The organism is Pantoea sp. E956-1 (assembly GCF_982223955.1).
Genome location: NZ_CEUYZP010000011.1, coordinates 1 through 56,384, shown reverse-complemented (window position 1 = coordinate 56,384; position 56,384 = coordinate 1). Strand labels below are relative to the sequence as shown.

Here is a 56,384-nt window from a genome sequence, read left to right as displayed (position 1 = left end):
CGAAAAAGGTGAGGAAGACGAGGCCGAGCCGGTCTACACCCTGCCGGAAAACTCCACGCTCATCGGCAGCCGCGCCATGACCGCCCTGCTGGGCCGCGTGCCGGTCAACGGCACCGTGACCGATCCGTATCCCTTCAAGGTGCTTATCGGTAAGGACAACCTGACCGCCAACGGCATCGAGCTCCCGGACGTGGAGGGCGCCATCGTGTCCGGCACGGCCTCGGGCGACTGGACCCTGTCCTGCGTCAGGGGCCAGGTCAGCAGCATTACCTTTGTGTTCACCGACGGCACGGTGCGGACGCTGCCGAAGCCCGACCGCAGCGGCAAGTCCGGCAACGGTCAGAACGCACAGAACGGCGGTAAAGACACCGGCACCAACGGCGGCATCGGCTGGATTTCCGACGAGAACGGCATTCCGTGCATTTCCGGCACGCGTAAATCCAACGCGTCCACGTACCTGCCGACGCTGGGCCTGCTGGGCGCCGCCGGCGCGGCCGGCGATGCGGTGGGCCAGAACCAGCAGACCAGCCAGACCAACGCCTACGGCGGCGTCACCTCCACGCTGACCGGCGACGCCGGACAGGCGGTGCTCGGCAAGGCGATTTCCGGCAGCTCCGACGAGATCACCGAGTGGGTGAAGCAGCGCTACGGCCAGACCTTTGACGCCATTTACGTTCAGCCGGGCGCGCACCTCGCCGTGCACATCACCCGCGAGCTGGCAATTGACTATGAAGACAAGGGCCGCAAGGTGCGCTACGACTTCACCCTGCCCGGTGAAGACGGCAGCACCGGCGGGCTCGACTGAGGAGAAGTGACATGCAGATTTCAGTAACACTCGGCGTTTTTGTGCTGGTCGCGGCCGCCACCCTGACGGGCTGCTCCACGTCAAAGGATGAGATGCTGCCGGCGGGCGACAGCAACATGCTGGAGCTGTGGAAGGGCACGGACGGCGAAAGCGGCCCGTCGCGCGGCGTGGAGGGGCGCGCCGCCCTGCGCCGCGCCCTGACCGATAACGAACAGCAGGCGACGGCCGGCGACGATCGCAGCTACAGCCGCACCCAGGAGTCGGAGATCAGCCAGCAGTTTCCGCGCCTGCCGAATCCCGACATGGTGATGTACGTTTTCCCGCACCTGGCGCAGGGCAACACGCCCGTGCCGGGCTACAGCACCGTTTTCCCCTTCTATGACCAGACGCAGTACGCGATGCCTGGCGAACGCACGGAGGCGCTGTGATGTTCGGACTCTTTAAGAAAAACCGGCCGGCCGGACAGGCCGCGCCGGAGCAGGACGGCCCGGAGCAGCTGGCGCGCCCGGGAAAAATGACGCAGGGCGACGAAAGGCAGGTGTACTCGCACAATCCGTCGATCGTGGACTACCTGCCGTGGGCGGAGTTTCTGGACGAGGATCAGTGCCTTCTGCTGGACGACGGCGTCTCGGTCGGGGCGGTGTACGATATCACCCCGGTTGCCACCGAGGGGCGTCCCGACGCGCGCCTGGAGCAGATCCGGGACGTGGTTGAGGACGCGCTGCAGGACAGCTTTGACGACATCGAGGCCAACCCCTGGATCGTGCAGTTTTTCTGCCAGGACGAAAACGACGTGGACGCCTACCTGGACAGGCTGCGCGGGTACGTTAAGCCGCACGCGCAGCACACGGATTTTACCGAGGCGTGGCTGAAGGAAACCGAAAGCCACCTGCGCGGCATCTCCCGCCCGCAGGGGCTGTTCGTGGACAAGCTTATCACCGGCCAGCCGTGGCGCGGCCAGCAGCGGCGTACCCGCATGGTGGTGTACCGCTGGGTGGAGAAAAACAACCGCGACGTGATGCCGCCGGTCGGCATGCTGAACCAGGCGTGCGAAAGGCTGTGCGGCGCGCTCTCCAGCGTCAACGTCGGCTGCACGCGGCAGAACGGCCTGCAGGTGCACGCCTGGCTCCTGCGCCTGTTTAACCCGGCGCCGGAGGGCATGGACCGGGAGCAGTTTTACCGCGCGGCGGCCTACGAGGACACCCGCAACACGCCCGACGGCATGATCCCCGTGGAAAACGACTTCTCCGAGACGCTGCTGTTCACGCCGCCGCGCTCGGACGTGGAAAACGGCGTGTGGTGGCTCGATAACCTGGCCCACTCGGCCCTGACGGTTGAGCGGCTGCGCAAGCCGCCCGAGCCCGGCACGCTGACCGGCGAGAAAAGCCGGGGCGAGAAAAAGGTCAACGCCCTGATGGACATGTTTCCCGAGGGCACCATGCTGTGCATGACCATCATCGCGGAGCCGCAGGACACGCTGGAAGAGAAGTTTAACCGGCTGGCGAAGAACGCCATCGGGGAAAACACCGAGTCGGGGCGCGTGCGCCAGGACGTGGCCGCCGTGAAGGAGCTGCTGGGCAACCGGCACAAGCTGTACCGCGCGGGCATCACGTTTTTCCTGCAGGCCAGGGACATGAAGGAGATGAACCGCAAGCGCATCGAGCTTTCCACGGTGCTGCTCAACGAGGGGCTGCAGCCCGTTCGCGCCGAGCACGAGGTCGGCCCGCTGAACGCCTGGCTGCGCGCGCTGCCGATGTGCTTTAACCCGCAGCACGACAAAAAGAACTGGTACACCCGCCTGACGTGGGTCCAGCACCTGGCCGGCCTGGTGCCCGTCACCGGGCGGGAAACCGGCACCGGCAACCCGGGCTTCAGCTTTTTTAACCGGGGCGGCGACGTGCTGAACTTCGATCCCCTGAACAAACACGACCGCTCGCAGAACGCGCACATGCTGCTGTTCGGGCCAACCGGGGCGGGCAAGTCGGCCACCCTGTGCTCGATGCTCTGCCAGCTGATGGCCGTCCAGCGCCCGCGCCTGTTCATCGCCGAGGCCGGCAACAGCTTCGGCCTGACGGCGGACTACTTTGAAAGCCTCGGCCTCACGGTGAACAAGGTCAGCGTCAAGCCGGGCAGCGGCGTGACCCTGCCGCCGTTCGCCGACGCGCACAAGCTGTTTGAAAGCGACGCCCCGCCGCTGGCGGTGGATGAAAGCGACCTGCCGGAGATCGATGAGGACGACGAGGGGGAGGATAATGAAAAGCGCGACATCCTGGGCGAAATGGAAATCTCCGCCCGCATGATGATCACCGGCGGCGACCCGAAGGAAGACGCCGCGCTCAGGCGCGCCGACCGGGCCATGATCCGCGAAGCCCTGCTGATGGCCGCCCGTCAGACCCTGGATGAAAAGCGCCAGATGCTGCCCAGCGACCTGCAGAACGCCCTGAACCGCATATCCACGGACGAGGCCGTCGAAGGCGGCCAGGTGCGTAACGAGTCGCGCCGGGCCAGGGCGGCGGAGATGGCGGAGTCGCTGGGCATGTTCACCCAGCCCGGCAGCTTTGAGGCCGAGCTGTTTAACAGGGAGGGTTCGCTGTGGCCGGAGGCGGACGTCACGCTCATCGACCTCGGCCACCTGGCCCGCGAGGGGTATGAGGCCCAGATGGCGCTGACCATGGTGTCCCTGACCAACACCGTCAACAACATCGCGGAACGTGACCAGTACCTTGAGCGCGACATCGTGTTTACGGTGGATGAGGCGCACATCGTGACCGTTAACGCTCTTCTGGCGCCCTACATGACCAAGGTGGTCAAGATGTGGCGTAAGCTCGGCGCCTGGCTCTGGCTTGCCACCCAGAACCTTGAGGATTATCCGGCGGCGGCAGGCAAAATGCTGAACATGGCCGAGTGGTGGATCTGCCTGACCATGCCGAAGAAAGAGGTGGAGGACATCGCCCGCTTCCGCACGCTTTCCGAGGAGGAAAAGGCCGTGTTGCTGTCAGCCAGCAAGCTTTCCGGGTGCTACACCGAGGGCGTGGTGCTGTCGAAAAAAATGCAGGCGCTGTTCCGGGCCGTGCCGCCCAGCCTGTTTCTGGCGCTGGGCATGACGGAGAAAGAAGAGAAGGCCGAGCGCAAGGCGTTGATGCGTAAACATAACTGTTCGGAGCTGGATGCTGCTATTCTCGTAGCAAGAAAACTGGATCGTCTGCGTGGACTGATGACGGCTGAGTCGGCAGGGATGCCGGAATACAACGATAAAAGAGAGAAGCTGACCGCATGATTAAGCTTAAATACGCGCGCCCCGTAACACAAAACCCGGCGGCCGACGAGACGCCGACGCCAACGCTTTTCGGCCTGTATCCGCAGGGCGAACCTGCCGCCACGCAGAGCACGCAGGAGCGGCTTGAGGCGATGAAAGGCGCGCTGAAGGATCGTCTGCAGCCCCCGGTCGCCATTACCTGCAATCCGCACCGGATCGGGAAAAACAGCTGCGTCGCCATTCATCTGGAGGATGGCCGGGAAAAGCGCGCGGACATTCTTGTGACCCAGGAGGGCCGCGCCAGCCTGCCGCTGGACGACGAATTTGACTCGCCCCGCTGGTACGTCAACGTGCCCGACGCGGCGGATATGGTTTACATGACGCTCTGGGTTAACAGCGTGTTTGAGGATTGATTCCGACTGTCATCTCATAAAATTACCGGCCAGCAGGGCCGGTTTTTTTATGAGCTTTAAGCCAGTGGCTGATGATGAAAGACTTCTTTATTCTGAGACTGAAATGTCCGCTAAGAGCGAGAAGCGGACATTGAGTGCAAAAGAACAGCAAGGCCCGCCTTCATTCTTAATACCGACTTATCTACAACTGCTGAGTTACTGAGCTACCGTTCTCTGCGAAAAATACCGTCGCATCGGCTCCATTTACCAGTGATATTTGAGGAGGCACGTGACCAATATCAACATCGTACAGTACGGGCACGGCAACATTCTCAAAAGCGGCTTTAAGGGCATCCAGATAATTATGTTTAGTCGGGTCGTCTATGTCACGTGCAGCACTTCTGCCTATAAGAACACCATTTAAGTTATCAAACCAACCCTGTAATCGTAAGCTGAATAATGCGCGCGTTAATTCACAGGGAGCCATTTCTACGTTTTCAAAATAGAGAACTATTCCTTGAGCGCTATTTCTCTCCTTGAAAAATGGCAAATTCCCAAATGGCGTACCTGCTAATCTCGATATTATTTCAAGGCAGCCGCCAATCAATTTTCCGCTAAAGGTTAGAGAAGATGTAACACCATCAAGGCGTTTCCACTGTGTTTTTTGGGTCAGATTGAAACCTTGGTCTGACGCTGTTCCCCACTGATTTTCCTCAACCTGGAATGCTGTCGAGGAGTGCTGTTTGATTACTGTTCCCCGATTCGATTCCAGAATCGCCCATACAGCCTGAGTGGTGCTGTCTAACTCATGAGCGCCAAGATCCATTAGGTTTGGTCCATGCAGAGTAGCCCAACCTGAAATTGTCGTCAGTGGAAAATGAAGTGTACTAAGATCAGAAAAACCCACAAACCATTTTGGTTCAGACCGAGCTAACAGATTAAAATCAATCAACTCCAATAATTCCATAGCCAGATCACCGCCCCAAGGGGGCATAACAGCTTTTATGTCAGGATCAGTAAGATAAGACATTAATTCGTTAGCGCGAGAAAGCTTAGTAGAACTTTTATTTTTGTGCTGCGAGCGTAAGCAGTCTCCTTCGCGCACCTGGAACCCTTTTTTCTTAAGGTTTGCGATGGCGAGTTCCAACCTGGAGTGCAGGTGCTCAGGTACGCCGGAAGATGGAGCAGTTACACCAATAACATCTCCTGGAACCAGCTTGGGTGGAAAGAGGACATTCATGTATAAATCCTTTCAGAACATGTAGAAATCTATAATCCATAAATAAAGCCTGGATGTAAAATCAGCAGCCGAATCCTCCGCTTATTTAACCTGTGAAAGGTCCGCTACTGGCACATAGCGGACATTCGCTGTTCCATTTTTCATAATGATTCCGCCAATGCCGACAAATTTTCAAAATCCGAAATAGAGTTTACTGCTGAATCCCTGAGCACGCGCTGTCACGCTGGCACCCTGATACCCGTGACGGAGATTTGCAATGCGCATCAGGCCACTCCTGTTTTTTTCCCTGCTGATACCAGTACAGGTAATGGCAGGCACCGTCGTTTTCACCGACGCTCAGCACCCTCCCCTGAACCTTACCGCCGATACTGAAGTTGTGTGGCTGGACGGGCCCGATCGTCTGCAGCAGGCCATATTCGGCGATCTGTCGTCAGATCCTCAGCAGGCCGCCCTGCAGGCTCAACAGGTCATTCAGTCGCCCGACTGGCCCCGGAAACAGGCGCAGATTGCCGGCGCCTATCGTCAGGTGGTCCATGCCTGGGAAATCGGCCTGCACAAGTACCCCGCCGTCGTATTTGATGATCGGGATGTGGTATACGGCACCGCTGACGTGGCACAGGCAAACCTGCACCGCACGCAGGGGGCAGACTGATGCCCGGATCATTCAGAAAACACATCTGTGCCGCCGGCACGGCCTCGGTTCTGGCCGTGGCCGCAGCGCCCGCCACGCTCGCCGCCATCAATACCGCCGGGATTATCGCCAGCGCGGTGACGCAGGACTGCATCAGCTGGCGCGTGAGCGGCGTCTGCTACTGGCTGATGTGTACGCCCTTTGGCTGCTCGGTCAAAACCTCGGTTAAGGTGACGCACTACATCCCTGAAGTGGTGGTATCGACCTACACCGGCCCGGGCGGCAATCCCTGGCATGAAATGGCCTTTATGAGCGGAGCTGCCGGCGTCGTTGACGGTGGGCTGACCAGCGGCGCCGCCGCCGGAGGAGGGAATGCCGCCGACATCAAGGACGCGGGACGTCGTCAGTCAAACATTAAGTTCAAATACGCGGACGCCATCGGGCATCCGGCCACCTCCCTGATTGGCGGCAGCATTGCCGGCTACTCCTGCGACACGGCGGCCCGGGCATTTAACCCTTACTTCCTCAGTACGCTGGACTCCCTTATGTGGCGTTCGGGCCTGCCGGAGTCGCTTTATCCGGAGGCGCTTATCCCCGGACAGCGCGAGCTGGGCAGCCAGGCCGGCGCCAACATGTGGGGCAACCTCTATCCACGCTCGGGTTTTGTCAGCCAGACCGATGATGACAAGGCTTCCGCCGTCGTCGCCCAGCGCGTGGCCGACATCATTACCCGATCCGGGCAGATCCACGTTTATCAGCAGCTGAAGGGCACCCGCAAGCCAGGCTACTGGCCGCCGGGCGAGGTGAAGGAAAACACCGGCACGGCTAACCATAAATGGCAGCGGCTGTCCCCCACGCTCTCGGCCACCTGCGCCGTATTCCCCGACGGCGCCTGGCCCACGGCGCAGGACGGCAACGAGGCGTACGCCCTGTGGCAGCCCTACAGCTGCTGCAAGCGTCGCGGCCAGACCTTCCTGTATGCAACCAATTTTTAAGAGGCAACCATGACAACAACCACACTGAGGCCGGTTTTTCTGGCGGCCCTGGTCAGCGTATCAATTGGCCTGGCACAGGCCGATGATGAAAACCGATCCGGCGCCTTTGGCATTTCGCTGCCGTCGGTCAACGACAGCGCATTCGGCTACGGTAAAAACGTCAGCGGTGCGGTATCCGACAAGCTGTATTACACCCTCGGCGGCGGCTCCGTTATTTCCCAGCCGGCCACGCGCAGCAGCATGCGCAAGCTGGGAATGGATATCGGCTGGAGCAGCGACCTGATGTGCGGCAACTTCGATCTGAAAACCACCGTGGGCAACCAGCTGAACGGCGTGACCAGCGGCTATAAAAACCTGATGAGCGACGTTATTCAGGGGGCCACCGGCGCAGTCGCCAGCCTGCCGGCCATGGTGATACAGCGCGCCAATCCGGGCCTTTACGACATGCTGACCAACGGCGTGCTGCAGGGAAGCGTGGCCTTTGATAAGGCGCAGCTCAACTGTCAGAACATGTCCAAACGCATGATGAACTTTGCCGGCAACAATAAGTGGAACCAGAGCGCGGTCATGGACGAGTACAAGTCGCTGGTCAACAGCGGCGATGCCGACGCGGTACGCGTTAACAACGCCTCTGAAAAGCTGCAGGGCAAGTCCGGCCAGAACTGGATAGGCGGACAGAAGCGCGGCGGACAAAATCAGCCCGCCATTCGCCCCACGCACGACCTGGCCGCCGCCGGCTACAACATGATGAACAGCCTGCCCGTGCTGAGCACCACGCCCGTCAGCAACAGCAGCTGCAACGGCGGCGCGTGCGCAAAATATGGCAGCGCCGAAGAGGCGGCAAAAGCCGTGGTCCAGGTGGTTGGCGACAGCTCCCTGCGCACCTGCGGCGATGCATCCCAGTGCACCAGTGGCGATGACGAACAGCAGCCGGGGGCCACGCAGGCCGGCACCGGCTTTGCCCCCATTCTTGAGGAAACGACAAAAGAGAACACGGATCAGCTGGTGAAGCTGGTTAACGGCAGCGAGCCGCCCAACGCCGCTAACCTGGCGAAGCTTAAAACCGGCAGCCTGCCGATCACCGCCGGCGTCATCAGGGCGCTGCAGCGTGATCCGGACAATGCCGCCCTTACCGCCCGGCTTGCGGGCGAGCTGGCAATGGCCGATACGGTGGAAACGGCGCTGATCATGCGCCGTATGATCGTTACCGGCATGTCAGAGCCGAACGCCGCCTCCCAGACGGCCGCCATCGAGGAAGGCGACCGGCGGGTAACGGCCATCGACAGGGAAATTACCGCGCTGCGTAACGAAATGGAGCTCAAGCGCGAGCTGTCCCGCAACTCCGTACTGACCATCATCGAGCGCGAAAATGGCCGCGTAAACAGCAACCCGCAGACCCAGAGCGATGACAACACGGACAGCCGCATGAACCGCCTGGCGGTGCCCGAGACTGAAAACAAATGAGCGAGGCCCGCACCATGAAACCTGTAAAGGAGGCGCGCCGCGCCTCATTTTTCCGTCGTCATCCCGTTCTGCAGCGCATGCTGATTATTACCGGCACGCTGCTCGTTTTGCTGCTGGCCGCGCTGGTTATTGCGGACAACGCGATCAAAAACCCTGACCAGGCGGCCGCCTTCAGCAAGTGGATGGAGCAGGCAAAATATGGCTGGCTGATGTGGCGCCTGGCGATATACGGCGGCCTGACGTGGGGATTTGTGAAAATCCTGCGCGCGCCGGGGTTCAGTTCGCAGTACCGGCAGCCGCTTATGCGGATCGCCGCCGTGAGCGTGATTTTTGCAGTGGTGTGTGAACTGGTGCTGCTCAGCGGCACGGGAGCGTCATAATGCTGACCAACAGTTACCTGGAGTATTTCCTGACCCTGCTCGGCTGGGTCGTCAATAACGGCCTGTGGAATATCCTGCTCAGTACCGGCCTTTTTGCCGCTCCGGTGGCCTTTCGCCTTATCGGCATCTGGCTGAAGGTCCGGGAGGAAGGTGAGGATGAGGGAAACAAGGGTGCGCTGTCCATTCCCCGGATGGAGCACGCCATTTACACCTCCTTTCTGGTCATGATTGCCTGCTGCATGCCGCTGATGAACGTGGACATGAGCACCATCAAATATGATGCCTCCCGCGCGCAGACGTGCGGCACCTGGACGCCAAAGGCGCCGGATGACACCGGCTATTCGCCCGTGATCTCCAGCCTTAACGACCAGACGGCCGCCGCACCGATATGGTGGTATCTGATGCACAAGCTGGCAAAGGGCATTACCCAGGCGTCAGTCGCCACCATCCCCTGCCGTCCTGACATGCGCCAGATCCGCTTTGAGGTGCAGCACACGCGCATCAATAACAAGGGGCTCGCCGAGGAGCTGCAGGACTTCACCAACGACTGCTATTCGCTGGCGCTGTACATGTGGAAGCGCGAGGATCAGGGCCAGACGAAGGATAAATCTACCCTGCGCGACATTGAGTGGATTGGCAGCAAGACGTTTCTGGGCAGCTATTACGGCAGCCTGCAGTCAAAAACGCCCCGCGCCGCGTTTCCGTGGAGCGAAAGCCGGGACAGCGGGCGCCCGGACACTGGCCGGGGCGGCTATCCGGCCTGCAGCGAATGGTGGAGCAAGGCCGAAACCGGCCTGCAGGCCCGCGTCGTGGACCAGGCTGACCCGGGCTTATGGACCCGCCTTTCCGCGGCCATGTCCATGATCGGCGGCAATGCGACCGACTACCGGGAGGCCGTGATACGCCGCCTGGTGAGCCCTGAAAGCCTGACGGTTTCACAGGGCGGCCACGTTTATGCCGGCTACGGCGGCAATGCGGATTTCACCCTGGATAACTCGGTGTCGCGCGTTGCGGCGATCGGCGGAACCGCACTGGGAAGCGTCGCGGCGTTTCCGGCATTCGACGCCATGCGCCAGGCGCTGCCCATGGTGCAGGCCGTACTGCTGATGGCCGTGGTAGTGGTCCTGCCGCTTATTCTGGCTTTTTCAGCGTATGAGATTAAAACGGTTATCACGCTGACGTTTGTGGTATTCGCCCTTAACTTCCTGACGTTCTGGTGGGAACTGGCGCGCTGGCTGGACAGCTGGCTGCTGACGGCGCTCTACAGCTCGGACACGCACAGCAGTTTCAACATGGCCGGCTTTCAGAATAGCTCGGATGATCTGATCATGAACTTCGTTATGGCATCGATGTTTCTGGTACTGCCCGCGTTCTGGATGGGGGCGCTTTCATGGGCTGGAATTAGAGTGGGAGGAGCACTGGATGGTGCGCTTAAAAACGGAAGTTCTGATGTGCAGAAAGCAGGCGGTAGTGCAGTTGAAACCGCTAAAAGAGCCGTGAAATTGTAATGTCAGTGAAGATTAGATGCATGAGACTTCTAATCTTCATCGTCATCATTATCTACACGATAAGAAGGTCCGGGGCCATGCTCCGGGCCAGTATAGATTCCAGTGCCCTCGCTGCCATTTCGCCACTCCGTGCCATAGGAAGGGTTATGATCACTGTTATAATCGTCTTCACCACTGATAGTTATGTTGCAAAGCATATAAATGAACATAGCTGCCACAACAATTATGCTACCTATTACTACCCCACAAAGCAGAGCTGTAATCAGCAAACAGAAAATTGCTATCGGAACGGGTAATCGTCCCAAAATGTTTGGTAGCCCGTTTTTCTGGGCCCAGCTTATGCAGGCATCATTTGATAGCCTCATTGTTTTTGTTAATTTCTTATACAGACCCGCTGCCTGAGCTCCGCGCTCATATGCTGTGTGCTTCATCATCTACCCCCTGATCACTGTCACTGAGATGGCGCTGCGTAATCCGAATCACCTGACGCTCAGAGATGCCGCATATTGAAGCTGTCTCCCTGATACTCATCCTGTTTTGCAGACGCAGCTTAATGACATTCTGATGCATCTGCAGATTCGGCTGACGACCTTTGAATTTTCCGCTCTCTACTGCCTTAACTATGCCTTCGCTCTGCCGGCGACGTCTGTCCTGATAGTCTTTACGTGCAATGGCTGCAAGCATATCCAGCATCATTGCATTTATAGCGCGCAGCATGGCGGCCGTGAATTCGTCTCCGCGATGGTTCTCGAGCGCGACATAACTTGTGGGCAGATCCAGGCTGATGATCGACAGGCTTTTACTACTTATAAGCTCTTTAAGTGTTTTCCAGCCATCATCATCAAGACGGGATAAGCGATCAACCTGTTCAATCAGTATCGCATCACCCGGAGCTGCGTTCTCAAGCAGTCGCATCAGCTCAGGTCGCCTCAGTGAAGCGCCAGATACATTCTCAACGTACCAGCTGGCGATCCGGTGTCCACGTTCGGCGGCAAACTGCTGAAGACGATTTCTGGCGCGTTCAGCGTCCTGTTCTCGCGTGGAAGCACGTAGATAAGCAAAGATGTACATTTTTTACCCACAAATGACTTTTAGGTTATGACTAAGGATAGTATGACTTTTATATCATGACTTAAAGGTAAAAACGCATGATTTCAGGGGGTGACATTTGGGTATACCTAAATGTCATAAGTAAAGCCCGGAAGCTTTTAAGGTCAAGGAAATGAAAAGTATGTTAACTACCTAAAAAAGGACGATTGACATATTGAGGAGCAGTGAGGAAATGCATAAGGCTCCTAATAGGAGCCTTAGTTATTGAAGGGATATTGACTATTATCAAATACTTACTGGCTTTATGCCTTTTTTAGGCCCAACTATATCCATGTCCTTTTCCTTCTTACCAACTTTGGCAAGCTTATTGCCATCAATGGAAGTCCAGAAATCAAGCGAACGCCTTGCGCCAGCAATAGCCTTATCAGAAGTAATTTTTTTACGTTGTATAATCATATTAAACCTCTTTGGCCTATAGCCCATGTGACTAATTTTATAACAAACGAATTCATTAAACAAACAAGACTTGGGTCAAGGGTCTTAGTTGTCATCCTTCGTCAGGGTCAATGCCATTCACCTTCATTCGTATAGTTTCGAGAATGTCACGCGCATCGGCCGACATTTTATCGGCGTCATCCCATACCTGGGCAAATCCGTAGCTCCGATAACGCGGTTTTGCATCTTCAGTCGGATTTTGAATGTAAACGTCTTCAAGATCAGCGATCTCACAGAAGGTCGTCGCATAAATAAGAGCAATAATTAGCACATTGCCAGTTAGATCGGTATCTTCATCAGAAATGAAATTTTCTAACATGCAAATTGAAAATTGGTCACGCCGCGAGTCGTATTTACAAATGATAACTGCCTGCAGCTGTTCCGGCTCATCACGGTCAATGAGCTTTAGAGTGATATCCAGTATTCCGTCATCTGCATTGCCGTTATAGGTCTCCATTGCCCATCGCCAGTTCAAGGTGCTCTGTAAATGTGCATCTTGAAGTTGCTGTCTTTCTTCTTCATTCAGAATTCCAACTGAGATGTTAGTCCACCCAATTATTTCAATAGCTTCTTGTGTAGTGGCAAGGCATTGCTCATGGAATTGCTGCGTAGATAACACTCTCACTTAAGATCGCCCTTTCTCTGAGTCTAGTAAAATTTGTATCGTCGAAGTGTACTGAAGTTAATCATTTGCGAGATTCAAAACCTAACAAAACGAAACGGTGCAAAAACATATATCATTTTGATATGAAATTATCATATATTTCCTCTATGTTGGAAATGGATTTCGGCAGGAATCGTGCGATTTTGTCCACACAGCAGAGTGACAGGTATATACTGGGGCAGCGAATGTTCACTTTGCCGCCGAAATCTTCTATAAAGAAATTATGCTGAAGGGGTTATTGAGTACTTCAGAAAAATCGCCTCAAAAAATTCAGTGACCATGTCCTCTGGCGAGATTCCATTAGGTGAAGGAAAAAACTCAAACCCTCCAAATCGGAAAACTTCATAGCCTTGTAACCTCAACTTTCTATCTTCAATTACCATTGCTGCATAGAGAGATGGTGATGGGATTCCATTTTCTGAATAATGTTGTTTTCCATCAACTTCGATTACGATTCTAACGCCCCCTCCTAATAACATTAGAAAATCCATTCTCTGACGTTGAAGAATCACTGGTTCTTTCAATTTTTCCCGCTGGTTATGAGTTAAGGGATCTAAATGCAAATAGACTTGAGGTATCAAAGCGGGTAGGTTTTTACCGTATTTTTTTTGAAGTCTCTTGAAATAGGTTTTGAAAATTAGAATCTCACCCGGAGAGCGAGTCATTCTCACTGATTCAAAAAGACGATTACCAATAGATTTTCTGGCCTCGACTAGATCGAATATATGTTCCCTTGTTTGCCACCACACCACCATATCCTCCCATTTCAATCCCGCAGGGGGGAGATTTTCATCATATACAAGACACTTATCTGCATTTTTGGTGATTAAGACGTCGTTGTTTATCGCATCAAGTAGCACAAACTCTGGCTTAGCACCTGTTGAGGCAAAGATAAGATTTTTAATATTGCCCTTCACACCACCAATATTATTCTGTATTGAATAAATAGGATAGCCAGATTTTTGATCTTTAACTACGGCATAATAACCGTCATTTGAAAGAAACTTATTCAACTCTGCCGCAAGTTTTTTTTGCTCATCGCCACGACGGAGGACCGGATCTAGTAACCCCTCCAAAAAAGACAAAAATTTTCTTTGGCTACAAACAAGTATTCCACAACGAATCAGTAATGCTTCATTTGTATAATCATCGTTATTTATATAATGTTGATATATATCCTTCTGTAAATCAGAATATATAATAAAATTAGGTGTTGGTAGAGAAAGCTTTTCGCTTGAAATAATATTAAGGTAATCATAAATGTCAACCTCACCAAACAGAGGATGAAAATAATTAAGGGCTTTTACAATATCTCGGCGTGTAATATCACTAATATCACCGGGCTTATGACTATTAATCATTAGCATAGCAGCTGAAAGTTCATTGTTATCGTAATCCTCCAGAACCGAGGAGGCGACACCCATCAGCTCGGCCTTAGATAAACTGATAAGCCTTTTCTTTACGTAACTTGATTTACTACTATGCGCCTCGTCTGCATCTCCATCTTTGATGCGATCTTGGATTCCAAATCTCATGCAAACTTCTGGCACATCATAAGCCTTAACATGTAACTTTATTGTTAATGCGATCTCTTCCTGTAGTTTTTTAATTTTGTTTTGTTCGGAATTCATTATTTCTCCGGATACTATTGACTGCATTAACATCTCATAACTTTTCGAGATTCATTTACCCTAAAGCAATAGATCTCAATCCGAAATGCACAAACCCAACTGTTACAGTATGACTTTTTTAAGAAGTATGAACTCTTCAGCCTGAGTAAAGCCTGCGAATGATAGGAGCTTAGAGCCAACTTGTGCTACCCAATTATCAGTGGATTGGAGTACAACTGCATACAGTGCTTATGCCGTGCTACATTACAGTATGAGAAAAAAAAATTAAACTTGGAGACAGAAATCATGTCTGAAAAACTTTTGATTAACGGAAAGAAAACCCCTCTTAACTCTTTGAAATATAAAAGCAAAGACAATCAACTAATGGCAATGCGCAACTGGTTTTTTCAAAACTATGAGGATCCGGTGCACGCTTGCCCTTACAACTCTCGTGAAGGCGGATATGCATATATCTTTGGAGGGCCATATGATGCTGATGAAGAACTACAAGGGCAATTCGGGGGATATGTCCGAGATGATATTATTCAAGAATTAGCTGATGAACTTCTAAGCGAAGGCATTGAATGGTCGGGAAATTCCAGCAATCCTGATTGGTATGAAGATGATGTTTATAATGCAGTTATATCTTCAGATTCACCCTTTACTAAGTTTGTAGGAAACATTGAAGGCATAAAAGCATTGGCAAACGCGGAGTTTAAAGGAGAAAGCAAAGATCAATTGCTTAGCCTACTTTATATCAATGTTATAACAGTGCTTGAAACATTCTACGTTGAATTATTCATTAGCTCTATTGATAAAGATGACTCTTATATATCTGAGTATATTGAAAAAGGAAAGTCAGAATTCAAAGTGAGTAAAGAGATAGCTGCACTACCATTCAAGGGTGAATCTCTAGAAAACGTAAAAATGGAGCTACTCAAATCAATTAAGGAACATTTAGTAAGTTCAAGCTGGCATAGTTCAGATCGCGTATTGAAGAGGTTTAAAGCAACCTTTGGAATTAACTGGCGTAAAGATTGGTCAGTAGATGAGATTGAAATAGCTACATTAAAGCGTAACCATTTAGTACATAGAGGAGGAAAAGATAAAGAAGGCAACCCAGTTATAATTACATCAGATGACCTAGATGAACTACTTATTCATGCTATAACTATAGGCGGAAATCTTAATTCCAGCCTTCAAGAAGCGTTGGGGGTTGAAAGTGAAATTGAAGATACTGAATCCCTTTGGCAAGAAGATGAATTTTGAATATTTAAACTATGATTATCATAATCAATTTTTTTGAGTTACGATAAATAAACAAATAAAATCAATGACCATCAAACCTCATCAAAGGAAAGTTGAATCATGAAATTATTCATAACTGGAAATGGATTTGATTTATACCATGGGCTTAATACCAGCTATTATGCATTTGGATACTTTTTAAAGCTAAATAATAGAAAATTATACGATACTTTAGTCGAGTGTTTTCATTTCACAGATTTACCAACAGATTGTGGAGAACTTGACAAGTCAAAACACGCTTTATGGAGTGATTTTGAAAGTAATCTAGCAGAGTTTGACACTGAATCCATATTAGATTCGTTTCAAGAATATGCACCCCGAATAACAAGCCCCGATTTTAGCGATAAGGATTGGCATACTTTTTCTGTCGTAATGCAAGGATTGCTTGAAGAAATAACAGATGGTCTTTTAAATGAATTTAAATGTTTCATCTGTCAGGTAAAGTACAAAGATCTTAAGTCGGGACAGAAATTAAATTTAAGCAATAACGATATCTATATTAATTTTAACTATACCAACACTCTTGAATATTATTACTCGATAGAAAAAAACAAGATACTTTATCTTCATGGAGACGCATCCCTACATGAGGATATGCTGATCCTCGGACATGGGATTGATCCAGAGAACTTTGTTGAATCTCCTGAAAAACCCCCAGAAAATGCAACTGATGAGGAACTGATGCAGTGGGAAGAGTACATGGCAGATAAATACGATTATGCATTCGAATCTGGAAAAAACACGATAAATCAATACTTTAAACAATCTTTTAAGAACACGGCACAGGTGATATCATCATCTAAAGAGTTCTTTTCATACCTTGGTAGAGTTAAGGAAATAATTATTATTGGACACTCCTTATCAGAGGTTGACATGCCTTATTTTGTGGCCATAAATCAGCTGGTACAACCTGATACTACTTGGACCGCAACATTTTATCTTGAACATGAACGTGAGCAACACCGTTTAGCCATGCAACGTATAGATGTAAAAAACCCAAATATTATCTCTATCAATAGCCTCTAAATAATAATTAGCTTAACCCTAAAACTTCACCCTAACACAGCCACTATAAATAAAAACCAGTATCCTTGGTTTTTTTTCAAAGCTTACCCTTAACTATCAAAAATTAGGCAATGTAACCATGGCAACAAAAGAAAACGCAAAGATAATAGAAAGAGCTTTAATAGTAGACGATATTATTAAAGATGCAAGACCCTTTGATATTATATTGTTTAACAACAACCTATATAAAGGGGGTAAATTCTCGCCAACTTCTTTTTCAGTAAAATTAGGTAGTAACAGCGTTTGGAATCATGCTGCATTAATTATGGATGAGAACCCATTTTCTGAAAAAACAAACAGCACACGCGCCGAATCAGAAAAGTGTAAATGTAAGCGTGAGCATCAAGGTAAGTGTACTTACGTCTATGAATATGAAGGTCATGGTAAACCAATAACTTATAAGACCTTAGAAGAAAAGCTAAATAGCGAGGCTTATAATTCTATCACATTGATAAGATTCAGAAAATTTTATATGGATGTCATCAAAAAACCTTCTCATATGATTTTTGCAAAAGCTTATGTTAAGCATGACTTTCGTTTCAGAATGGGGCGTTCCGCTAGTGAGGTTTCATGTGTAGATAAGAAACGTAATTTGTCATACAAATATAGCTACAATACCACTAATATTTTCCACAGGACATTATTAACAACTTCCTTATTTGCTCCATTAGGAGTAATTATTGGCTGCATACTTGCAATTCATTCACCTGGTTCAAGTGCCTTTTTATTTTGGTCTTTGGTTTATTTGTTTATACACCTTATATTACTAGTTACACTGGAATATATCTATATATTAAGATACAAGAAAGTTATTAGTAGAAGAGCTATATGCTCAGGTTACCCTCCAGAAATTATTAGCTCAATAATGTTTGATGTTTATAAGGAAAGTGAAGGAAAAGAAACTTTTAATCGCAAATGGATATTAGGCACTCCGCCCTCGCCAAAAAACCTATATAAGCACGGTGCCTCAAGTAAAGACTGCATTGTATACAATTATGTGAAACCTAAATAACCGTCAGCTAAAAATTAATGTTAACTATGGAATATGGTTACATTAAACCAATCACATGCGACACCCTACTGGCTGCTAATGTAGACGAAATTCGTTTGACCCATAGGCGACTAAGCTTGCCACTGCAGAACTACCAGGGCTTTTTTCAAGCCCTAGTTACATAATTTGCCAATAATTTCGGACAACGCCGCCCAAGTCCTACTAAATTTTATGCTATAAAATTCATAGGGTTATAAGAAATATGCATTGTCAATGTATACACTTATGTATATACATTGACAGTTAGCCCCCAACCTGTACTATGCATATACCTTTGTATATACATGGAGTTCAAAATGAAAAAGCCCTACATAATTTCTTTTGCAAATAGTAAAGGTGGTGTGGCTAAGACAACGAGCTGTATTGCTGTGGGTTGCGCACTAGCTGCTGCAGGTTATAAGACCTTGCTAGTTGACTTGGATCATCAGGGTAACCTTAGTGATGACGTTGGTCGGGGTGAGGAAGATTATACAATCACCGATCTCTTTGAAGACCCCAAGTTTGATACAAACAAGCTGGTTTATAACGCTCTTGATGGTGAAAATGTTATCCAAAACTTGGATGTCATACCTGCCGATATCACCCTTGCTGTCGAGGCCCGAAGCGCCGAACGCTTCCGTCACCGTTTGAATATTCTGGACGAAGGACTAGGCAGACTTAAAACAACCTATGATTTTATACTTATCGATCTTCGACCAGCTATCGACCTGAGTATCGAAAATGCTCTTCTTATAACGGATAAAATCGTCGTACCAGTAGACATGGATCGCAGGGCTGTGAAAGGTATTGATGATCTATTCCAGGTTGTACGAGAAGTAAGACGTAACGAAGATTTTGTATATACACTTGTAAAGACAAAAGTTAACGAATCTCACTCAAAAATGAAAAAAGCTATTGATGGCTACATCAGTGATGCTGGTTACAGAGTTGCAAAAACTGAAATCCGTCAGAGTGAGCTTTTTAAGCAAGCTACAGAGGTTCATCGACCGGTGATGATGTTTGCTAAGAACGAACGTCCTTACCGTGACTATAAAGCGCTTACTCAAGAGCTTCTGCAGCAAATTGAGGAGGCTGAGAGTGGCAAGAAGTGATCGCATAGCAAAAGGTGTAACGCGTGTAACTGAGCGAAGAAATATCACGACAGGCAAACAAATGAACCTTCGGCTTACTGGCCTAGATGATGATGCCCTATCGATGCTGGTTGAAAAAGTTCAGGAGAAATTGCCTCAGAAAAACATTACTCGTTCGCGAGTTCTCCGGGCAGCTTGCTATCTTGAAGACGATAAGTTCATTGAAAAGCTTTCTCAGCTACTCATTGAAAACACTTGATTTTAGTGGCGCAATGTATATACAAATGAATATACATTGCGCCTTATCGATTTAGCTTCCTCACGTTAACTAAAGTACAGTCAATCTCATCGAGCTCTCTTATGTATATACAAATGGATATACTTAAATGCAGATTTGTGCATATGCAAATGTATATACATCAAAACTAATCAATCAAGCTTCCTCACGTTGACCAAAGTACAGGCAATCTCATCGAGCTCTTTTATGTATATACAAATGCATATGCTTGCATGAAGATTAATGCGTATGCATATGTATATATATTATAGAATTAAATACGATACAAATCCTGAAGTTAAAGCTCCTGAAACATTAAACATTTAATTAGAATGATGTAACTAAAATAAATTTGATAAGCTCTATTTTTATATAGATAGGTGTATTATTTAGCGATGGGCAACTCCTTCAGGCTTGTTGTATATCTGGGCGACAGCATTTCTCTTTTCATCTGCCATGGGTTATCAACTCCTTGCCCAGCAAACCAAACCTTCCCAAGCCCTGATTTATTGATTGTATCCAGAGCTGCCATCAAGGCATCCGCATTGGCTTTAGGCTGGTTTTCACTAAACATATCAAGCTGTGCGATTCCGGATTGGTAAAAATCACCTAACATGATGCCTGCTTTGGCATATCGATAACCATCACGCCATATGCTATCTAAGCCCCTGATAGCAAAACCCACGATGTCACGCGTATCATTGGTTGGATATTCACAGGTTAAGGATGAAGTATTAGCATACTGAGGTTCATCGCCATAGCGGCCAGTGGCTATAAAGACACTGATGTGCCTACATTTTGAACCCTGCTCTCGAATTTTTTCTGCAGCTCGGCTGGCATACGTTACAACCGCATGCTGCATGTCCTCCAGCCCAGTTATGCGCTGTCCAAATGACCTGGAGCATACGATCTGTTGTTTGGGTGGGGGAGCCTCTTCAAGAGCTATACAGGACTCTCCATTCAATTCTCGAACTGTACGCTCAAGAACGACGTTAAAATTTTTTCTTATCATAGTGGTGTTGCAATTAGCCAGATCCAGCACCTTGTTAATGCCCATGGCCTCCAGCCGTTTTCTGATACGCCCTCCAACACCCCAGACTTCATCTATGTCAACTATCGCCATCAGTTTGCGCTGACGTTCCGGGCATGAGAGATCAACCACGCCATTAGTTTTACTCCATCTCTTAGCCGCATGATTAGCCAGCTTAGCCAAGGTTTTTGTAGGCCCAAAACCAACGCCAATTACTAATCCGGTTTCTTTCTTAACACGGCTACGCATTTGAAGACCAAATTCCTCTAAAGGCATGTAACTGGCAATACCGGTGCAGTCCAAAAAGCTTTCGTCGATCGAATAAATTTCCTGACCAGGTGCCATATCCCCAAGAATCGACATCATACGATTGCTCATATCGCCGTATAAGGCATAGTTACTTGAGAAAACAATCACGCCATTTTCGCGGAAAAAACGCTCATTTTTAAAAAGTGGGGCACCCATAGGGATTCCCAACTTTTTGGCTTCAGCTGAGCGTGCTATCACGCATCCGTCGTTGTTAGACACAACGCAAATTGGCTTCCCCTTCAAGTCAGGGCGGAAGATCCTTTCGCAAGAGGCATAAAAATTATTAGCGTCAGCAAGCGCAAACATAGGAATATCTCATCAAAATACTGTTTATGTATACAGTATTTGTTCTGCGGGGGGGTTTTACAAGATGAAATTTGTAGGCGGGGGATTAGTTAGGCTTCTTCGTTGAAATTAAAGCCTGAGCCAGCCATATCAGTCAGGACGTATGCGATTACACCCCAGACTGGTACATCTTGGTTGGACGGCATTGGTGTAATTGTTTTAGGACCATCCAGTTCTTGGAGAGCTGCTATCGGAGTGAGTAGTAAGCGGCGAAGTACAAGATCATCACCAACGTTAGCAATGACGATTTGATCATGTTTAAAGGGGATTGCTCGATCTACTGCCAGCAATGACCCTTTCAGTATACCAATATCAGGGTAATCGCTTGCGCTTTTGAAGACGTATGAGGAATGTGAGGAGAGGTTTACCAGGTTAGTAAAATCAAGACGCTGTTCTGTGAAGTTAGCTGCAGGGGATTGAAACGCCATTTGTGCTCCATCTTCTACGATTTAACTTTATCACCGTTGATCGAAAATTTAGCCGCGATCGTTCTTACTTTATCCGCTTCTGGTTTTGGCAACCAAACACTGACTAATTCAAGGTTTTCTCCATCATCAGTTGTCACCTGTTGGTACAGTTCCCATATGCGTTTTACTGCATTCGCTACGTTTTGCTTTGTCCGACCTACGCGAACGGCAACATCTGTCTGCCTTTCGCCTTCAACTAAAACTGCATAGCCGATCTCAGTTGTTATGTGCGCATAAGTTGCCATAGCTGGAACTAATCGATCCCATTCCTGCTGTGTCATTTGTTTTTTCTGCGCCATATGTCACCTAAAATCATCATTTTGTAGAAGGTTAAGTGTAGCGCTTGTCATAGTCAATAGAAGTATAAAGTCACTGTACTTGTGAAGATTCGTTCGTTTTGAATCAAAACCGCGAGGCAGTGCAAAACTTGTTTTTGCGCTGCAGAGGGGTTGACCGGGTGAACGTAGTGAAGCCGGTTTCTATGCCGAGGTTAACTTATCCACTTATCCACAGCACTATTTTTAATAGCTTTTTAATTAGTATTTTATATCTTTTTAAAGCTTTTTAGAGTGGTTTAAAGTAATGATTTTATTGAGAAAAACCGCCTTGTTTCTGGGAATTAGCCCTACATATTGTGGGAATCAGCCCTACTTAATATGGGAATCAGCCCTTCTTCGTATGGGAATCAGCCCTACATGCTATGGGAATTAGCCCTACATCACACACAAATTAATAATTAGTTGACTTGTGTGTACTGAATGATATTGTGGGGGACATAAATTAACCCATAAAAGATTATTGCTATGGCTAATGTGTTGAAAAAAAAGATAAATGTTAAGCAATCTAATGAGCTGACTGAAGCTGCTTATCATTTATCTTTGAAGGCAAAACGTGTGTTGTGGCTATGTCTTATGCAAACTTACTTCACTGATGAAGAGGAGTCTGCAAATCCAATATTTACCGTTGCTGTTGCTGATTACGAAGATATCTTCAATGTAAGCCGTAATCAGGCTAGTCGTGACGTTAAAGAAGGTGTGTTCGAGCTCTCACGTTCTGCCATCATCTTCTATCCCAAGACTGGCCGCCACGATGTGATCGCACGTCCTTGGTTAACAGAAGCAGGAGGACGTTCCAGTAAAGGGTTATGGGAAATAGAGTTTAACCATAAGGTTTTGCCTTATTTGTATGTACTGGGAAGTCAGTTCACTACCTACTCACTCAGGGACTGTGGAAGCCTCAAAAACCCGCGTACTGTGCGACTTTATGAGAGCCTCTGCCAGTTCAGAAGCTCTCAGATTTGGGTCACTTCGCATGATTGGCTTTCTGAAAGATTCATGCTGCCCGAGTCTCAGAAATCTAATCTCGCAGAACTCAAACGTACATTTTTAGAACCTGCTCTAAGACAGATCAATGATAAAACCCCTTTGCGAGTCTCTTATCAAGCAGATTCTAACGGGAAGTTAATTTTTAATATCTATCCAAAACAATAAGATATTTCATTTATTTTATCAGATCCTCAGCTGTACCTTCCTCACTACGGCCCTAGATCCTTACTAGGGCTGTTTCCCATATTTTGCAACGCCGTGCCAGCTGCCATCACGTAGCGTCCGTAAGTAGGGCTGTTTCCCATAACCGTCACCGGCGGCTCAGCTGCCGTTCCGACATGCCCGGAAGTAGGGCTGTTTCCCATAACCGGCGCCGGCGGCCCAGTTGCCGTTCCGACATGCCCGGAAGTAGGGCTGTTTCCCATAACCGGCGCCGGCGGCCCAGTTGCCGTTCCGACATGCCCGTAAGTAGGGCTGTTTCCCATAACCTGCGCTGGCGGCCCAGCTGCCGTTCCGACATGCCCGGAAGTAGGGCTGTTTCCCATAACTGGCGCCGGCTGCCCAGCGGCCGTACCGGCACACCCGGAAGTAGGGCTGTTTCCCATAACTGGCGCCGGCTGCCCAGCGGCCGTACCGGCACACCCGGAAGTAGGGCGGTTTCCCATAACTGCCGCCGGCGGTTCAGCTGCCGTTGCGGCGCGCCTGGAAGTAGGGTGGTTTCCCATAACGGATGCCGTCGGCTCAGCTGCGGTTCCGGCACGCCTGGAAGTAGGGCGGTTTCCCATAACGGATGCCGTCGGCTCAGCTGCGGTTCCGGCACGCCCGGAAGTAGGGCGGTTTCCCATAACTGCACCGGCGGCTCGGCTGCCGTACCGGCATACCCGGGAGTAGGGCCGTTTCCCATAACTGAACCGGCGGCTCGGCTGCCGTACCGGCACGCCCGGAAGTAGGGCCGTTTCCCATAATTGGTGCCGTCAGCTCGGCTGCCGTACCGGCACGCCCGGAAGTAGGGCCGTTTCCCATATCATGCGTCGGCGGCCAGCTGCTGTAACGGCATGCCCGTAAGTAGGGCTGTTTCCCATATCCCCCCGACCACCGCGTTAAGCCTTGGTCTTAACGAGATAAGAAAGTAGGGCTCTTTCCCACATTAGTTAGCTTTGCACAAGCTTTGATGCCGGCTACATAACTTTTATCCCAGACTCAAAGCCTCGTTAAAGGTTAACGTTCAATTTGGGAAGCTAAAAAAGTCTAAAGATTTGAGTTAACTAACCGATTTATCATTATGGAAAGTTAAACTTTTTTCAATATCTTAAGGAAGAGCTTTAAATGGCTGAAATAAAAACTGTTTCTGATTTCCTATATGTTATTAACCATTTTGCACCTAAAGATCCTGCCCTTATTAAAAGAGCTTATTATCGTGGTCAGCGAAAATTCAAGTACAATATAAATTCTTCATTGTCTAGGTTGTTTGCCAGTAATAAATTAGCACCAAGTATTTTTCCACATTTAAGTAAGTTAACAGGAAAAGTTACAGAACATGATTTGTCAAAAGCAAAATTTGCAAAAGAGCTTTTTGATAGATTTAAAGAAGGGTACGTAAATTATCCTGATGTAAATATTTTAAAAGGATATTCTTTAAATGACATGGATTTGCAGTTTAATGCGCAACATTATGGATTGGCAACCAGAGTAATTGATTGGACATTAAGCCCTCTTGTTGCATTGTATTTTGCTACCGAAGATAAAAATGATTCGTTAGATTCAGATGCGGCAGTTTTTATGCTTTGGAATGCAAGTCAAAAATTAGATGTGTGCTCGAGCGGGAATTTACTAGAAAGAATAAAAACCACATCTGAGGCTTATCTAAAAACTTATAGACTTATTTATGACTTTATAAACAATCATTATAATGATTTTTTAGTACACCATGGATCTGAAAAAAACATTGAGATTATAAAAGAATTGAAGTGGAGTGTTCGCAACTTAATATCATCAATCTCAATCGGCAAACATTTAGAGCTAAACGATCATAGCTCATTATTAGGTTTGTCTATGGCCAGTTTTCAGGACAATAAAATATTTATTAATCGATGCCTTCTTTTTATGCAGGGTATAGATTTTAATTATCGAGCTAACTTAAGTTCTGTTGAATTTTACAATTCCTTTAATACCATTGTAACTCCTGCATCCTTAAACCAAAGGTTAAAGAATCAGCAGGGAGTGTTAATGTTTAGCAATCTATTAGAAGGCGATGTTTATCCTGCAAATGACGCGCAAAAGATGTGTGTTGTAAATGAGATTGATAGAATTGAAGATGATATTATTAATCAAGTTAATTCTGAGGGTTTTTTGAAAATACGTATTCCCACATTAAGTATTTCAACTATTCGTCAAGAGCTTGCGACTTATGGATTTACTAAAGAATTCATTTATCCAGAGCTAACTTCCTACACTGAGCAATTGCAAAAAAGAATGCTATCCAACCTCAGTCTTGACAACTAAAAGGGATTGCAGGCTTTGACTTTTAACTAAGCCTGCTTCAATATTGCACTGTACGACAACCGCGCAAGCGGTCACCAATGGTCCGGTAGCTTGAGAGGATCGCCTTCGGGTAGCTACAAAAAACACTCCCGCAGCCTGAAAGGGAGAACGCAAAAGCGTGGTAAATCTGCTCACCTTTGGAAGCGGATATCGTCTTTAACAGCGCATCTATGTCGCAGACGATGAAGGTTTATATACACATCTCAGCCACGGCTTTTACATACGCCAGGCATCTCACGAACGGCATAGCTTATGCTGCTTCGCACACTTCCGTTATGAAGCTTTTCAGGTGTACGGCCTGAGCTGCATCCGACTTTTGCTATGACGCATAAGCCCATTTGGAACATTTGGGCGCTTGCGGAAGACGCATTAGGAGCATGAAGCTGCGCGGCGTCACTTTGGTTCGAGTGAAACGAGAACAAAGTGACGCGCGCAGCGCATAACGTCCAAACCCACGTACAGTGCGGTTTTCAACGGGCCGGTACAATCTGACGTGCACGTAGTACGTGTTTTCAGAACAACTCTGGCTATTTATCAACCACAACGCGGCACTGACGAACGAAACGTCAGGGGCGTTTAACTAGAAGGAGAATGATCGACTCGGTATCGATGGCGACATCAGGAAACTGATGTACGGAGGCAGACTGACTCACGTCAGCACGGCGCAAGCCGCAAACAGGTCAGAGACCTGGGGAAGCCTCGCAAGAACTCAACATTTCGCCGCCCCGATGCACAGATACCAGTTGAGCCGCAGGAAGCGCAAAGGCAACCACGCCGTCGGGGAAGAGATGTAAGCGCACAGAGTTACAGAACGGTCAGCACAGGCGTGCTGAATGTTCTGGATTCTGGCAGAGGTGGATATGTCCAATAAATTAAGTAAACAACTCGTGACGCTGGCACGCCAGGGCGGAGGAAGTTTTAAAACTGTTTCAGATCGTTCTAAGATTGCCAGCCGCTTTTCGGAGCGACTGGCAACCCTTAATATTCAGATTCGGGACGTAAGTCATGTTAAAACAAAGCATATCGAGAATTATATAAGAAGCCGACAGGAAGAGAATATATCTTCCCGAACGCTACAGAATGAAATGGCTGCTATTCGGTCTGTGCTTTCACAGGGAGGCAGAAATATCCTTGCTAATCCCTCGCATGAAAAGTTAAGCAACGAGGCTCTGAATATTTCAGGGGCGAGCAGGGAAGGGAAGAAAATTGCAATTACTGATGAAAGACTGGCCGAAATCGTGGCTGCTGTCTCGCTCAAAGATGAAGGAGTGGCGATCGGTATTCAGCTTGCAAGATATATAGGTCTTCGTGCAGAAGAAGTTGTCCAGGCAGCAAAATCCCTGAAAACCTGGAAGCAAACTTTAGCTACCGGTGAAAATAAAATAAGCGTTGTTTTTGGATCAAAAGGTGGACGGGCACGGGACGTCACAATATTTGAGCGTGAGAAAGTCATGCTCTTATTGAATCAAGCCATTTCTTATGCAAATGAAAATAATGGAAAGCTGATTAATAAACCTACTCTTCATCAGTCGCTTGACCGTTTTCATAATGTTCTAAGAGAAAATGGTATGACTGGCGTTAATGCCCCGCACAGCCTGCGATATGCTTATGCTCGCGACGCTGTTAATTTTCATGTTGAAAATGGAATGAGTCGTAAGGAGGCTGAGGCGCTTGTTTCAATGGATCTCGGGCATGGCGACGGGCGGGGTGCATATGTTGCCCGCGTATATAATCGAATGATCAATGATGAATAATATTTTCTTGAACAATAAGTACAATAAACGTTATTATTAAACTGTTTCGCACGTTGTCTTCGGACAACCACCAATGGTCTCGTAGCTTGAGATGACCGCCTTCGGGTAGCTACAAACGAACACTTCCAAAGCCTGCAAGGAAGTACACGTAAAGTGTGGTACATCTGCTCACCTCTGGAAGCAGATATCGTCAGTTTTCGCTCCTACTGCGTGACGATCGAGGTTTCTTAACTATCCGGCTTCGGCCTTTGTCCTTCGGGGAAACATTCCCGATCGGGCTAATGTTTCTCCATTTATCGTGAGAAACTTTACCTATGATGAATCTATCAACAACTCTGTCCGATATGCTGAGATTGGCTGAATTCGAGAGCGAATTGCTCACTGCATTAGCTTATAAAAAACTCGGCATAGATGATCCTAATCATGAAGTGCATATCGATAGTGAAATCGCTATTTTCACCTTCGAGTACGGAATTGATATAGGACATTTTCTCGCCCCGGCCTGTGCAGATTTGGTGTGCTCAATACAAACTCTCGCACGGGAAATAAATGGGGTACATGTAGTTTCTTAACTATCCGGCTTCGGCCTTACGTCCTTCGGGGAAACATTCCCGAGCGGGCGCATGTTTCTCCCGTTTTCAGGAGAAATCATGTCACTTATCCGTTCGTTTCTTACTGAGCTCAGCAAACCGTTTGATTTGGCCCGTTCTGCCACAACTCGCGTTGTTTCAGACTGTCCCCGACTCAAAGCTGTTATCAGAAGAACGCCCTGGCTTGCCTCACCCTCCGGTCTGCATGAATACCGCTCCCACGTCTGGTTTGACGATCGTCGCTACCACGCCATTGTTATGGCCCGTAAGGTGATCGACGGACAGCCGTCGGAAGCATTTGTGCACAGCCGTCACGGTGAGTTTCATACGTTCAGAGCGGCCCGTAAAACGGCGCAAATGGCAACGTCAGCACTGGCTACACTTGCTGTGTTAACACGTCAGAACTGATTACCTTCTTAACCATCCATCCGCTCAGCGGATCCCCTCGGGAAACATCTTTCCCGACAGGGCAGGTGTTTCCCGTTTTTACAGGAGAAACACCATGATTACCCTTTTATTACCAACCTCCCTTTCCATAAAAGGCATCTTTTCAGCAGCCTTCGCTGCAGCGTTATCCCTGCGGGATCACGTTGCGGCCGGCAAAAGAAAAGAAGAGTGGATAACGAACCGGACTGGATCACTCAGCTTCAAGGTTCAGGTTCATCAGTTACCTTCAGGAAAATGGACGGCCGGCATACTTACTCGTTCCGGCACGTTTTACGGTAATCACCGGTTTGGTTCTTTGAAAAAGCCGGATGAGGTATTCCGCTCTTACCGTCAGGCTCGCCGTTTTGCACTGAAGCTGGCGAATCAGATGGCAAACCTGCGTTATGCATATCAGTAAAGGGACGTGGAATATGACTATTTCAACAAACCTGGCAGATATGCTGCAGTTAGCTAAATACGAGTGCGACATGCTTACGGCATTAGCCTATCAGCGATTTGGTCTGGACGACCTTGACGAGCAGGTGCACCTATACGGTGAGCTGCCGTTCACGATAGCCGTTCAGATCAACGTCATATACAACCTTGAGTTCGGTATGGTTCAGGATCGTTTTCTCAGTTCTGGCTGTGCTGACTTGGTTAACTCCATCCGTGCCATGAGCATCAGGCTTGACCGCTCTTTGCATGAACGGATTTCCTTAAATGGACACTCTGAAGGCCTGGGCGATCTGGAAATTAGCCGATTAGAATCTTTCTAATCTGACTTAACCCTGTGGGGATTTATTCCCCATCAGGGGGATAAATCCCCTTTTTTTGAGGATTTATCATGACACCAATCTCCGTACCGCCCCAACACGTTACCTATACGCTGAAGCAGAGCGGATGGATATCCCCGAGCCAGTGGCACAGTTTTACCCTGGCAGTCACTGAAGCATTCTGGCTGTTACCGGTACATCTCCGCCCGTGCTCGCCAACTGACGGTACACGTCTGGAACGTGCATCTATGATGTTTACTCACCCCGATGCTTTTGAATTCGGTGGAAAAGACGAAGGGAATTACATATCCAAAAGCGTGATGTTTACCCGGGATATGAGCCCTGATTTGCGTATTGAAACGGAAGGTCAGCCCATCGACTTTTTCACGCGGATTGCGCTGCTAATGCTGTATCACCATTGCTCTGGCTGCTTTGAGATAACGTCATCAGCCGGCGGCGTCAGCTGGGCGCTTCCTGTTCGCTGGGCAATACGACACCAACTGATTGATGGCAGTGATGCTCCTCAGTCTTTCAGTATGGAAGGTTTCATTACCGGCGCAGCTGATGAACTGCTTATCAGAAGCGTTTCCGGAGGTGAACGTCCGTTTACGACGGCTGACTGGGGACTGGTTTCAGAACTTGAGTTCACACTCGAAGAACAGAAAACACGCAAACGCTGATCCGGCAATCGATTTAACTTAACCCAACAGGGATTTACCTCCCTGTGGGCGGTAAATCCCCGTTTTTAATGGAGATTCACCATGACACATACACCAACCGAGCATCTGGTCCTTCCAGGCGTCTACCAGTTTGAGCAGGGAGCGTCCATAAATGATGAACAGTGGTGCAGATTTACCGACGCAGTTAAAGAAGCATTCTGGCTTCTTCCCGCTCAGCTCCGGCCTTATAAGCAGCTGGGTTTTGACATGAACCGCGCGTCAGAACTTTTTGACGAAGAGGGTTCAGTCACGTTCAACCATAAGGACGGTGAAGGCTACTGCCTCAATCCGTTCTATCTCAGGCAGACGCTTTCGGATAATTTTCGGCCGTACCGCAAAGTGGAGAGCCAGCGATGCAAACAGGATTTATTCGTGCGCATCGTGCTGGTTCTTCTGCATAACCTATGCCCGGACAGCTATCACATAACCAGTTCCTGTCCACAAAACTGGCTTTTCGCGCAGCGATGGCTGGCATGGAATATGGATATGTTCACCAAAGCACCTGAAAAAATACCGGCATCGTTTGTTATACCTAGCGCAATTGAACACCTGCTGCTGGTAAAAACCTCCGGTCCCGGCAAGCAGGTCACCACTGAAGAGTGGGAAGCTATATCAGGCATTGAGTTCTGGCTTGCTCAGCAGCACAACGACTGACCTATACCTATCCTTCCGGGGTTTGCTCTCCGTAAGGAGACAGATCCCGCTATTACAGCAGGTGATCCAATGTTTACTTTCAACAGTGACGCGCTCGCGCAGCTGTTTCATGAAACCTACCATCAGGCTATGTCAGTCAGGCTTGTTATCTGTTCGCAGGAAGGTTTGTTCCTGGAATTCAGGAACGGATTACCCGGTCAGATTTTCTACCGCAAAGAGCGCATTTATGCCCTTGAATACAGCGGAGGGAGTGCCGACCCGGGCGTGCAGGTCGAACTGAATTTTGGTCAGATCTCTGAGACGTACGCTCTCACTGTAGATGACCCTACCTTTTTCAGTCCCATAACGCCTGCAGACAAGGTGGTTGTTCTGTCTGTCCGTTCAACCTATCAGCTGAAGCGTAAAACCATCAGCTGGCTCAGTCAGCATAAACTCGGGCTGTTCCGTGAACGGATGGACCTGATGAGGACTGCGGATTTTTGTGACTGCAGCTGCGACGAAGAGCGGGCCCGGTGGTTCGGTTCGGCAGCTTCAATGCTTGAAGAAGCAATGTTTACTGACAGTAAGCGGCATGACCGCCACGATTTTTATCATTCCAGGCGGCAACTCCGGTCGCGACTAAACAGCATAACCGCCGACGGAAAGATCATTTCTCCGGTGCGTTAAAAACTTACCCTGACGGGCGTATTTCTCGCCCATCAGGGGAGGGATACGCCCTTTTTTTACTGAAGGAGTATCCCGTGAAGAAACCAGTCAAAGCGCGTCGCGCAAAGAAAACAGAAACCGTCGATCTTTATCAGAAGGTAACGGATCGCATCGTGCAGGCACTTGAGAAAGGCGTCGCGCCATGGAAAAAGCCGTGGCGCACGACACAGAAGTACGCCGCAGCAGGCCCGCTGCCGGTCAATGCATCGACGGGGCGCGCCTACAGCGGTGTTAACGTTCTGCTTCTCTGGCTTGAGGCCGAAGAGAAGGGGTACAAAACGGATCGCTGGGTGACGTACAAACAGGCTCAGGACATGGGCGGCCAGGTTCGCAAGGGTGAAACCTGCGCGCAGGCCGTTATCTTCAAGCCTTTTGAAAAACAGGCTGAAGACCTCAGTGGAAACCTGCGTTTCGACGCCGAAGGTAATCCGCTGATGGAGTCGCGGGTGATGATAAAGCCCAACTTCCTGTTTAACGTCGATCAGTGTGACGGGTTACCCGAATCTGCTGTTGATATACCGCATGCCTCTCCTGATGAAGATGAGCAGGGCGCGCTTCACTGGCCGACCGAACAGCGAATAATGGAACTGATCGATGCCGCAGGCGTGGCTATCAGCATTCGTTTACAGGATCGCGCCTACTACAGCCCTGGCACCGACAGAATTGTGATGCCGGAGGCGAAGCAATTTTTTACCGAGGCCGATTACTGGTCCACGCTGCTGCATGAGATGGTGCATGCATCAGGCCATGAGAAACGACTCAACCGCGAAGGCATAACCAAATCATCCAGAAAGTTTGGCGATCCGGTTTATGCATTTGAGGAGCTGATAGCTGAAATGGGCAGCGCGTTTCTCTGCGCCCAGCTTGGCGTTTATGGTGAGGTCCAACATGAAAGCTATATCGACTCCTGGCTGAAGGCGCTTAAAGAGGACAAAAAAGCCCTTTTTCGTGCCTGCCGGCTCGCGAGAGAAGCGTCAGATTTTTTACTGCAGTCAACTGAAAAAGCGGCCCAGGCTGCTTAATTAACCAAACCGGTAGCGCTCACTTCGCGCGCTGCCATCCCGTGAGGGCATTATTCCTCACGGGATGATGCCCTCTTTTTTTACCTGAGAGGAAATCAACCATGTCTGACTGGTGCAGAAATCATTTTGAAATTACCGGTAAATCTCCGCTTCTGGCCGTTGCGGAGGAATGGATAAAAGGCGAAACAGAGCCTCTTTACCGTCATGCCGTTATGCAGAGCATAAAAATTTTCCTTGCTGGCTATAGCGGCCTGCTCCGCCCCGTTAAAACGGCATCTTTTTCACCCTTCCCGGAGCTTATAAAACTTGGGGTCGGGCAGAATACGCTGGCTAATCAGGCATATGAACAGTGGCTGGAGTATCTGAAAAAAGACGTCCCCCTGGACGGTCATCATATCCGGTTGATAAATCGTGTTTATCATCAGTCGGGTATTGGCGCCATAAAGTGGGAAAGCATTCCAGAGTTGTCGCGCAGACATATTGGCAGGCTTATGGAAGATCGGTATGCCGACTGGTTTGGTGTAGCGTCCCTTTCGCGAGACATTGACTTTGCGTTGTGCTGGGAAAAACTTGGGCAGTTTCCCGAACGATCCCAGCCCTGCGATCTGCTGCAGATTATTCCCAGCCGGCTTGCGGCTGAGATAAACGGAAGCGGTGGATTGTTGGCCGGTATGTCTACTGCAACCAGTCTTTACTGTCGGCTGTACGGAATGGAATGGCCCGCCGGCCATAACGTCCGCTTTCAGCGTGAAGGGATAAACAGCATAAAGCTGTCCTTCGACTCACCCTGGTTTCCGCCGTCTGGTGAATCAGTGGCCGCACTATCGGCAATGTTCGATTGCGAGGTTCGTCACTGGTACAGCGAGCCCGCCCATGAACTTGAAGGTTTCGATTGCTACGATCGGGGGCAACACGTCAGCAGTGGCGAAGTCACCATTGACGAACTGGCCGCGGAAGTAGAGACAGTCGTTCCAGATAATGTGGATGAACCTGAATCCGTGGACAGCGCGCAGTCATCGTTAGCCGCTTCATATCAGGAGGTCAGGGTATGAAATTTGAATCAGGCGCACCGCAGGTTGATGGTTTTGAAGTGAATGACTGGTAAATAAACCCACGGGTCGTTAATCGCGGCCCTAATACCCTGAGGGGAACACTCCTCTCAGGGCGTGTTCCCCTTTTTTTTGGAGAACACGAATGACGATTGAATACAAAAAAGCGTTTCTGAAGCTGTTTCAGGTTACAGCGACCTACCATAAGCGCCACAAGGTATTTGAAGACTTTGTCAGCTGCTCCGCTATTGCCCTGCACAATGGCGTTAGGTTTGATCAGGAGCTGGAAAACCGCTACCTCAGCATAATCGCTGGCTATGAAAAGGAGGATGTCAGCAACATGGCTAAGCTGATGGGGCTTGTCGTTATGGCGCTTGAAGCAGAACGTTGTGATTTTCTGGGTAGCGTCTTCATGGAGCTGAATATGGGAGAAAAATACCGGGGCCAGTTTTTTACGCCCTGGGATATTGCCCGTATGATGGCTTCACTGCAGCTTCACGGTATAAGCGAATGCTTTCCTGATCGGGACTTCATCATTCTACAGGAACCGGCGAGCGGTGCCGGATGCATGGTGATTGCTTTTGCCGAAGAGTTTGCTCAGCGTGGATATTCTCCACATGAACAGTTATGGGTATCAGTAACTGACGTTGATCAGCTGGCCGCTGATATGTCTTACGTCCAGCTTTCTTTGTGTGGCATACCCGCTGAAGTCATTACCGGTAATGCTCTGACACTTGAACGCAGGCGTACAATTTATACGCCCGCTCATTACACAGGCAGATGGTCAGTTCGCCTCAACGAATATGATCAGAACGCAGCCTGAACCATAACGCCTCCTCGGAGGCGTTTTTATTGTCTGGTATCTGGAAAAAAGCTGAAGAAGAAAATATTCAATTTCAACATTCAGTTTATGGTCGTTTATCCCCCTCAAAACCGGCAGCCTTGTGACACCCAATTGTCAGAGGTTGCCGAGCTATGTCTTTTAATCAGACTCCCGAACAGGAAAGAATCATTACGTGGACGGGAAACAAGCTTGTTGTGGGCGCTTTTGCCGGAACCGGAAAAACATCAACGCTTGAAGCGTTCGCAAGGGCGAACCCAGAGCGGCGAATGCTGTATCTGGCATATAATCGTGCCATCCGGGATGAGGCTGAACGCCGTTTTCCTTTCAATGTTGAATGCAAAACGTCGCATCAACTTGCCTGGTCCCAGTTCGGTCGTTTCTTTCAGCATCGACTTACAACGTCTCTTCGCATAACCGACGTTGCAAAGCTGTTGAACTCACGATACTGGCCTCTTGCAAAAGCATGCCTCACTTCGCTAAATAACTTCCTCTACAGTGCTGATTTAGCTCCGAGTCTTGCTCATTTGCCTGATGAAAACGATCGTAGCGGCCTTGATGCTGGCAAAATTTTGGGTGCCGTACAGGTTTTATGGCGAGAAATGAGCTGCTCTGATTCCCGCTTTCCCGTCACACACGATACCTATCTGAAACTATTCCAGCTTTCAACTCCAGATCTTAGTTTGAAATGGGATCTCATCCTTTTTGATGAGGCTCAGGATGCAAATCCTGTGACCAGTCATTTTGTACTTAATCAGAGATGTAGCGTCATTCTGGTCGGTGACCAGTATCAACAGATTTACCGTTTCAGGGGGGCTGAAAATGCTCTTAATGCAACTGAGCTGGCAGACGCAGATCGGCTCTGGCTAACAAACAGCTTTAGGTTCGGACCGGCTGTAGCAGAAGTGGCAAATGCATTATTGAGAGAGGCAGGAGAAAAACGGAAAGTCACTGGCTGCGGTGGTGAAGACAGTATTGCTGATACGCTTCCGGCAAATGCAGAGCATCACTGTGTGATAAGCAGAACGATAGCCGCCGTTATTGGGGCAGCGCTTACGGCAAGTCTTGCAGGAAAAAGGGTCTTATGGATAGGCGGTATCGAAGGATATCGGGTCGAGGATCTGGAGGATTTATATTGGTTCTCAGTTGATATGCCTGAGCGAATGCAAAAGCCGCTGCTTACCAAAGATTACAGGGATTTTGAGGAGTACAAAGCGATAGCCAAAGCTACAAAAGATGCAGATATGGGGCAGGCTATAAAGCTGCTGGAAATGTACTTTCCACTTCCGCAGAAACTCGTGATTTTGAAGCGACAGATAGCACATAACGAAAGCGACGCGGATTTAACAGTAGTCACGGCTCATCGCAGTAAGGGCCTTGAATGGGATACGGTCGTTCTTAACGACGATTTTAATGACATCAATAATCCGCTGATAAGCGCAGAAGACAGAAGAGATGAGCTGAACTTGCTCTACGTTGCAGCGACACGAGCCAGAAAAATGCTGATCCTCAATGAAATAGTCAGGAAAGTCGTCAAACAAACGCCATAAATCTCTCTGTATAGCTCTTACAAACCAACACCAACTTCTCAGGATTTCAGTATGTTAAACAAGCTGAAAAATTTATTTTCAGGTAAGGATGCAGCTGAAGACAGTACAGCAAAAAAATCTCCTTCAGGATACTTTACACCTTCCACAGGCGCTGAGCTGCTGGCTTTGCCACACAGAAAAAAGCTTTTAAAACAGCTCTGGGATAACACTTCGCTTCCTGAAAATGTGTATGAAAGACTTTATCTGGAACCCCTCAGAACGCTCGCGCAAACCACCCAGAATGTCCCAGCCACTTCAGCTGGAGAATGGAGCTCAGAAGGCGGATATCTTGATTTGACGATCAAGTTTACAGCCTACAGCGTCAGATTAGCGAAGGGGTATATGTTTCCACCCGGAGCTGCTCCTGAGGAGCAGGCTGCGCAAAATTCTTTATGGAATGCTGTGATTTTTTGGGCGGCTTTATTCCATCATCTGCCATTACTGGCTCACTACGAAGGCGAGCTTTTGGATGGTAGTTCCTGGCCTCCCGGGGTTAAAGCACCAGACAGTATTTTCAGGTTCCGGAATATTGCTAAAGATGCCGGCAATGCCAGTGGACAGCCATTAGCAACATTTATCGCCGCCCGACTTTTGCCGCAAGACGGAGTTTTATGGCTTTCTTCCAAACCTGCTGCTTTTAAGGCTATGACTCTTCTGATGCATCAGGGGGTAAGTGGAATACCTTTAATTGAGGAGATCATTGCAAAGGCAAGGGAACTGGTGGGCTCACCTGAACTGCATGCTCCAGGTGTTTTAAACCACACACTGACGACAGCAGAAAGTCATCCTTCTACTAAAGAGACATCGCCGATTCTAGGCTTAGAAGATACGCTAAGTCTGACAGCTTCAGGAGCGAGTCTGGAACCTGCAATTGATGAAAGCATTGCGAAGAGCCACCAACTCGGCTCGACATCTTCAGGGGAGGATCTATCTGCTAATCCAGAACTTGCAGATAATCTGGACGCTTTGCTCTCATCAGCTTTACCACATTCTGGAACTGACCTAAATCTGGTCCCAGATAAACTGCAACAAGGCATAGAAAATACAGAGCCAGAGCAAAAGGTGTCGGAGGACACTGCTCAGGTTCAGGAGGACGACACCGCTCTTTTACTTAGCATGTTTGCTGTTGATAAAGACAAGGATGACAAAGGATTAGACACAGACCACCATGCTGAAATGCCTATTCACGCATCCGCTTTTTCGGAAAATTCGCAGGAGTCAAAACTAGAGCCAGTATCTCTCGTAAAGGAGGCATACCTAGCCGTTGATCCTACAGTAAAAAGCAATAATTTAGACTTGGAAGATACTGTTACCCAGGGGGAAGAACTGGAAATTTGTGTTAAGGAAAAATTAAATGATGAAAATCTTATGGCAGTCATTGAAGAACCAAAAAATAATATAACTGACATTAATGATTTAGGTCCCCAGTTTATTTCATGGCTATCAGAGGGGATTGAAAGGGGAGACCTGAGTATTAATGAGAATGAAAGCTTAGTGCATACAGTAAGTGGATTCTTATTCGTATCGTTACCTGACACCATATTCAAATTCATCAATTCTAACTCTCTTGAAGTAGATAAAAGGAAAGTACAATCAGCAATAGAGAAAATGAATATTTTACATTCTAAAAATGACAATCGTTTTTTCAGGGCTCGTATATATGAAGAGGTTGAATTTCAGGGAAAATTTAAGAAAAAAAGCGGTTATATGTTGAAGTCTTCAAAGATATTAGGGAGGGGGGGATTTACCGGTGGGGATGGAAAATATATATTTATAGATGTTTAGTTAATAGGGAATCCGAACGGATTCCCTTAATATCAATTAGCGAGAGCGTTTTTTACGACATCAGGGACAGACGGGCGCCCTTTAACAAGGCAGGTTGCTACAAATACAGCCTCTGCGTACACTGAACCATTTACTAATATCTGCTGAACGAAATTGATACGGTTCTTTTTTTCATTTTCCGCAACGGAGCATGTGACCTGCATTTCATCACCTTTTTGCAGGCTTTTCTTGAATTTCATCGTGTACTCAAGAATCATGTGAATTCTACCTTCAGTGAATTCCTGCTCCAGATCCAGACCAAGCTCATCTTTCATAAACGCATGGCGCGTCCATTCCATATAGAATGGATAGTAAAGTCCGTCAACAACACCTTGAAAATCAACATGTTTTTCGTCAACGGTAAAATCTTTAGTAAACATTATAAATCCTTAAAATAATTCAGAAGCGCAAATCGCATTGGGAGCATCAAATTTTCGAACTCCTTTTGCGATGTGTCTTCTCCAGTGCAGACATTGAGGGCCATACTTACATTGTCCTCAATGCCGTAAATAAAGCTTATGCCATGATAAATATTATGCTCGCGACGCTGTTTGTCGATAATGTTATCTTTGTCAATCTTAAGGGCTTCATCCCATATAACTGTGCTAACATCACCCTTCCGAATCTTGGTTAATTCGATACCTATTTTTATCAGAAGACTGTCTTTGTATTTACCTTCATAATAAAACTTGTTATCCCAATCTGCGTAACCATTGCTCTGATGAGCACAGATCAGATTATTCTCTACAAGTAAGGTAGATACGTATGTGGTTCGCTCAAATTTATCTAAAAAATTAATTACCTCGTTACTACAACGATGGAAGTTAATTTTTATTTCTTTTGAATCCACTTTATTCTCCGACACTCTATTACGTTCTCTTTTTTTACATTTATTATTTCTTTGCCTTGAATCTGAATTGTATCTTCATCCAAAACTAAGATAACCCCTATCTTTATGCCATCAGCATGCCTGATGTAACACAACTTACCATTATTAGGGTCGATATTTATCTCATTAGATACAATGCAGAACTCTCCGAAATTTACATACGGCTCACCATAGACGCCGCCAATTTGTATGAGCTCAACATCAGCCAGCTGCCGGCTTGCAAGAATAAAAAGAGTGTCTTCGTCTAGCGTGGTGTATTCAGCAAACTGAGGAGGAAATCCTTCGCCAGTTAAGATCCATTCCGTTTCAACATGAAGCCCATGCTTGTTGAAAAATTCAACAATCACATTGAGTGCCTGGATTTTTTTGACAGGAAAAGCACTGCCGGCTTCCCAGCGTGTGTAAGAAGTGTAAGACAGGTCCAGTTTTTTTTCATGAACATAGGCAACCAACTCTTGAGGAGAAGTGCCGGTTGCAGCTCTACAGCATTTAAGCCGCTTCCCAATCGTATCTAACATGCACACACCATGAGGCTAATTAATTTTATGATTTTAAAGGAAATTTATAAGCATTAAAGGTAAATAAAAAACAATCGAACGCAAAATAATTGCGTTTTTTTCATCAGTAATGTTAATATGTAAACTATAAAGTTATTTAGTGTTTAACATTATCATAATATTGCTCTTTCTTAACACAAACCTGTTTGAGCGAGGGTTAGCGCGGTTTACATGGCAGCGCATTAAAATTTCAGGGGCTCAGTTCGTTTTCATATGGAATTTTATTTATGGCTAATTCCACAACAAAACTTAACAAGGAGTCAGTAGCTATGCCCTCGCTCGAAAACGATAAAAAATTAGCCCCTCTGGTTTACATAGGTCCCGCAAGACGAGTAAAAACCGAGCAGGCTGCTATGTCAGTCGGCTCCGCGTTCGGAAGAGTTATGACGTCATCAAAGCTCATACAAGGCCTGATCGACCGTTATTTAGATACTTACGTGAATGAAATAACGGCCCGCAAAACTTAATAATCTGATTGTTTACTTCTTTATATCTACTTGACGGTAGAGGGGAATTTCATGCCTGAAAAAGCTACTGATATACCTTTTTCGACTGAGGCGGAACAGTGCGTGCTTGGTGCGCTGATGCTGGAAAATGATCGATGGGATGACGTCAATCTACTGCTGAAGAAGGAAGATTTTTTCATTTCTGGGCATCGCGCCATTTATATGGCTATGTCTACATTGTCTGCCGCGTCCCAGCCTTTTGATCTGATCACGCTTAGCGAGAAGCTGGAGCGCAGTAATGATCTTGAGCGCTGTGGCGGTTTCGCTTATCTGGCGGAACTCTCTAAAAATACCCCTTCAGCTGCCAACATTATGGGCTATGCCGCCGTCATGGTGGAGAAAAGTCGTTTACGGGAGCTGCTTGTGGTTGGCAATGCCATTCTTGCCGACGTGCATCACCATCGCCTTAGCGCGCCGGAGGTTGCTGAGCATGCTGAAAATGCCCTTTTCAAACTAAGTGAGCAGGGCGTTTTTCAGAATGCAAAAGAGCTCGAAGTAACGGAAGCGCTGGACTTACTGCTTAGCAAACTTGAATCAGCTACAGGATCAGACAATTTTATAACCGGCACTCCAACAGGTATGGCAGCGCTGGATTACATGTCCTGCGGACTTCAGCCAGGGGATCTGATTTTGCTGGCCGCCAGGCCATCAATGGGTAAAACCTCTATGGCGCTGAGCTGGTGCATTGGCGCATTGCTGGGACGACCGAAACAAAGTGTTTTCATTTTCAGTATTGAAATGCCTACCGAACAGCTGATGATGCGGCTGCTTTCCATGCGTAGCAAGGTAGAGCTTAGTCGTCTGCGCAGCGGTGATCTTGGTGACACTGAATGGAATCTCATTAGTAAAGGGGCTCACGAACTGGCCGAATGGCGCAATCGACTTATCATCGATGATAACAGCGCCCAAACCCCGGCAACGCTTCGTACCCGTGCGCGCCGTTATATCCGTAAGTACGGGCAGCCTTCACTCATCATGGTCGATTATCTGCAGCTGGTACGTTGTCCTGGCATGGAGAACCGCACGCAGGAAATCGCCGAGATTTCACGTTCTCTTAAGGCATTGGGCAAAGAACTCGGCTGCCCGGTGCTTGCGCTCTCCCAGCTTAATCGTCAGGTAGAACAACGCGCTGATAAACGCCCTAATAATGGCGATCTTCGTGATTCCGGCGCGCTTGAGCAGGATGCTGACCTGATTAGCTTTATCTACAGGGATGAGGTTTATAACGCCGACACTAACTGTCCAGGGCAGGCAGAGATCATCATCAGTAAACAGCGCCAGGGGCCAACCGGAACCCTGAAAGTGCAGTTTGATGGAAAATATACGCTGTTTTCTGAGTACCCTGAAGGCAGTTATGACCTCGGATACGATGACAGGAAGCAGTACCGATGAAAAAAATCCTGCCTGAAGGTTCAATTGCTGGAGTAGAAAGCACGCTTACGCGGGTGTTTACGCTTGATCAGTTACGTCCTAATCCTGACGACCCGCGCAAAGCGCGTAATCCGCGCTTCGACTATATAAAAGAGTCAATCAGGGCTCGCGGACTTGCCTCCGTGCCGATTGTTACTCGTGACCCACGCCTTCCTGATGGGATATGGACGTTCAGTGACGGGGGTAACACCCGGTATGCAATTCTTAAAGAGCTTTGGGAAGAAACGGGTGAAAGTCGGTTCAATGAGATTTTATGCGCCATTAAACCCTGGCCTGGCAGATTAAATTGCCTGGTTGGTCATCTGGCCGAAAATGAAGGGCGCGGATCACTGACGTTTATCGATAAAGCGTTTGGCGTGCAGAATGTCCGAAAAATTCACGAGGAAACGGTTGGTCGGAAGGCAACCTTACGTGAGCTGTCAGCTATTCTGGCGAAGGAAGGTCTGCCCGTTCACTATTCCACAATAAGTCGGATGGAAGACACTCTGAAGCATCTTTTTCCCTGGATGCCGACCCTGCTGACATCCGGTTTCAAACGAGAAAGTATCAACCAGCTTCTGTCGCTCAGGCAAAGTGCCGAAAAAGTATGGGACAACTGCTGCCTTAATAAAGGCATTGAGCCTGTTAAAACCTTCGCAGAGGTGTACGGCGGGTGTTGCCAAAAATTCGACGATCCTGAAAGCTGGTCTCAGGATATGTTCCTTGACGAGCTTATTGGTGATCTGACTGATGCGCTGCCTGATGATGAAATGGACTATGACCGTTGGCTGCTGGAACTTAGAGACGCCAGAAAACCAATGTTGCACGCTGGGGATCTTGAGCAGGAGGTCTTGCATCAACCTCAAGCGTCAGTCGTGCCAATTGTTGGGGCCAATGATAATGATGAGGCAGTTGCTCATACGGCAGAAACAGAGATTGAACCAATCGCTGCTGATATACCGCGAAATAACGAACTCCACATTACAGAAGAAACGACTCCCTCTAAAGCCTCTGATTGGCTTGATGATATTCAAAGCGAGTCATCTCCGGTTGTACATGCAGAAGTCGCTTCATCAGCGTTTGAAACACATACTGCAACTGATGGACAATCCCCTCAGTCTGCTGAATTCACTGCAAATAACCAATCAGATGTTTCTTTCTGGCAAATAAATGCCCTTCAGGACGATATCGAACATCTGCAAAGCATGGCCTATCGACTGTGCTGGGATATCAGCGAAGCGTTAGGCTGTGCTGAAGGTTTCGAGCCGGCGAGCGAAGACGAAAACGCCCCAGGTTATCGTATGGCATCTGCAGAAACTTCACATCCGGCTGCACTACTTCTGGCTTCGCTCACTGGCACCGGTGCTGACACCGTGAATATGGAGCTCGTTGTAAATCTGCTGATCGGTACATCTGAATCTCATCCTCCTTTACTCAATGACGATATGACCCTGACGTTATTTCGCCTGGTCAGGGTGCTTCGTCGCCTCCGCGAACTGCAGCGACAGGCCGCTGCTCCGACTTATGCCTTAACAACTGAAGGGTTGCACAATGAACACTAATTTATCCCGCGCTGCTAACGGTTTTCTGCTCGATCTCGTTATGGAGCTTAAAAATGGTTTCATTCGTCGCTGTGACAAAATGGGATTGACTGGGGAGGAAATCGCCGCACTCAAGGATATGACGATCGAGGATATTCACTACATCTGTAACAGTGAGGTTTCTGTGCTGTCGTTCCAGATAAACCATGAAAACCTCAGCCGGCTGCTGTATCAGGCGCGGACAGAGCAGACACGGCTTAAAAGGCTCGATCGTGCCCTGGCCTTGGGTGGCTCAATTGCGCTGCTGTCCCACTTCTTTGGCCTACCAAGCAGCGAAGTTGCTACCCGCCGCCGCATTGCCGGCATAAAAGTTCGTGCCGGTCGTGGAACGGTCATATCTGACGATGAGAGCGCCCGGCTCTGGTCGATTTGGGATAATAGCGGCAAGACGGTCTCCTGCGACACGGAAGAAGGTCTTGAAATCATGTTGCTTGCGGCTGAGGAAATGAACATTCCGCTTACCGCCGTCTGGAATACGATCCGTAAATGGGAAAGTGAAAAGCTGACCGCTGCGAGTCGAAGAATGGCATAAGAGCCTGCCCGCGGCTTAAGACAGAGCGGGCATGAACATTCACTGTAATAAGTAAGCTAAGGGGCTCATCGTGAAGCTAAATGAAATTATCCCGGGTCTGAAAGCGCCGGCTTCGGCTCCATCTGCCATTTGCAACAAGGCCGCCAGAGCGGTACACGGTTTCTATAAGGGGGAGCGTAACTTTAAGCGGCTCCATGAAAATCAGACTGGTTATTACAAAATAGATATTGGCCCGTTCTGGCGCTTACTCAGCAGAGATGAAGGCCAGACCTGGATAATGATGAATCATGAAAGATACAACACTGCGATTCGTAACTGAACGCGAGAGAGACTGCTTAGCGGTACGCTTCCAGGCGTAGCGCTAAGTGTTTTTTATAGCCACGATCCGCATAAGGGAGAGTAATGAAGCTTCCGGATGACAGCCTGATTAGCCACGCTGTCAAAAAAATGAATGACCGCCTGCAGGCGCGTGAGTCGGGAGAGCAAAATAACTTTGCGCGCGGCGGGCTGCTGTTTATGGGTAACGTGCATGATGCACTTCCCCGACGATTGTTGCTGGATACCCGGTTATCTCCTCTCGATAAAATGGCCTGGATAATTATTCGCCTGCACGCCCAGCATAACGACGGCGCGGTATTTCCTTCTTATGACGATCTGCAGCTTCAGCTGGCAACGCCGGGCAAAGGTAAAGCCTCCAGAGAAACCATCAGCCGGGTATTGCTTATGCTGCGCATTACCGGCTGGCTGAGCCTGTGTAAGCGTGTCCGAGATGATAAGGGACGAATAAGGGGAAATATTTATGCGCAGCATGACGAACCTCTGGCATTTGCAGATGCCGAGTTACTTGATCCTCGCTGGCTTCAAACGGTAGCGGAGGCGTGCTTTAGCAGCAATAAGACAATAAGCCAGACGGCAAAAACCATTATCAATGATGTTTGCCTTGATCCCGCCATGCGTCATCACCGAAGTCACCTGGCGGTTATAGAAGGACGGCTGGGGGCAGCGCAAAATCCCTCTGACATGAAAAATCGTATGCAGCTAATGCATCCCGGTTCGGAATCCGAACCCGGTGACAAAGGCTATAAAATATTACCGGATTCGGATTCCGAACCCGGTGAAAAAGCCCCTGAAAACAACAGAGTTCGGGAACCGAACAGTTACGTACGTATTGTTAATAACAATACTAAAAATACATACGTACAGCAGGTATCTGCTCTGCCGGAGAAATTTGCCAGCCTGCTCAGTGAGCAAGACCGTAAAATGCTGAGCGCACAGCTTCAGGCGCTTCAGCCAGAACAGGCACAGCTGGTTTTGCAAAACCTCGGCAGGGCCATGAAAGAAGGCACTCTGCAGAATCCGGTGGGATGGATGCTGACCGTGCTCAAGAAAGCGCGAAAGGGCGAGCTTTACCAGCCGCAGAGGGAATCCATCGCTAAACCTGTACCCGCCCGGCCTGAGTACCGGCCAGTCCAGTCCGAACGGCCTTCGCGCCGGCAGGTCACTAATGACGCCCGCGTGCGGGACATCATCCAGCGTGTGCGATCTCACATTCATTCTGACCGCTCTGACAATGACTAAGTCAGCTTCCGGATGGGAGTGTCAGGCGCTCAGTGTTGCACGCTGCAACAAAGTACAAAAAGTAAGCAGTGTTGCAGCCTGCAACAAAGTACGAAAAGCGAGCAGTGTTGCAGCCTGCAACAAAGTACGAAACGTAAGCAGCACTCCGCTCCGCAACTCCTTTTTCTGCGGAAATTTTCTGTTTCCGAAAACTGATTTTGAATTGTTCATTCGCTCCTCAGGAATGAGGATGCCCCTTCAGCATAATCGATGCCTTTGCCTAACAGGAGACAGCTATGGCCGAACAAACCACCCCTCAGGCCACACCACGCCGCTCGGGAGCCCTGCAGTCATCACTTTCCATTGACCTGCATTCACACTACGCCATTCGCCTGTGGGAAGGCCGGCGCCGGGATGAAATACCGAATCAGGGTAAAAAAAGACCAGAAATTATCGGTATGCCGCAGGCTATCTCGCGTGCAGGGTTGGCCGGGCGTGATTCTGCCGCCGGCAACCCTTATGCCGATCAGGTTCTCGTACGTCTTGAGGATGCGCTGAAAGCCGCTACCGACCGGATACATGAAACCATTGAAAAGGTTGAACGCGTCCTTTCGGCTATCCCGGCAGGTATCAATCTGTCTGACGTCTCATCCGTTGAGCCCCTGAATCTGGATGTCTTCAGCCGATCGCCTCTTGGCTACCGCTGCGTGTGGCTTCTGGTGCACTTTGACCAGCTAGCCCTCAAGGTTTTCCAGGCATTCCATTACGGTCTGATTTCGCTGTCGGAACGTGATCAGTACCTTAACGTTGGTGGTCACGCCGTGCGTCAGGTCTATGGCGTCATTCAGGGATACAAAACCGTGCCGGTGACCTATGACGATATCCGCAATAACACCGCCCGGGGCATCGCCGCTGCTGAAAAGCTTGGCAAAATTGATCCGGCCATCCTTTCCGGTGAAAAGCGATCCTCTTTTTCCCCGCTTCTGACAACCCCTGCTGAGAATGTCTGACATGAAAAACATACTGATTACCGGCGCCGTCTGCGCACTTCTTACCGGCTGTGCCGGCACCGACCTGGCCGCCATAAACAAGAACATCAGCGATACCGCTTTCAGCGTCAGTAAAACCCTTCGTAGCGGTGGCGAAGATCCAGGCAATGGCATGCCTGTAATGACAAAAGCGTCAACTGGAGCAACCGAAAGTGTCAACCGCGAATTCAGCCTGCCGGTTGACATCGATACCGCCGCCGCCCGTCTCAAGCGACACTACGGCTATGTCACCCCTGATGAGATCGCCCATATTCGCAATAAAGACCGTAACAGCCGCTGGGCCGCCGCCGCGATAGAAGACAGCCATCCGGTCTGGGAAGCTGTACAGGGCAGTTCTTACCGAATGGGCAGTGATGTAGGTGACAACGATCATATGGAGATTGAGCTGCAAAAAAACGGGGCCGGCACGCGCGCTTATGTCACATACCGGTCGCCGTCGGCATCGCACCTGACCGGCAGCGCATTTGAAAAGCTGATGACGGAAGTTAAGCAAGTCGCATCAGGCAAGGTCCGTTAATCCGGGAGGTCAGCTGTGCAGCTTTATCTTTGTGAAAAACCGTCACAGGCAAAGGATATCGCCAGAGTGCTGGGCGTCAGTCAGCGCGGGCAGGGATATATCTCAGGCGAGAACGTCACCGTCACCTGGGCGGTGGGGCATCTGCTGGAAACTGCCACGCCCGAGGTTTACGGTGAACAGTTCGGGCGGCCATGGCGGGCAAACGTGCTGCCGGTGATCCCCGAAACCTGGCAGATGGTGGTTAAGAAAGAAACGGCAGATCAGTTTGCCGTGATTAAAAAGCTGCTGAAAAAAGCCCGCGAGGTAGTGATCGCCACCGACGCAGATCGCGAAGGCGAAGTGATTGCCCGGGAACTGATGACGTACTGCGGCTACCGTGGCGCTATTCGCCGCCTGTGGCTGTCCGCGCTGGACGAGGGCAGCATTCGGCAGGCGCTACAGAACATGCTGCCCGGCGAGAAAACCGAAAAACTGTATCAGGCGGGCGTCGGCCGTTCGCAGGCCGACTGGCTTATCGGGATGAATCTGACGCGCCTTTACACCCTGAAGGCCGGCGAGGCCGGCCATGCGGAGATGTTTTCTGTGGGGCGGGTACAGACGCCGACACTCGCTATAGTGGTTAACCGCGACAATGAGATCGCGAACTTCACCCCCAAACCCTGGTGGCAGGTCAGGGCACAGCTGGAAAAAGACGGCGTCACTTTTCACGCCGAGTGGGTCGGCGCAGAACAATACTGCGACGAGGAAAAGCGCTGCATCAATCAGCCGATTGCCAATGCCGTTCTGCAGCTCTGCCAGAAAACCGGATCGGCTATCGTTCTGACCGCGGAGAAGAAGCGGGAAAAAACGCCCGCCTCGCTGTGCTTCGATCTCGGCACGCTTCAGCAGGTGTGCTCCCGAAAGTGGGGGATGGGGGCCAGCCAGGTACTGACCATTGCGCAGGCGCTTTATGAGACCCACAAGGCGACAACCTATCCGCGTACCGACTGCGGCTACCTGCCGCTGTCCATGCGGGACGAGGTGGCGGACGTTCTCCGGGCTGTTCTGGCATCCGACCCTTCGGTCGGTCCGGTGCTGTCGGGCCTGGACAAAAGCTTTATGTCCCGGGTATGGAACGATAAAAAAATCACCGCTCACCATGCCATCATTCCCACGCGCCAGGCATTTGATCTGGCGCGCCTCAGCTCAGACGAGCTGAAGGTTTATCAGCTTATTCGTCAGCACTACCTGGCGCAGTTTATGCCGCTGCAGGAATCTGACGTCACCGGCGCGACGTTTAACCTGGGAAACCAGCTGTTCCGGACGCGCGGACGCGTTACCGTGGTGCCCGGCTGGAAAACGCTGTTCAGCGGCCTGCAGGAGGACGACGAGGCGGAAGGCGAAGAGGACGCGCCGGCCAGCCTGCCGCCGCTCGACAAAGGCGACGTATGCCGCGTGAAGGGCGGGAGTGTAAAAGACAACGTGACGAAAGCGCCCGCGCCCATGACCGAGGGCACGCTGATTGCGGCCATGAAAAACGCGGCCAGCCTGGTCAGCGATCCCCAGCTCAAAAAGGTGCTGCGGGAAAACGCCGGGCTGGGTACGGAGGCCACGCGCAGCGGCGTGCTGGAAACGCTTTTCAAGCGTCGATACCTGGAGAAAAAAGGGAAACACATTCACTCCACTCAGATGGCCCGCGAGCTGATCGCCGCGCTACCGGAGACGCTGACCAGCCCCGGCATGACAGCTCTCTGGGAGCAGGCGCTGGACGATATCGCGCAGGGGAAATCGGATCTGCACGGCTTTATGCAAAAACAGGCGCAGTGGACGCGTCACCTAATTGAAAAGGGGCGCGCGCAGCCGTTTCACGTCACAGTGCCGGTCGGTCCAGACTGTCCGCTCTGCGGCAAGGCGATGCGTCAGCGAACGGGTAAAGAGGGCACGTTCTGGGGCTGCGTTCAGTACCCGGAATGCAAGGGGATCGTTGGTGAGGCCAACCGCAAAACAAAACGCCGGGCCGCCGGGAAGCGCAGGAGCAGCGGGCCAAAAGCCCCGGGCGTTTTACGGGTGGACGGTTGACATTGCGAACGCGCGGCCTAAAAATAAAAGGGCTTATCCGTCGTCTCTGACGACCACCAATGATTCAACAGCCTGAGAGAATCGCCTTCGGGTGGCTGAACAGAAAGCTCCTGTAGCCTGAAAGGGAGCGCACATCGTGTGGTACATCTGCGCACCTTTGGAAGCAGATATCGTCAACATATGGCACCTACTGCCTGACGATCAGGGTTTATTCAACTAACCAGACAGTCAGACTCACCTGAATCTGACTCCCCGACGGGAAGACTTCTCCCGTCCGGGCCGAAGTTTTCTCCGTCGATTTTTTTTGACCCCCGGAGATAACATCATGTCTGTAAACAACGCGCAGTCCGCCACCACCACGTCCGCCGCCAGCCGCAACGATTACTTTAACCTGACCATAAAAGGCCTGGGTTACCTGAGTAACGTCCGGCAGGTTAACGCGCAGTCCGGCACCTTCATCAGCTGCGTGATCAACGCGCTGTCCGGTCCGAGTGACAGTCCTTCCTACGTTCGTTTTGACGTAACGGTTGCTGGCAAAGAAGCCAGTAGCCTGATTAACCGCTGCCAGAAGGCGGTTGATGAGGATAAGAAGGTGCTGATCGGGTTTTCTCTGAGCAACCCGTCAACCGACATTTTTCAGCTGAAAAACGGTGAGCACGCCGGCGAAAGCCGCGTCAGCCTGAAGGCCCGACTGATCAAGGTAGACTGGATTAAAATCGGTCAGGACATGGTCTACAAACCGGAACGCAGCGATGCGCCGCCGGCACAGAGTGGCTCAGAGCAGGCGCCGTCCTACGCTGACAACTCGTTCTGATTTTACCCTCCCAAATCTGCCCTTTCACGGGCAGTTTTACGGCGTTTGCAGGGTTTTGACTGCCGCTGTAATCTCCACCATAATTCCCTAAAGGTTACTGACGATGCCTGTCATACTTCGGCTGAACGGTTTTCGGTTCTTTTTCTACTCCAACGAAGGCAATCCGCGTGAACCCGCGCATATCCACGTTTCCAAATCTGGCGCTGAAGCTAAGTTCTGGCTTGAACCCGTGGTGGCGCTGGCAAGAAATGACGGATTTGACTCACGGACCCTTAAAGAGCTGTTCGTACTGGTGAAGCTACACAAAACGACACTACTGGAGGCCTGGAATGACTATTTCAGCTAGAGACGTCCGGTTCGATGACTCCACCATGTGGGTTGAACTCACGGACGATCGCACGCTTGGCGTACCGCTGTCCTGGTTTCCGCGGCTGCTTGACGCCACGCCCGAGCAGCGCAACGACTACGAACTATCTCCCCGTGGCATACACTGGGACGCCCTTGACGAAGACATCTCCGTTGAGGGGCTGATACAGGGGCGCGGTGACATCACGCACCCTCCTCATCAGGTCGCCTGACGCGCCCTGCCTGAACGCTGACCCCGGTCGGCGTTTTTTTTTGGATCCGGAAAAAGAGTTGTTCGTGGAAGCCCGCTGAAGAGTTCCGCACAGTGATGCCTGTTCTGTCACCTACAGGAATCTTCAGATGAAACTACACGCCCTCGCCGCCGTTCTGCCCTTCGTGCTGCTGACGGGATGCGCCACACCGCCCCAGAAGCTGCAGGAGCGGGCGCCCGTCCAGCCGACGCCGTCGGTCAGCGTCTCCCGCAACGTCCAGACTCCGGCCGACGATCCCTACGGGCGCGCGCCGGAGGTAGTGCGCTACGACCGTTACCTTCTGGTCAGCACCGACCCGCAGGCAGCCCAGCAGGATCCGCTTTCCCAGATTATTGACATCCGCATTCCCCCGTCCGTACAGCCCACGGTCGCCGACGCCATGCGCTATGCCCTGAAGCAGTCCGGTTACTCGCTCTGTCAGACCGGCCCGGCCAACGGCGTGCTATACCGGCAGCCGCTGCCGGCGGTGCAGTTTCAGCTCGGCCCGATGCGTCTGCGCACCGCGCTACAGGTAATGGCCGGCGCGGCCTGGCAGCTTGAGGTGGACGACGTGCAGCGCGTGGTGTGCCACAGCCTGCGCGCCGGTTATCAGCTTCCGGCCACCCAGCTGTCGCCGCGCACCGCCACACTGCCTGAGGCGTCCGGCAACACCATTTCCCCGCCGGTGATTCAGGGCCAGCCCGTACGTGGAGGGTTTCTGACAAAATGAGCAACCCCGCCCTTGATGAAGACGATTTCGCCGGTGAAGTGCAGCAGAAGCCACGCAAAGGCGCGGCGATTCTGCGCCGACTGCCGCTTTATGGCGGCGTCGCGGTGGCGCTGGCCGTGGCCGGCCTAACGTTTGTTTCCCTTAAAAGCGTGAGCGCGCTCGATCAGCGTCTCGCCCACGTCGAAAAACAGCAAAACGTGGTGTATTCGCAGGCGCTGACCCAGTCCGATCTTACGCCCCTGCAGGACAGCCTGAAGGCGTACGGTGGAGATCTGAAACGGCAGCAGCAGCAGATCGCCGCCCTGCAGGCCGCGCTGAAGGAGGACCGGAGCGGCCCGGCGCTTGTCGCCCTGCAGCAGGCCGTCGGCGATCTCAGCGCCGCCCGGCAGAGCATGCTGGCGCAGCTGTCCGGGCTCGACGCGCAGCTGAACGCGCTCCAGGACAAGACGAAAGAGACGCCTCACGCCAACACCCCGCCCGCCGTAAAAAAGCAGGCACCCGCTAAGCCACATCGTGCCGCCCATAAAGTGGCACGCCGGGCGCCGTTTGTGTTGACCGGCGTGGAAAAGCGGGGCACCACGTCCTTTGCCGCCGTAGCCCCGCAGGGCTTCAGCGACCTGTCGCAGATCCGCCTTATCGGCGAAGGCCAGTCCGTGCAGGGCTGGACGCTAATCGGCGCCGGATACGGACAGGCGCAGTTTCGGGTAAACGGGCACGTAACCACCGTTAACGTTCACTAACGGAGTCGAAATGAAGATAAAAGCACTGATTCTGTTGCTACTTACCTGCGGCGGCACCGCGTATGCGAGTATCCAGACCACTGACAGCCAGGGCCAGGCTACGGACGCGCAGCACACCGCTCAAAGCGCGGTTCAGGATCTGCAGCAGCAGGCGGGGCAGTGGGGGCTGAACCAGCAGGACTATCAGCGCTATAAGCAGCTGATGAACGGCCCCCGGGGCACGCAGTCGCCCGGCCTCGATCCACTCTCCACGCTCGGCATCGAGGCGCGCAGCGCAGAAGAGCGCCGTCAGTACGCCGAGAAGTGGGTAAAGCAGGAGTTTGCCCGCACGCAGAAAGAAATGGAATTTCAGCGCGAGGTGAACAGCGCCTGGCAGCGGCTGTACCCCAACACGCTGGCGGTTAACATGGGTAACGCCGCCGGCATTGCCCACGACACCGGCGGGCGACTGGCGCTGTTCGTGAAGTCTGCCGGATGCACTCAGTGTGACGCGCGACTGTCCGCCGTGCTGGCCGACGACCGTCCGGTCGATATCTATCTGGTTGACAGCCAGGGCGACGATGACGCGCTGCGCAGCTGGGCCAAAGCGCATCACATCCCGCTGGACAAGGTACGCAGCCGTGAGATCACGCTTAATCACGACGGCGGCCGCTGGATGCGGTTCGGCAACGGCATGATGCCCGTGGTGCTGCAGCAGGGGGAAAACGGATGGCAACTCGCAGCGTACTGACCGGCGCGGCCCTGCTGCTGCTGGCGTCGGCAAACTGCTGGTCATCCGGTATGCAGACTGTACCCGACGGCTATACAAAGGTGGCGCGCCAGCACGGCGTGCCACCGGAGGCGCTGTATTCGGTTGCTCTGCAGGAATCCTCCCGCACGCTGCCTCGGGGCGTACGTCCCTGGCCCTGGACGCTGAACGTGGCGGGCAAGGGGTATCGCTACAAAACCCGGCTTGAGGCCTGGCAGGCGCTGCAGGTGTTCATGAAAACCCATTCCCTGAAGCGCATTGACGTGGGCATTGCGCAGGTCAACCTTGGCTGGAACGGCGATCACTTCACGTCCACCTGGGAAGCGCTGGATCCGTACACCAACCTCAACGCCGCCGCTGTTATCCTGCGCGAATGCTGGGACCGTAAGCCCGGCAGCTGGCTGGACGCCGCCGGCTGCTATCACCATCCCGCCGGCGGACAGGCCGCCGCGCGCTACCGCTCCTTTATCAGAACAAAGCTTGCCACGCTGCAGTCGCCGCCTTCGCAGCCGGCCCCCGTGGATAACAGCCCGGCGCCGGCTCCCGTGCAGCTGGCGGACAATACCCCTGTGCCCGCTGCTACTTCCAACACCGGATTCGTCTGGATTGAACCCAGGAGCCCGAGACCATGAAAAACGTCCGCTTTCTTGCCATGCCCCTCATCCTGCTGTCGCTCTCGTCCCACGCGGAGCTGAACGTGCTGGCCGACCTCGGAGGACAGAGCACGCAGGCCATCTTTGACGCGGTTAACCGGCAGGACTCGCCGGCACCCGTTTCCGCGCCGCCCGCCCAGGGTGAAGCGGCCATGCTGCCCGTTATCACGCCGGAAATGTCGCCGGGCACGGTCAACCCGCGCGACCTGCAGCTGCCCGGCATCGGCGCGCTGTTCATCATCGGGGACGATGATGTATCCCGGTCCTGGCTGCGGCACAACGCGCAGCGTCTGTCGACCAGAGGCGCCGTGGGGCTTGTCGTGAACGTGGACAGCCAGGACTCCCTTGACGGGCTGCGCGGCCTGGCGCCCGGCATGACCCTTGCCCCGGCCTCCGGTTCGGATCTGGCGCGCCGCCTGCAGCTGACGCATTACCCCGTGCTTATAACCGACGGCGGGCTGACCCAGGAGCCCGCGCCATGATGGGGACGCCCCAAACCGTGGCCCTGCTGCTCTCGGTCAATCCGCTGCTGGCCGCGGGGCTTATCGTCCTGCTCGTCGTCGTCGCGTGGCTGTTTCGCCGGGAGACGGCCACTGCCCGTCGGCACCGTCGTTATCGCGCCACCGCAGCGCGCGTGCATCAGCGCCTGCGCGAACTGAACGGCGACGGCCAGCGGATGAGCTATCTACGCAAAATAAATCCCTACGTTTTTGAGGAGCTGCTGCTGCTTGCCTTTGAGCGGCAGGGGTTGAAGGTCGAGCGCAACGCGTCCTACAGCGGTGACGGCGGCCTGGACGGCAAAGTGTTTATCAACGGCGAGTGCTGGCTGATACAGGCCAAACGCTATAGCCGGGCCATTTCCCCCGGTCACGTCCGGGATTTTGATGCGCTGCTCTCCCGCGCCGGCCAGCGCGGATTTTTTATCCATACCGGCAGAACCGGGCAGATGAGCCAAGCCGTCTGCCGTACCTCTTCCCGGCTTAAGATCATCAGTGGGCAAAACCTGCTGAGGCTGCTGTCCGGCATTTCACTGAAGGAATGGTCCCATGAGTAACCGCTACGTTATAGAAGCGCTGCTGCGCCCGGCCGTTGAGCTGAACACGGCCGCCGTGGCGGGCACCGCCGCCGTGGTGTGCGTCACCGCGCCCTGGGCGGTCGCCCTTGCCCCCTCCGTCAGCTACGTTACGGCAGGCGGCTTTGCCGTGCTGTCCATCGTGCGGGCCCGTCAAGGCATGCAGGTGATCCGCTACCGGCGCAACCTGCGCCGGCTGCCGCGCTACGTGATGACCTCCCGGCAGATCCCACTGAGTAAGCGACGGCTCTTTATAGGCAGGGGATTTCGGTGGACGCAGACGCATACCCAGCGCCTGCGCGACACGCTGCGCCCCGAGGTCGCCCACTATCTGCAGCCGTCCAGGCTGTACCAGCTGGCGCGCCGCGCCGAGGAGGCCACGGAAAAGCGGCTGCCCGCGCTGAGCAAACTGCTGAATGCCGACTCTGTTCTGAATCCGGTCCGCCCGCTGCCGCCGGTCGGCGGTAACCCGGCCATACACGGCATCGAACCTAACGAAATCGACGTCACGCTGGATCTACGCGAGCGCGTGGGGCACACGGTGGTCTACGGCACGACACGCGTGGGTAAAACCCGGCTGGCCGAGCTGCTGATCACTCAGGACATCCGGCGCGGCGACACCACGATCGTGTTTGATCCGAAAGGGGACGCTGACCTGCTCAAGCGCGTGTGGGCAGAGGCGCACCGCGCCGGTCGTGGCGACGAGCTGACCATCTTCCACCTCGGGTGGCCCGACATATCGGCCCGCTATAACGCCGTGGGGCGCTTCGGGCGCGTTTCTGAGGTGGCGTCGCGTGTGGCCGGTCAGCTAAGCGGCGAAGGCAACAGCGCCGCATTCCGGGAGTTCGCCTGGCGATTCGTGAACATCGTGGCGCGGGCGCTCGTTGCACTAGGAGAACGGCCGGACTACACGCTGATCACGCGCTACGTGAATAACATCGCCGACCTGTACCTGCGCTACGCGGTGAAAGTCATTACAGACAAGCTTCCCGACCTGAGCAAGCAGATCGAAAACAACCTCAAACTCTTTGGTGATGATGACGTGCCCCGCAACATGCAGGGACAGCCGGATGCCGTGCGCATCTGGGCGTATGAGGTGGCGTTGAGCTCCGAACTGGGACAGCAGCTGTACGACCCGATACTGGACGGCCTGCGCTCTGCCGTGCGCTACGATCGGACCTACTTTGACAAGATAGTGGCATCCCTGCTGCCTCTGCTGGAGAAGCTGACCACGGGCAAAACCGCCGAGCTGCTGTCGCCCGACTACCTCAACATGGACGACCCGCGTCCGATCTTTGACTGGGAGCAGGTGATCCGTAAAAAAGGCGTTGTGTACATCGGCCTGGACGCGCTGAGCGACAGCGAGGTAGGCAGCGCCGTGGGTAACAGCATGTTTGCCGATCTGGTGAGTGTGGCCGGCCACATTTACAAGCACGGTATCAACGCGGGCCTGCCAGGGGCGGACGATCGCAAAAATCCGATTAACCTTCACTGTGATGAGTTCAACGAGCTTATGGGCGATGAGTTTATTCCCCTGATTAACAAGGGCGGCGGCGCAGGGATGCAGGTCACAGCCTACACACAGACGTCCTCTGATATTGAGGCGCGTATCGGCAGTGCGGCCAAAACCTCCCAGGTGCAGGGTAACTTTAACAACCTCATCATGCTGCGCGTGCGCGAGAACCGGACGGCAGAGCTGCTGACCACCCAGCTGCCGCAGGTGGAAATCTACAGCAAAACGCTGGTCTCCGGGCACCAGGATTCAGCAGACGTCACCGTTAATCACGACTTTACCTCCAGCACGCAGGACCGCGTCGGCACGATCAAGGTGCCGCTGCTGGAGCCGTCGGATATTGTATCGCTGCCAAAGGGCCAGGCGTTTGCCCTGCTTGAGGGTGGGCAGCTCTGGAAAATCCGCATGCCGCTGCCGGCCGGTGACGCCGCCGACGAGCACATGCCGGACGATATTACCCGCCTGGCCGAAGAGATGCGCCGGAATTACCACAGCAGCGAAGGGTGGTGGAACGGCGGCGCGGCCGGTCACGGTGCCCTGAAAGGAGAAGACAATGGCTGAACCCCGTCGTAACGTCACGCCACAGAACCCACAACAGCAGCCGATTCCGCCGCGCGAGCACGGGCTGATTTACAACCTGGTCTGGGGCTGGCCGTGGAAGCTGGTCGGCATGATCCTGGCTTCTCTGTTCCTGAGCCTGATTGTGGAATACATCGGTATCGCGTTCTTCTGGCCGGAAATGGGTGCCGGACATAGCCAGCAGGTGATGACCACGGAAATGGGCTACCTGTCGTCGGATTTCACCCGCAGCCTTCTGCTCTCGGAACCTTCAGTTACCGTCACGCACTGGATCACTTTTGCCTATCAGTGGGCCTTTGTTGACAGCGGTTTCGTTGGCTGGGTGCAGTCGATGTATGAATCGGAAATGAACAGCGGCAACGAAATTTCCCGCCAGCTGAAATCGGCCAGCAGCTGGCTCGCTGGCTACCTGCAGCAGTATCTGCTTGCCAGCGTCTGGGTGGCCGTTGTAACGCTTATCCGGGTTACGATACTGACGCTCTCCATCCCGCTGTTTGTGCTGGTCATTGCCGTGGCCGTGGTAGAGGGGCTGGGACGCCGCGACCTGCGTCGCTACGGGGCGGGGTATGAATCGTCGTTTTTATACCACCGCGCAAAAAGGCTGATTAAGCCGGCGGTATACATACCGGCAATGGCGTACCTGTCATGGCCGTCGGCGGTCTATCCCAACCTGTTGCTGCTACCCGCGGCCATCATGCTGGGGCTTGCCATTACGGTAACCACAGCGTCCTTTAAAAAGTACCTCTGATCTCCCCTGGCCCGCAAAAGCGGGCCTTTCACTTGTTCAGATCACTTACCTTCTTTCATTAATTTTTATCCTTAGTGAAATCTGGTGCTTCCATGCCGCTAAAGCGGCATTCAGGGGCTGACTGCTCGCTGCGTACTAGCTTGGTTCATTTTATGCCTGCGTTGAATGTCTGCTTTGTGCCAGAAGCGGACGTTGCTGATTTTAATCTTCAAACAGGATCGGTATAGGCGACAGATGTAACAAATGACGTTTAAACTTCCATAGAGTTTTTAAGGAGAATAAATTTCATAT

62 protein-coding genes (1 of these 62 running past the window's edge) are annotated in these 56,384 nt (G+C 51.0%); 49 read left to right on the top strand and 13 right to left on the bottom strand.

The features are described 5' to 3' along the window. The 4 genes in view from AC0T7J_RS20820 to AC0T7J_RS20805 are tightly spaced (at most 11 nt apart) and all read left to right on the top strand, a layout consistent with a single transcriptional unit that may run on beyond the window. Positions 1-805, top strand: the 3' portion of a protein-coding gene (locus AC0T7J_RS20820) for a TIGR03752 family integrating conjugative element protein (protein ID WP_473796621.1). The gene continues 737 nt to the left of window position 1, outside the view; 805 of the gene's 1,542 nt are visible here — the last part of the coding sequence; its start codon lies beyond the left edge, outside the window; its stop codon occupies positions 803-805. 11 nt (positions 806-816) lie between these two features. Beyond that, entirely contained in the window at positions 817-1,233 is a 417-nt protein-coding gene (locus tag AC0T7J_RS20815) for a TIGR03751 family conjugal transfer lipoprotein (protein ID WP_067437293.1), read from the top strand. Further along, positions 1,233-4,082, top strand: coding sequence for a conjugative transfer ATPase (locus AC0T7J_RS20810; protein WP_473796779.1), 2,850 nt, complete (start codon positions 1,233-1,235; stop codon positions 4,080-4,082). The genes AC0T7J_RS20815 and AC0T7J_RS20810 overlap by 1 nt, the downstream gene beginning before the upstream one ends. Further along, positions 4,079-4,474, top strand: coding sequence for a hypothetical protein (locus AC0T7J_RS20805; protein WP_473796618.1), 396 nt, complete (start codon positions 4,079-4,081; stop codon positions 4,472-4,474). Before AC0T7J_RS20810 ends, AC0T7J_RS20805 begins: the two co-directional genes overlap by 4 nt. A 181-nt stretch (positions 4,475-4,655) precedes the next feature. On the opposite strand, the gene AC0T7J_RS20800 is transcribed toward AC0T7J_RS20805, so the two are convergent. Further along, positions 4,656-5,693 carry a S66 family peptidase gene (locus AC0T7J_RS20800; RefSeq protein WP_473796615.1) on the bottom strand — a complete coding sequence of 346 codons (1,038 nt, stop codon included), beginning with the start codon at positions 5,691-5,693 and terminating at the stop codon, positions 4,656-4,658. Between the two features lie 256 nt (positions 5,694-5,949). Between AC0T7J_RS20800 and AC0T7J_RS20795 the strand changes: the two genes are divergently transcribed. Genes AC0T7J_RS20795 through AC0T7J_RS20775 form a run of 5 tightly spaced genes read left to right on the top strand, consistent with a single transcriptional unit; the run spans position 5,950 to position 10,671 of the window. Further along, the gene (locus AC0T7J_RS20795; RefSeq protein WP_258996260.1) at positions 5,950-6,345 is read left to right on the top strand and encodes a TIGR03757 family integrating conjugative element protein; all 396 of its coding nucleotides are present in this window, start codon (positions 5,950-5,952) and stop codon (positions 6,343-6,345) included. Continuing rightward, positions 6,345-7,319, top strand: coding sequence for a TIGR03756 family integrating conjugative element protein (locus AC0T7J_RS20790; RefSeq protein WP_279857056.1), 975 nt, complete (start codon positions 6,345-6,347; stop codon positions 7,317-7,319). Before AC0T7J_RS20795 ends, AC0T7J_RS20790 begins: the two co-directional genes overlap by 1 nt. Positions 7,320-7,328: 9 nt before the next feature. Next, positions 7,329-8,783 carry an integrating conjugative element protein gene (locus AC0T7J_RS20785; protein ID WP_258996262.1) on the top strand — a complete coding sequence of 485 codons (1,455 nt, stop codon included), beginning with the start codon at positions 7,329-7,331 and terminating at the stop codon, positions 8,781-8,783. A gap of 14 nt (positions 8,784-8,797) precedes the next feature. Beyond that, on the top strand, positions 8,798-9,163 hold the full coding sequence (locus AC0T7J_RS20780; protein WP_187486982.1) for a hypothetical protein: 366 nt from the start codon (positions 8,798-8,800) through the stop codon (positions 9,161-9,163). Next, positions 9,163-10,671 carry a conjugal transfer protein TraG N-terminal domain-containing protein gene (locus AC0T7J_RS20775; protein WP_258996263.1) on the top strand — a complete coding sequence of 503 codons (1,509 nt, stop codon included), beginning with the start codon at positions 9,163-9,165 and terminating at the stop codon, positions 10,669-10,671. Before AC0T7J_RS20780 ends, AC0T7J_RS20775 begins: the two co-directional genes overlap by 1 nt. Positions 10,672-10,700: 29 nt before the next feature. Here the strand turns inward: AC0T7J_RS20775 and AC0T7J_RS20770 are convergent, their stop codons facing one another. The 5 genes from AC0T7J_RS20770 to AC0T7J_RS20750 all read right to left on the bottom strand — a co-directional run bounded on the left by AC0T7J_RS20770 (position 10,701) and on the right by AC0T7J_RS20750 (position 14,511). Next, complete coding sequence (locus tag AC0T7J_RS20770) at positions 10,701-11,105, bottom strand: hypothetical protein (protein WP_258996264.1); 405 nt, start codon at positions 11,103-11,105, stop codon at positions 10,701-10,703. Continuing rightward, on the bottom strand, positions 11,083-11,742 hold the full coding sequence (locus AC0T7J_RS20765; RefSeq protein ID WP_258996265.1) for a recombinase family protein: 660 nt from the start codon (positions 11,740-11,742) through the stop codon (positions 11,083-11,085). Before AC0T7J_RS20765 ends, AC0T7J_RS20770 begins: the two co-directional genes overlap by 23 nt. Positions 11,743-12,006: 264 nt before the next feature. Next, entirely contained in the window at positions 12,007-12,177 is a 171-nt protein-coding gene (locus tag AC0T7J_RS20760) for a hypothetical protein (RefSeq protein WP_473796608.1), read from the bottom strand. Positions 12,178-12,268: 91 nt separating this feature from the next. After that, positions 12,269-12,841: a hypothetical protein gene (locus tag AC0T7J_RS20755; protein WP_473796605.1), complete on the bottom strand. Its 573-nt coding sequence runs from the start codon at positions 12,839-12,841 to the stop codon at positions 12,269-12,271. A gap of 260 nt (positions 12,842-13,101) precedes the next feature. Then, a complete protein-coding gene (locus tag AC0T7J_RS20750; RefSeq protein ID WP_473796602.1) occupies positions 13,102-14,511 on the bottom strand; it encodes an AbiJ-related protein in 1,410 nt (469 codons plus the stop codon). A gap of 285 nt (positions 14,512-14,796) precedes the next feature. Here AC0T7J_RS20750 and AC0T7J_RS20745 point away from each other — a divergent pair, with 285 nt between their 5' ends. From AC0T7J_RS20745 to AC0T7J_RS20725, 5 genes are all read left to right on the top strand, one after another. Continuing rightward, positions 14,797-15,759: a hypothetical protein gene (locus tag AC0T7J_RS20745; RefSeq protein ID WP_473796599.1), complete on the top strand. Its 963-nt coding sequence runs from the start codon at positions 14,797-14,799 to the stop codon at positions 15,757-15,759. Positions 15,760-15,858: 99 nt separating this feature from the next. Further along, complete coding sequence (locus AC0T7J_RS20740) at positions 15,859-16,824, top strand: bacteriophage abortive infection AbiH family protein (protein WP_473796596.1); 966 nt, start codon at positions 15,859-15,861, stop codon at positions 16,822-16,824. 118 nt (positions 16,825-16,942) lie between these two features. After that, on the top strand, positions 16,943-17,875 hold the full coding sequence (locus AC0T7J_RS20735) for a hypothetical protein (protein ID WP_473796594.1): 933 nt from the start codon (positions 16,943-16,945) through the stop codon (positions 17,873-17,875). 335 nt (positions 17,876-18,210) lie between these two features. Then, a complete protein-coding gene (locus tag AC0T7J_RS20730; protein WP_473796591.1) occupies positions 18,211-19,005 on the top strand; it encodes a ParA family protein in 795 nt (264 codons plus the stop codon). Then, entirely contained in the window at positions 18,992-19,243 is a 252-nt protein-coding gene (locus AC0T7J_RS20725; RefSeq protein WP_187508889.1) for a hypothetical protein, read from the top strand. Before AC0T7J_RS20730 ends, AC0T7J_RS20725 begins: the two co-directional genes overlap by 14 nt. 403 nt (positions 19,244-19,646) lie before the next feature. On the opposite strand, the gene umuC is transcribed toward AC0T7J_RS20725, so the two are convergent. The 3 genes from umuC to AC0T7J_RS20710 form a co-directional block, all read right to left on the bottom strand. After that, on the bottom strand, positions 19,647-20,906 hold the full coding sequence (gene umuC, locus AC0T7J_RS20720) for a translesion error-prone DNA polymerase V subunit UmuC (protein WP_473796588.1): 1,260 nt from the start codon (positions 20,904-20,906) through the stop codon (positions 19,647-19,649). Positions 20,907-20,995: 89 nt separating this feature from the next. After that, the gene (locus tag AC0T7J_RS20715; RefSeq protein WP_133846937.1) at positions 20,996-21,373 is read right to left on the bottom strand and encodes a S24/S26 family peptidase; all 378 of its coding nucleotides are present in this window, start codon (positions 21,371-21,373) and stop codon (positions 20,996-20,998) included. Positions 21,374-21,387: 14 nt separating this feature from the next. Beyond that, on the bottom strand, positions 21,388-21,711 hold the full coding sequence (locus AC0T7J_RS20710) for a TrfB-related DNA-binding protein (RefSeq protein ID WP_140034305.1): 324 nt from the start codon (positions 21,709-21,711) through the stop codon (positions 21,388-21,390). 504 nt (positions 21,712-22,215) lie between these two features. Here AC0T7J_RS20710 and AC0T7J_RS20705 point away from each other — a divergent pair. The 15 genes from AC0T7J_RS20705 (at position 22,216) to AC0T7J_RS20635 (ending at position 37,185) form a co-directional block, all read left to right on the top strand. Beyond that, complete coding sequence (locus AC0T7J_RS20705; RefSeq protein WP_064691066.1) at positions 22,216-22,902, top strand: replication initiation protein; 687 nt, start codon at positions 22,216-22,218, stop codon at positions 22,900-22,902. 1,161 nt (positions 22,903-24,063) lie between these two features. Continuing rightward, positions 24,064-25,239 (top strand): FRG domain-containing protein, encoded by a 1,176-nt coding sequence (locus AC0T7J_RS20700; protein WP_473796583.1) that lies wholly within the window; start codon positions 24,064-24,066, stop codon positions 25,237-25,239. An 899-nt stretch (positions 25,240-26,138) separates the two neighbouring features. Next, positions 26,139-27,032: an integrase domain-containing protein gene (locus AC0T7J_RS20695; protein ID WP_313537704.1), complete on the top strand. Its 894-nt coding sequence runs from the start codon at positions 26,139-26,141 to the stop codon at positions 27,030-27,032. A gap of 314 nt (positions 27,033-27,346) precedes the next feature. Then, the gene (locus tag AC0T7J_RS20690; protein ID WP_115388352.1) at positions 27,347-27,604 is read left to right on the top strand and encodes a hypothetical protein; all 258 of its coding nucleotides are present in this window, start codon (positions 27,347-27,349) and stop codon (positions 27,602-27,604) included. 78 nt (positions 27,605-27,682) lie between these two features. Beyond that, on the top strand, positions 27,683-28,030 hold the full coding sequence (locus tag AC0T7J_RS20685) for a hypothetical protein (RefSeq protein WP_115388353.1): 348 nt from the start codon (positions 27,683-27,685) through the stop codon (positions 28,028-28,030). A gap of 94 nt (positions 28,031-28,124) precedes the next feature. Further along, entirely contained in the window at positions 28,125-28,466 is a 342-nt protein-coding gene (locus AC0T7J_RS20680) for a hypothetical protein (protein ID WP_115388354.1), read from the top strand. A 13-nt stretch (positions 28,467-28,479) separates the two neighbouring features. Then, positions 28,480-28,824, top strand: coding sequence for a hypothetical protein (locus tag AC0T7J_RS20675; protein ID WP_473796579.1), 345 nt, complete (start codon positions 28,480-28,482; stop codon positions 28,822-28,824). 245 nt (positions 28,825-29,069) lie between these two features. Continuing rightward, on the top strand, positions 29,070-29,501 hold the full coding sequence (locus AC0T7J_RS20670; protein WP_279857021.1) for a hypothetical protein: 432 nt from the start codon (positions 29,070-29,072) through the stop codon (positions 29,499-29,501). Between the two features lie 81 nt (positions 29,502-29,582). Beyond that, a complete protein-coding gene (locus AC0T7J_RS20665; protein ID WP_473796577.1) occupies positions 29,583-30,194 on the top strand; it encodes a hypothetical protein in 612 nt (203 codons plus the stop codon). Between the two features lie 69 nt (positions 30,195-30,263). Further along, positions 30,264-30,860 (top strand): hypothetical protein, encoded by a 597-nt coding sequence (locus AC0T7J_RS20660; protein ID WP_473796574.1) that lies wholly within the window; start codon positions 30,264-30,266, stop codon positions 30,858-30,860. A gap of 74 nt (positions 30,861-30,934) precedes the next feature. Then, on the top strand, positions 30,935-31,921 hold the full coding sequence (locus AC0T7J_RS20655; RefSeq protein ID WP_473796571.1) for an ArdC family protein: 987 nt from the start codon (positions 30,935-30,937) through the stop codon (positions 31,919-31,921). A gap of 101 nt (positions 31,922-32,022) precedes the next feature. Beyond that, positions 32,023-32,973: a DUF1281 domain-containing protein gene (locus AC0T7J_RS20650; RefSeq protein WP_115388360.1), complete on the top strand. Its 951-nt coding sequence runs from the start codon at positions 32,023-32,025 to the stop codon at positions 32,971-32,973. Positions 32,974-33,115: 142 nt separating this feature from the next. After that, positions 33,116-33,793 (top strand): DNA methyltransferase family protein, encoded by a 678-nt coding sequence (locus AC0T7J_RS20645; protein ID WP_115388361.1) that lies wholly within the window; start codon positions 33,116-33,118, stop codon positions 33,791-33,793. A 152-nt stretch (positions 33,794-33,945) separates the two neighbouring features. Next, the gene (locus AC0T7J_RS20640) at positions 33,946-35,361 is read left to right on the top strand and encodes a UvrD-helicase domain-containing protein (protein WP_279857023.1); all 1,416 of its coding nucleotides are present in this window, start codon (positions 33,946-33,948) and stop codon (positions 35,359-35,361) included. A 51-nt stretch (positions 35,362-35,412) separates the two neighbouring features. Beyond that, the gene (locus AC0T7J_RS20635) at positions 35,413-37,185 is read left to right on the top strand and encodes a TraI domain-containing protein (protein ID WP_473796567.1); all 1,773 of its coding nucleotides are present in this window, start codon (positions 35,413-35,415) and stop codon (positions 37,183-37,185) included. Positions 37,186-37,217: 32 nt separating this feature from the next. Here AC0T7J_RS20635 and AC0T7J_RS20630 read toward each other — a convergent pair whose 3' ends face one another. The 3 genes from AC0T7J_RS20630 to AC0T7J_RS20620 are packed head-to-tail and all read right to left on the bottom strand — an operon-like array spanning position 37,218 to position 38,631. Beyond that, entirely contained in the window at positions 37,218-37,604 is a 387-nt protein-coding gene (locus tag AC0T7J_RS20630; protein ID WP_158150148.1) for an acyl-CoA thioesterase, read from the bottom strand. Next, complete coding sequence (locus AC0T7J_RS20625) at positions 37,604-38,074, bottom strand: hypothetical protein (protein ID WP_115388365.1); 471 nt, start codon at positions 38,072-38,074, stop codon at positions 37,604-37,606. The genes AC0T7J_RS20630 and AC0T7J_RS20625 overlap by 1 nt, the downstream gene beginning before the upstream one ends. Continuing rightward, positions 38,056-38,631, bottom strand: coding sequence for a hypothetical protein (locus AC0T7J_RS20620; RefSeq protein ID WP_115388366.1), 576 nt, complete (start codon positions 38,629-38,631; stop codon positions 38,056-38,058). Before AC0T7J_RS20620 ends, AC0T7J_RS20625 begins: the two co-directional genes overlap by 19 nt. A 266-nt stretch (positions 38,632-38,897) precedes the next feature. Here AC0T7J_RS20620 and AC0T7J_RS20615 point away from each other — a divergent pair, with 266 nt between their 5' ends. The 6 genes from AC0T7J_RS20615 (at position 38,898) to AC0T7J_RS20590 (ending at position 44,297) form a co-directional block, all read left to right on the top strand. Next, positions 38,898-39,137, top strand: coding sequence for a hypothetical protein (locus tag AC0T7J_RS20615; RefSeq protein ID WP_115388367.1), 240 nt, complete (start codon positions 38,898-38,900; stop codon positions 39,135-39,137). Positions 39,138-39,188: 51 nt separating this feature from the next. Then, positions 39,189-40,568, top strand: a complete 1,380-nt coding sequence (gene dnaB-PI / locus AC0T7J_RS20610; protein ID WP_115388368.1) for an SPI-7-type island replicative DNA helicase — start codon at positions 39,189-39,191, stop codon at positions 40,566-40,568. Further along, positions 40,565-42,148 carry a ParB family protein gene (locus tag AC0T7J_RS20605; RefSeq protein WP_346437484.1) on the top strand — a complete coding sequence of 528 codons (1,584 nt, stop codon included), beginning with the start codon at positions 40,565-40,567 and terminating at the stop codon, positions 42,146-42,148. The genes dnaB-PI and AC0T7J_RS20605 overlap by 4 nt, the downstream gene beginning before the upstream one ends. Next, positions 42,138-42,719 carry a DUF2857 domain-containing protein gene (locus AC0T7J_RS20600; RefSeq protein ID WP_473796562.1) on the top strand — a complete coding sequence of 194 codons (582 nt, stop codon included), beginning with the start codon at positions 42,138-42,140 and terminating at the stop codon, positions 42,717-42,719. Before AC0T7J_RS20605 ends, AC0T7J_RS20600 begins: the two co-directional genes overlap by 11 nt. Positions 42,720-42,789: 70 nt before the next feature. Next, complete coding sequence (locus AC0T7J_RS20595) at positions 42,790-43,038, top strand: ParE family toxin-like protein (protein ID WP_115388371.1); 249 nt, start codon at positions 42,790-42,792, stop codon at positions 43,036-43,038. Between the two features lie 83 nt (positions 43,039-43,121). Then, entirely contained in the window at positions 43,122-44,297 is a 1,176-nt protein-coding gene (locus AC0T7J_RS20590; protein WP_473796559.1) for an STY4528 family pathogenicity island replication protein, read from the top strand. A 21-nt stretch (positions 44,298-44,318) separates the two neighbouring features. Here the strand turns inward: AC0T7J_RS20590 and AC0T7J_RS20585 are convergent, their stop codons facing one another. Further along, positions 44,319-44,507 carry a hypothetical protein gene (locus tag AC0T7J_RS20585; protein WP_473796556.1) on the bottom strand — a complete coding sequence of 63 codons (189 nt, stop codon included), beginning with the start codon at positions 44,505-44,507 and terminating at the stop codon, positions 44,319-44,321. A gap of 65 nt (positions 44,508-44,572) precedes the next feature. On the opposite strand from AC0T7J_RS20585, the gene AC0T7J_RS20580 reads away from it, so the two are divergent. The 14 genes from AC0T7J_RS20580 to AC0T7J_RS20515 all read left to right on the top strand — a co-directional run bounded on the left by AC0T7J_RS20580 (position 44,573) and on the right by AC0T7J_RS20515 (position 56,093). Continuing rightward, positions 44,573-45,286 carry a PFL_4669 family integrating conjugative element protein gene (locus AC0T7J_RS20580; protein WP_115388373.1) on the top strand — a complete coding sequence of 238 codons (714 nt, stop codon included), beginning with the start codon at positions 44,573-44,575 and terminating at the stop codon, positions 45,284-45,286. Between the two features lies 1 nt (position 45,287). Beyond that, positions 45,288-45,842: a hypothetical protein gene (locus AC0T7J_RS20575; RefSeq protein ID WP_115388374.1), complete on the top strand. Its 555-nt coding sequence runs from the start codon at positions 45,288-45,290 to the stop codon at positions 45,840-45,842. Positions 45,843-45,857: 15 nt separating this feature from the next. Further along, positions 45,858-47,900, top strand: a complete 2,043-nt coding sequence (locus tag AC0T7J_RS20570) for a DNA topoisomerase III (protein WP_473796553.1) — start codon at positions 45,858-45,860, stop codon at positions 47,898-47,900. A gap of 325 nt (positions 47,901-48,225) precedes the next feature. Continuing rightward, a complete protein-coding gene (locus AC0T7J_RS20565) occupies positions 48,226-48,714 on the top strand; it encodes an STY4534 family ICE replication protein (RefSeq protein WP_110412182.1) in 489 nt (162 codons plus the stop codon). Between the two features lie 103 nt (positions 48,715-48,817). Next, the gene (locus AC0T7J_RS20560) at positions 48,818-49,060 is read left to right on the top strand and encodes a DUF4160 domain-containing protein (protein WP_064703431.1); all 243 of its coding nucleotides are present in this window, start codon (positions 48,818-48,820) and stop codon (positions 49,058-49,060) included. Continuing rightward, positions 49,044-49,292 (top strand): DUF2442 domain-containing protein, encoded by a 249-nt coding sequence (locus tag AC0T7J_RS20555; RefSeq protein WP_064703432.1) that lies wholly within the window; start codon positions 49,044-49,046, stop codon positions 49,290-49,292. Before AC0T7J_RS20560 ends, AC0T7J_RS20555 begins: the two co-directional genes overlap by 17 nt. 127 nt (positions 49,293-49,419) lie before the next feature. Beyond that, on the top strand, positions 49,420-50,040 hold the full coding sequence (gene pilL2 / locus AC0T7J_RS20550) for a PFGI-1 class ICE element type IV pilus protein PilL2 (protein WP_115388376.1): 621 nt from the start codon (positions 49,420-49,422) through the stop codon (positions 50,038-50,040). Beyond that, entirely contained in the window at positions 50,037-50,780 is a 744-nt protein-coding gene (locus AC0T7J_RS20545) for a DUF2275 domain-containing protein (protein WP_147790068.1), read from the top strand. Before pilL2 ends, AC0T7J_RS20545 begins: the two co-directional genes overlap by 4 nt. A 10-nt stretch (positions 50,781-50,790) precedes the next feature. Further along, positions 50,791-51,510 carry a TIGR03759 family integrating conjugative element protein gene (locus AC0T7J_RS20540; protein WP_258996245.1) on the top strand — a complete coding sequence of 240 codons (720 nt, stop codon included), beginning with the start codon at positions 50,791-50,793 and terminating at the stop codon, positions 51,508-51,510. Then, on the top strand, positions 51,489-52,160 hold the full coding sequence (locus tag AC0T7J_RS20535; protein ID WP_115388379.1) for a lysozyme family protein: 672 nt from the start codon (positions 51,489-51,491) through the stop codon (positions 52,158-52,160). The genes AC0T7J_RS20540 and AC0T7J_RS20535 overlap by 22 nt, the downstream gene beginning before the upstream one ends. Next, positions 52,157-52,663: an integrating conjugative element protein gene (locus tag AC0T7J_RS20530; protein WP_258996247.1), complete on the top strand. Its 507-nt coding sequence runs from the start codon at positions 52,157-52,159 to the stop codon at positions 52,661-52,663. The genes AC0T7J_RS20535 and AC0T7J_RS20530 overlap by 4 nt, the downstream gene beginning before the upstream one ends. Continuing rightward, a complete protein-coding gene (locus tag AC0T7J_RS20525) occupies positions 52,663-53,235 on the top strand; it encodes a restriction endonuclease (protein WP_473796776.1) in 573 nt (190 codons plus the stop codon). The genes AC0T7J_RS20530 and AC0T7J_RS20525 overlap by 1 nt, the downstream gene beginning before the upstream one ends. Next, positions 53,228-55,327 carry a type IV conjugative transfer system coupling protein TraD gene (traD, locus tag AC0T7J_RS20520; protein ID WP_473796547.1) on the top strand — a complete coding sequence of 700 codons (2,100 nt, stop codon included), beginning with the start codon at positions 53,228-53,230 and terminating at the stop codon, positions 55,325-55,327. The genes AC0T7J_RS20525 and traD overlap by 8 nt, the downstream gene beginning before the upstream one ends. Further along, positions 55,320-56,093, top strand: coding sequence for a TIGR03747 family integrating conjugative element membrane protein (locus tag AC0T7J_RS20515; protein ID WP_258996249.1), 774 nt, complete (start codon positions 55,320-55,322; stop codon positions 56,091-56,093). The genes traD and AC0T7J_RS20515 overlap by 8 nt, the downstream gene beginning before the upstream one ends. Positions 56,094-56,384 lie beyond the last annotated feature (291 nt).

Coding starts and splice junctions, on each gene's coding strand:
- AC0T7J_RS20815 (WP_067437293.1), top strand. CDS start 817: ATGCAGATTTCAGTAACACTCGGCGTTTTTGTGCTGGTCGCGGCCGCC.
- AC0T7J_RS20810 (WP_473796779.1), top strand. CDS start 1,233: ATGTTCGGACTCTTTAAGAAAAACCGGCCGGCCGGACAGGCCGCGCCG.
- AC0T7J_RS20805 (WP_473796618.1), top strand. CDS start 4,079: ATGATTAAGCTTAAATACGCGCGCCCCGTAACACAAAACCCGGCGGCC.
- AC0T7J_RS20800 (WP_473796615.1), bottom strand. CDS start 5,693: ATGAATGTCCTCTTTCCACCCAAGCTGGTTCCAGGAGATGTTATTGGT.
- AC0T7J_RS20795 (WP_258996260.1), top strand. CDS start 5,950: ATGCGCATCAGGCCACTCCTGTTTTTTTCCCTGCTGATACCAGTACAG.
- AC0T7J_RS20790 (WP_279857056.1), top strand. CDS start 6,345: ATGCCCGGATCATTCAGAAAACACATCTGTGCCGCCGGCACGGCCTCG.
- AC0T7J_RS20785 (WP_258996262.1), top strand. CDS start 7,329: ATGACAACAACCACACTGAGGCCGGTTTTTCTGGCGGCCCTGGTCAGC.
- AC0T7J_RS20780 (WP_187486982.1), top strand. CDS start 8,798: ATGAAACCTGTAAAGGAGGCGCGCCGCGCCTCATTTTTCCGTCGTCAT.
- AC0T7J_RS20775 (WP_258996263.1), top strand. CDS start 9,163: ATGCTGACCAACAGTTACCTGGAGTATTTCCTGACCCTGCTCGGCTGG.
- AC0T7J_RS20770 (WP_258996264.1), bottom strand. CDS start 11,105: ATGATGAAGCACACAGCATATGAGCGCGGAGCTCAGGCAGCGGGTCTG.
- AC0T7J_RS20765 (WP_258996265.1), bottom strand. CDS start 11,742: ATGTACATCTTTGCTTATCTACGTGCTTCCACGCGAGAACAGGACGCT.
- AC0T7J_RS20760 (WP_473796608.1), bottom strand. CDS start 12,177: ATGATTATACAACGTAAAAAAATTACTTCTGATAAGGCTATTGCTGGC.
- AC0T7J_RS20750 (WP_473796602.1), bottom strand. CDS start 14,511: ATGAATTCCGAACAAAACAAAATTAAAAAACTACAGGAAGAGATCGCA.
- AC0T7J_RS20745 (WP_473796599.1), top strand. CDS start 14,797: ATGTCTGAAAAACTTTTGATTAACGGAAAGAAAACCCCTCTTAACTCT.
- AC0T7J_RS20740 (WP_473796596.1), top strand. CDS start 15,859: ATGAAATTATTCATAACTGGAAATGGATTTGATTTATACCATGGGCTT.
- AC0T7J_RS20735 (WP_473796594.1), top strand. CDS start 16,943: ATGGCAACAAAAGAAAACGCAAAGATAATAGAAAGAGCTTTAATAGTA.
- AC0T7J_RS20730 (WP_473796591.1), top strand. CDS start 18,211: ATGAAAAAGCCCTACATAATTTCTTTTGCAAATAGTAAAGGTGGTGTG.
- umuC (WP_473796588.1), bottom strand. CDS start 20,906: ATGTTTGCGCTTGCTGACGCTAATAATTTTTATGCCTCTTGCGAAAGG.
- AC0T7J_RS20715 (WP_133846937.1), bottom strand. CDS start 21,373: ATGGCGTTTCAATCCCCTGCAGCTAACTTCACAGAACAGCGTCTTGAT.
- AC0T7J_RS20710 (WP_140034305.1), bottom strand. CDS start 21,711: ATGGCGCAGAAAAAACAAATGACACAGCAGGAATGGGATCGATTAGTT.
- AC0T7J_RS20705 (WP_064691066.1), top strand. CDS start 22,216: ATGGCTAATGTGTTGAAAAAAAAGATAAATGTTAAGCAATCTAATGAG.
- AC0T7J_RS20700 (WP_473796583.1), top strand. CDS start 24,064: ATGGCTGAAATAAAAACTGTTTCTGATTTCCTATATGTTATTAACCAT.
- AC0T7J_RS20695 (WP_313537704.1), top strand. CDS start 26,139: ATGTCCAATAAATTAAGTAAACAACTCGTGACGCTGGCACGCCAGGGC.
- AC0T7J_RS20690 (WP_115388352.1), top strand. CDS start 27,347: ATGATGAATCTATCAACAACTCTGTCCGATATGCTGAGATTGGCTGAA.
- AC0T7J_RS20685 (WP_115388353.1), top strand. CDS start 27,683: ATGTCACTTATCCGTTCGTTTCTTACTGAGCTCAGCAAACCGTTTGAT.
- AC0T7J_RS20680 (WP_115388354.1), top strand. CDS start 28,125: ATGATTACCCTTTTATTACCAACCTCCCTTTCCATAAAAGGCATCTTT.
- AC0T7J_RS20675 (WP_473796579.1), top strand. CDS start 28,480: ATGACTATTTCAACAAACCTGGCAGATATGCTGCAGTTAGCTAAATAC.
- AC0T7J_RS20670 (WP_279857021.1), top strand. CDS start 29,070: ATGATGTTTACTCACCCCGATGCTTTTGAATTCGGTGGAAAAGACGAA.
- AC0T7J_RS20665 (WP_473796577.1), top strand. CDS start 29,583: ATGACACATACACCAACCGAGCATCTGGTCCTTCCAGGCGTCTACCAG.
- AC0T7J_RS20660 (WP_473796574.1), top strand. CDS start 30,264: ATGTTTACTTTCAACAGTGACGCGCTCGCGCAGCTGTTTCATGAAACC.
- AC0T7J_RS20650 (WP_115388360.1), top strand. CDS start 32,023: ATGTCTGACTGGTGCAGAAATCATTTTGAAATTACCGGTAAATCTCCG.
- AC0T7J_RS20645 (WP_115388361.1), top strand. CDS start 33,116: ATGACGATTGAATACAAAAAAGCGTTTCTGAAGCTGTTTCAGGTTACA.
- AC0T7J_RS20640 (WP_279857023.1), top strand. CDS start 33,946: ATGTCTTTTAATCAGACTCCCGAACAGGAAAGAATCATTACGTGGACG.
- AC0T7J_RS20635 (WP_473796567.1), top strand. CDS start 35,413: ATGTTAAACAAGCTGAAAAATTTATTTTCAGGTAAGGATGCAGCTGAA.
- AC0T7J_RS20630 (WP_158150148.1), bottom strand. CDS start 37,604: ATGTTTACTAAAGATTTTACCGTTGACGAAAAACATGTTGATTTTCAA.
- AC0T7J_RS20620 (WP_115388366.1), bottom strand. CDS start 38,631: ATGTTAGATACGATTGGGAAGCGGCTTAAATGCTGTAGAGCTGCAACC.
- AC0T7J_RS20615 (WP_115388367.1), top strand. CDS start 38,898: ATGGCTAATTCCACAACAAAACTTAACAAGGAGTCAGTAGCTATGCCC.
- dnaB-PI (WP_115388368.1), top strand. CDS start 39,189: ATGCCTGAAAAAGCTACTGATATACCTTTTTCGACTGAGGCGGAACAG.
- AC0T7J_RS20605 (WP_346437484.1), top strand. CDS start 40,565: ATGAAAAAAATCCTGCCTGAAGGTTCAATTGCTGGAGTAGAAAGCACG.
- AC0T7J_RS20600 (WP_473796562.1), top strand. CDS start 42,138: ATGAACACTAATTTATCCCGCGCTGCTAACGGTTTTCTGCTCGATCTC.
- AC0T7J_RS20590 (WP_473796559.1), top strand. CDS start 43,122: ATGAAGCTTCCGGATGACAGCCTGATTAGCCACGCTGTCAAAAAAATG.
- AC0T7J_RS20585 (WP_473796556.1), bottom strand. CDS start 44,507: ATGAACAATTCAAAATCAGTTTTCGGAAACAGAAAATTTCCGCAGAAA.
- AC0T7J_RS20580 (WP_115388373.1), top strand. CDS start 44,573: ATGGCCGAACAAACCACCCCTCAGGCCACACCACGCCGCTCGGGAGCC.
- AC0T7J_RS20575 (WP_115388374.1), top strand. CDS start 45,288: ATGAAAAACATACTGATTACCGGCGCCGTCTGCGCACTTCTTACCGGC.
- AC0T7J_RS20565 (WP_110412182.1), top strand. CDS start 48,226: ATGTCTGTAAACAACGCGCAGTCCGCCACCACCACGTCCGCCGCCAGC.
- AC0T7J_RS20560 (WP_064703431.1), top strand. CDS start 48,818: ATGCCTGTCATACTTCGGCTGAACGGTTTTCGGTTCTTTTTCTACTCC.
- AC0T7J_RS20555 (WP_064703432.1), top strand. CDS start 49,044: ATGACTATTTCAGCTAGAGACGTCCGGTTCGATGACTCCACCATGTGG.
- pilL2 (WP_115388376.1), top strand. CDS start 49,420: ATGAAACTACACGCCCTCGCCGCCGTTCTGCCCTTCGTGCTGCTGACG.
- AC0T7J_RS20545 (WP_147790068.1), top strand. CDS start 50,037: ATGAGCAACCCCGCCCTTGATGAAGACGATTTCGCCGGTGAAGTGCAG.
- AC0T7J_RS20540 (WP_258996245.1), top strand. CDS start 50,791: ATGAAGATAAAAGCACTGATTCTGTTGCTACTTACCTGCGGCGGCACC.
- AC0T7J_RS20535 (WP_115388379.1), top strand. CDS start 51,489: ATGGCAACTCGCAGCGTACTGACCGGCGCGGCCCTGCTGCTGCTGGCG.
- AC0T7J_RS20530 (WP_258996247.1), top strand. CDS start 52,157: ATGAAAAACGTCCGCTTTCTTGCCATGCCCCTCATCCTGCTGTCGCTC.
- AC0T7J_RS20525 (WP_473796776.1), top strand. CDS start 52,663: ATGGGGACGCCCCAAACCGTGGCCCTGCTGCTCTCGGTCAATCCGCTG.
- traD (WP_473796547.1), top strand. CDS start 53,228: ATGAGTAACCGCTACGTTATAGAAGCGCTGCTGCGCCCGGCCGTTGAG.
- AC0T7J_RS20515 (WP_258996249.1), top strand. CDS start 55,320: ATGGCTGAACCCCGTCGTAACGTCACGCCACAGAACCCACAACAGCAG.